This is a genomic window from Pseudomonas sp. SIMBA_041 (genome assembly GCF_046535095.1).
Lineage (GTDB): Bacteria > Pseudomonadota > Gammaproteobacteria > Pseudomonadales > Pseudomonadaceae > Aquipseudomonas > Aquipseudomonas mucoides.
Genome location: NZ_JAWRXJ010000005.1, coordinates 1 through 57,671 on the forward strand (window position 1 = coordinate 1; position 57,671 = coordinate 57,671).

General features: G+C 57.6%; 51 protein-coding genes, 1 tRNA gene and 7 pseudogenes (1 of these 59 running past the window's edge). 35 read left to right on the forward strand and 24 right to left on the reverse strand.

Going from position 1 to position 57,671, the window contains the following annotated elements; genetic code table 11:
* The 8 genes from SB725_RS12625 to SB725_RS12660 all read left to right on the forward strand — a co-directional run.
* The coding region (locus tag SB725_RS12625) for a phage major tail tube protein (protein WP_410921842.1) at positions 1–249 on the forward strand (249 nt) is incomplete at its 5' end.
* Positions 250–260: 11 nt separating this feature from the next.
* Positions 261–566, forward strand: coding sequence for a phage tail assembly protein (locus SB725_RS12630; RefSeq protein WP_410921844.1), 306 nt, complete (start codon positions 261–263; stop codon positions 564–566).
* Between the two features lie 142 nt (positions 567–708).
* A complete protein-coding gene (locus SB725_RS12635; RefSeq protein WP_410921846.1) occupies positions 709–3,063 on the forward strand; it encodes a phage tail tape measure protein in 2,355 nt (784 codons plus the stop codon).
* Between the two features lie 9 nt (positions 3,064–3,072).
* Entirely contained in the window at positions 3,073–3,930 is an 858-nt protein-coding gene (locus SB725_RS12640; RefSeq protein ID WP_410921848.1) for a phage tail protein, read from the forward strand.
* Positions 3,905–4,111, forward strand: a complete 207-nt coding sequence (locus SB725_RS12645; RefSeq protein ID WP_410921850.1) for a tail protein X — start codon at positions 3,905–3,907, stop codon at positions 4,109–4,111. The genes SB725_RS12640 and SB725_RS12645 overlap by 26 nt, the downstream gene beginning before the upstream one ends.
* A 52-nt stretch (positions 4,112–4,163) precedes the next feature.
* On the forward strand, positions 4,164–5,198 hold the full coding sequence (locus tag SB725_RS12650) for a phage late control D family protein (protein ID WP_410921852.1): 1,035 nt from the start codon (positions 4,164–4,166) through the stop codon (positions 5,196–5,198).
* A 201-nt stretch (positions 5,199–5,399) separates the two neighbouring features.
* Complete coding sequence (locus SB725_RS12655) at positions 5,400–6,194, forward strand: DNA adenine methylase (protein WP_410921854.1); 795 nt, start codon at positions 5,400–5,402, stop codon at positions 6,192–6,194.
* A gap of 208 nt (positions 6,195–6,402) precedes the next feature.
* Complete coding sequence (locus tag SB725_RS12660; protein ID WP_410921856.1) at positions 6,403–6,633, forward strand: hypothetical protein; 231 nt, start codon at positions 6,403–6,405, stop codon at positions 6,631–6,633.
* 267 nt (positions 6,634–6,900) lie between these two features.
* On the opposite strand, the pseudogene SB725_RS12665 reads toward SB725_RS12660, so the two are convergent.
* From SB725_RS12665 to SB725_RS12680, 4 genes and pseudogenes are all read right to left on the reverse strand, one after another.
* Positions 6,901–6,981: pseudogene (locus SB725_RS12665) on the reverse strand (KGG domain-containing protein); the annotation flags it as partial.
* Between the two features lie 60 nt (positions 6,982–7,041).
* Positions 7,042–7,203, reverse strand: a pseudogene (locus SB725_RS12670) (general stress protein); the annotation flags it as partial.
* 383 nt (positions 7,204–7,586) lie between these two features.
* Positions 7,587–7,835: a hypothetical protein gene (locus tag SB725_RS12675; RefSeq protein ID WP_410921858.1), complete on the reverse strand. Its 249-nt coding sequence runs from the start codon at positions 7,833–7,835 to the stop codon at positions 7,587–7,589.
* A 1,035-nt stretch (positions 7,836–8,870) separates the two neighbouring features.
* Positions 8,871–9,128 (reverse strand): hypothetical protein, encoded by a 258-nt coding sequence (locus SB725_RS12680; RefSeq protein WP_410921860.1) that lies wholly within the window; start codon positions 9,126–9,128, stop codon positions 8,871–8,873.
* A 577-nt stretch (positions 9,129–9,705) separates the two neighbouring features.
* Between SB725_RS12680 and SB725_RS12685 the strand changes: the two genes are divergently transcribed.
* A complete protein-coding gene (locus SB725_RS12685; protein ID WP_410921861.1) occupies positions 9,706–9,948 on the forward strand; it encodes a DUF6555 family protein in 243 nt (80 codons plus the stop codon).
* 435 nt (positions 9,949–10,383) lie between these two features.
* Here SB725_RS12685 and SB725_RS12690 read toward each other — a convergent pair whose 3' ends face one another.
* Positions 10,384–14,529 carry a CheR family methyltransferase gene (locus SB725_RS12690; RefSeq protein WP_410921863.1) on the reverse strand — a complete coding sequence of 1,382 codons (4,146 nt, stop codon included), beginning with the start codon at positions 14,527–14,529 and terminating at the stop codon, positions 10,384–10,386.
* Between the two features lie 189 nt (positions 14,530–14,718).
* A complete protein-coding gene (locus SB725_RS12695) occupies positions 14,719–15,036 on the reverse strand; it encodes a hypothetical protein (RefSeq protein WP_410921864.1) in 318 nt (105 codons plus the stop codon).
* A gap of 328 nt (positions 15,037–15,364) precedes the next feature.
* Here SB725_RS12695 and SB725_RS12700 point away from each other — a divergent pair, with 328 nt between their 5' ends.
* The 3 genes and pseudogenes from SB725_RS12700 to SB725_RS12710 all read left to right on the forward strand — a co-directional run.
* Complete coding sequence (locus tag SB725_RS12700) at positions 15,365–15,904, forward strand: hypothetical protein (protein WP_410921865.1); 540 nt, start codon at positions 15,365–15,367, stop codon at positions 15,902–15,904.
* A gap of 154 nt (positions 15,905–16,058) precedes the next feature.
* Positions 16,059–16,346 carry a hypothetical protein gene (locus SB725_RS12705; protein WP_410921866.1) on the forward strand — a complete coding sequence of 96 codons (288 nt, stop codon included), beginning with the start codon at positions 16,059–16,061 and terminating at the stop codon, positions 16,344–16,346.
* Positions 16,347–16,489: 143 nt separating this feature from the next.
* A pseudogene (locus SB725_RS12710) lies at positions 16,490–16,786 on the forward strand (transposase); the annotation flags it as partial.
* 314 nt (positions 16,787–17,100) lie between these two features.
* On the opposite strand, the pseudogene SB725_RS12715 reads toward SB725_RS12710, so the two are convergent.
* Positions 17,101–17,499: pseudogene (locus tag SB725_RS12715) on the reverse strand (integrase); the annotation flags it as partial.
* 384 nt (positions 17,500–17,883) lie between these two features.
* On the opposite strand from SB725_RS12715, the gene SB725_RS12720 reads away from it, so the two are divergent.
* Positions 17,884–19,230, forward strand: coding sequence for a hypothetical protein (locus SB725_RS12720; RefSeq protein WP_410921867.1), 1,347 nt, complete (start codon positions 17,884–17,886; stop codon positions 19,228–19,230).
* A gap of 161 nt (positions 19,231–19,391) precedes the next feature.
* Here the strand turns inward: SB725_RS12720 and SB725_RS12725 are convergent.
* A pseudogene (locus tag SB725_RS12725) lies at positions 19,392–19,896 on the reverse strand (DNA cytosine methyltransferase); the annotation flags it as partial.
* Positions 19,897–20,341: 445 nt separating this feature from the next.
* Here SB725_RS12725 and SB725_RS12730 point away from each other — a divergent pair.
* From SB725_RS12730 to SB725_RS12740, 3 genes are all read left to right on the forward strand, one after another.
* On the forward strand, positions 20,342–20,560 hold the full coding sequence (locus tag SB725_RS12730) for a hypothetical protein (RefSeq protein WP_027921477.1): 219 nt from the start codon (positions 20,342–20,344) through the stop codon (positions 20,558–20,560).
* A gap of 211 nt (positions 20,561–20,771) precedes the next feature.
* A complete protein-coding gene (locus SB725_RS12735; RefSeq protein ID WP_027921476.1) occupies positions 20,772–21,068 on the forward strand; it encodes a DUF2513 domain-containing protein in 297 nt (98 codons plus the stop codon).
* A gap of 49 nt (positions 21,069–21,117) precedes the next feature.
* Positions 21,118–21,193 (forward strand) — tRNA-Met (locus tag SB725_RS12740).
* A gap of 319 nt (positions 21,194–21,512) precedes the next feature.
* Here the strand turns inward: SB725_RS12740 and SB725_RS12745 are convergent.
* Complete coding sequence (locus tag SB725_RS12745) at positions 21,513–22,628, reverse strand: Gfo/Idh/MocA family protein (RefSeq protein ID WP_059181172.1); 1,116 nt, start codon at positions 22,626–22,628, stop codon at positions 21,513–21,515.
* 179 nt (positions 22,629–22,807) lie between these two features.
* Entirely contained in the window at positions 22,808–23,728 is a 921-nt protein-coding gene (locus SB725_RS12750) for a MurR/RpiR family transcriptional regulator (RefSeq protein ID WP_027921474.1), read from the reverse strand.
* Positions 23,729–24,038: 310 nt separating this feature from the next.
* Between SB725_RS12750 and SB725_RS12755 the strand changes: the two genes are divergently transcribed.
* The 11 genes from SB725_RS12755 to SB725_RS12805 all read left to right on the forward strand — a co-directional run bounded on the left by SB725_RS12755 (position 24,039) and on the right by SB725_RS12805 (position 38,354).
* The gene (locus tag SB725_RS12755) at positions 24,039–25,976 is read left to right on the forward strand and encodes a bifunctional 5-dehydro-2-deoxygluconokinase/5-dehydro-2-deoxyphosphogluconate aldolase (protein WP_027921473.1); all 1,938 of its coding nucleotides are present in this window, start codon (positions 24,039–24,041) and stop codon (positions 25,974–25,976) included.
* Positions 25,977–26,125: 149 nt separating this feature from the next.
* A complete protein-coding gene (gene iolE / locus SB725_RS12760; protein WP_059181170.1) occupies positions 26,126–27,019 on the forward strand; it encodes a myo-inosose-2 dehydratase in 894 nt (297 codons plus the stop codon).
* Positions 27,016–27,825 (forward strand): 5-deoxy-glucuronate isomerase, encoded by an 810-nt coding sequence (gene iolB, locus SB725_RS12765; RefSeq protein WP_410921868.1) that lies wholly within the window; start codon positions 27,016–27,018, stop codon positions 27,823–27,825. Before iolE ends, iolB begins: the two co-directional genes overlap by 4 nt.
* 44 nt (positions 27,826–27,869) lie before the next feature.
* A complete protein-coding gene (locus SB725_RS12770; RefSeq protein ID WP_027921470.1) occupies positions 27,870–29,372 on the forward strand; it encodes a CoA-acylating methylmalonate-semialdehyde dehydrogenase in 1,503 nt (500 codons plus the stop codon).
* Positions 29,373–29,397: 25 nt separating this feature from the next.
* Complete coding sequence (locus SB725_RS12775; RefSeq protein ID WP_027921469.1) at positions 29,398–30,219, forward strand: TIM barrel protein; 822 nt, start codon at positions 29,398–29,400, stop codon at positions 30,217–30,219.
* A gap of 136 nt (positions 30,220–30,355) precedes the next feature.
* Positions 30,356–32,287 carry a 3D-(3,5/4)-trihydroxycyclohexane-1,2-dione acylhydrolase (decyclizing) gene (gene iolD, locus SB725_RS12780; protein ID WP_410921869.1) on the forward strand — a complete coding sequence of 644 codons (1,932 nt, stop codon included), beginning with the start codon at positions 30,356–30,358 and terminating at the stop codon, positions 32,285–32,287.
* A gap of 40 nt (positions 32,288–32,327) precedes the next feature.
* Entirely contained in the window at positions 32,328–33,338 is a 1,011-nt protein-coding gene (locus SB725_RS12785; protein ID WP_027921467.1) for a Gfo/Idh/MocA family protein, read from the forward strand.
* A 63-nt stretch (positions 33,339–33,401) separates the two neighbouring features.
* Positions 33,402–34,454 carry a Gfo/Idh/MocA family protein gene (locus SB725_RS12790; protein WP_410921871.1) on the forward strand — a complete coding sequence of 351 codons (1,053 nt, stop codon included), beginning with the start codon at positions 33,402–33,404 and terminating at the stop codon, positions 34,452–34,454.
* 154 nt (positions 34,455–34,608) lie between these two features.
* Positions 34,609–35,535: a sugar ABC transporter substrate-binding protein gene (locus SB725_RS12795; protein WP_027921465.1), complete on the forward strand. Its 927-nt coding sequence runs from the start codon at positions 34,609–34,611 to the stop codon at positions 35,533–35,535.
* 70 nt (positions 35,536–35,605) lie between these two features.
* Positions 35,606–37,171, forward strand: a complete 1,566-nt coding sequence (locus tag SB725_RS12800) for a sugar ABC transporter ATP-binding protein (protein WP_410921874.1) — start codon at positions 35,606–35,608, stop codon at positions 37,169–37,171.
* A 160-nt stretch (positions 37,172–37,331) separates the two neighbouring features.
* Positions 37,332–38,354, forward strand: coding sequence for an ABC transporter permease (locus SB725_RS12805; RefSeq protein ID WP_027921463.1), 1,023 nt, complete (start codon positions 37,332–37,334; stop codon positions 38,352–38,354).
* A gap of 74 nt (positions 38,355–38,428) precedes the next feature.
* Here the strand turns inward: SB725_RS12805 and SB725_RS12810 are convergent, their stop codons facing one another.
* The 11 genes and pseudogenes from SB725_RS12810 to SB725_RS12860 all read right to left on the reverse strand — a co-directional run bounded on the left by SB725_RS12810 (position 38,429) and on the right by SB725_RS12860 (position 47,191).
* Complete coding sequence (locus SB725_RS12810) at positions 38,429–38,830, reverse strand: hypothetical protein (RefSeq protein ID WP_059181166.1); 402 nt, start codon at positions 38,828–38,830, stop codon at positions 38,429–38,431.
* On the reverse strand, positions 38,827–39,189 hold the full coding sequence (locus SB725_RS12815; RefSeq protein WP_027921461.1) for a P-II family nitrogen regulator: 363 nt from the start codon (positions 39,187–39,189) through the stop codon (positions 38,827–38,829). Before SB725_RS12815 ends, SB725_RS12810 begins: the two co-directional genes overlap by 4 nt.
* Positions 39,186–40,970, reverse strand: coding sequence for a DUF1538 domain-containing protein (locus SB725_RS12820; RefSeq protein ID WP_410921877.1), 1,785 nt, complete (start codon positions 40,968–40,970; stop codon positions 39,186–39,188). The genes SB725_RS12815 and SB725_RS12820 overlap by 4 nt, the downstream gene beginning before the upstream one ends.
* Before the next feature lie 141 nt (positions 40,971–41,111).
* Positions 41,112–41,546, reverse strand: a pseudogene (locus SB725_RS12825) (response regulator); the annotation flags it as partial.
* 75 nt (positions 41,547–41,621) lie between these two features.
* Positions 41,622–42,122 carry an outer membrane beta-barrel protein gene (locus SB725_RS12830; protein ID WP_027921460.1) on the reverse strand — a complete coding sequence of 167 codons (501 nt, stop codon included), beginning with the start codon at positions 42,120–42,122 and terminating at the stop codon, positions 41,622–41,624.
* Between the two features lie 295 nt (positions 42,123–42,417).
* Positions 42,418–43,380 carry a helix-turn-helix domain-containing protein gene (locus SB725_RS12835; RefSeq protein WP_027921459.1) on the reverse strand — a complete coding sequence of 321 codons (963 nt, stop codon included), beginning with the start codon at positions 43,378–43,380 and terminating at the stop codon, positions 42,418–42,420.
* Entirely contained in the window at positions 43,377–43,748 is a 372-nt protein-coding gene (locus tag SB725_RS12840; protein WP_050590121.1) for a hypothetical protein, read from the reverse strand. The genes SB725_RS12835 and SB725_RS12840 overlap by 4 nt, the downstream gene beginning before the upstream one ends.
* A 584-nt stretch (positions 43,749–44,332) precedes the next feature.
* On the reverse strand, positions 44,333–44,812 hold the full coding sequence (locus tag SB725_RS12845) for a hypothetical protein (protein ID WP_027921458.1): 480 nt from the start codon (positions 44,810–44,812) through the stop codon (positions 44,333–44,335).
* Entirely contained in the window at positions 44,809–45,642 is an 834-nt protein-coding gene (locus SB725_RS12850; protein WP_027921457.1) for a transcriptional regulator, read from the reverse strand. Before SB725_RS12850 ends, SB725_RS12845 begins: the two co-directional genes overlap by 4 nt.
* A 302-nt stretch (positions 45,643–45,944) precedes the next feature.
* Entirely contained in the window at positions 45,945–46,406 is a 462-nt protein-coding gene (locus SB725_RS12855) for a hypothetical protein (RefSeq protein WP_027921455.1), read from the reverse strand.
* Positions 46,407–46,510: 104 nt separating this feature from the next.
* A complete protein-coding gene (locus tag SB725_RS12860; protein WP_027921454.1) occupies positions 46,511–47,191 on the reverse strand; it encodes a DUF3313 domain-containing protein in 681 nt (226 codons plus the stop codon).
* Positions 47,192–47,476: 285 nt separating this feature from the next.
* Between SB725_RS12860 and SB725_RS12865 the strand changes: the two genes are divergently transcribed.
* From SB725_RS12865 to SB725_RS12895, 7 genes are all read left to right on the forward strand, one after another.
* The gene (locus SB725_RS12865) at positions 47,477–48,457 is read left to right on the forward strand and encodes a quinone oxidoreductase family protein (RefSeq protein WP_027921453.1); all 981 of its coding nucleotides are present in this window, start codon (positions 47,477–47,479) and stop codon (positions 48,455–48,457) included.
* Between the two features lie 13 nt (positions 48,458–48,470).
* Positions 48,471–49,319: a TauD/TfdA dioxygenase family protein gene (locus tag SB725_RS12870; protein ID WP_027921452.1), complete on the forward strand. Its 849-nt coding sequence runs from the start codon at positions 48,471–48,473 to the stop codon at positions 49,317–49,319.
* An 84-nt stretch (positions 49,320–49,403) separates the two neighbouring features.
* Positions 49,404–50,456: a 3-keto-5-aminohexanoate cleavage protein gene (locus SB725_RS12875; protein WP_027921451.1), complete on the forward strand. Its 1,053-nt coding sequence runs from the start codon at positions 49,404–49,406 to the stop codon at positions 50,454–50,456.
* A gap of 91 nt (positions 50,457–50,547) precedes the next feature.
* Positions 50,548–51,879 (forward strand): MFS transporter, encoded by a 1,332-nt coding sequence (locus SB725_RS12880; protein WP_059181163.1) that lies wholly within the window; start codon positions 50,548–50,550, stop codon positions 51,877–51,879.
* Positions 51,876–52,538, forward strand: coding sequence for a DsbA family oxidoreductase (locus SB725_RS12885; RefSeq protein ID WP_027921449.1), 663 nt, complete (start codon positions 51,876–51,878; stop codon positions 52,536–52,538). The genes SB725_RS12880 and SB725_RS12885 overlap by 4 nt, the downstream gene beginning before the upstream one ends.
* Positions 52,535–52,861: a Rieske (2Fe-2S) protein gene (locus SB725_RS12890; protein ID WP_027921448.1), complete on the forward strand. Its 327-nt coding sequence runs from the start codon at positions 52,535–52,537 to the stop codon at positions 52,859–52,861. Before SB725_RS12885 ends, SB725_RS12890 begins: the two co-directional genes overlap by 4 nt.
* Positions 52,858–53,868 (forward strand): YeiH family protein, encoded by a 1,011-nt coding sequence (locus tag SB725_RS12895; RefSeq protein ID WP_027921447.1) that lies wholly within the window; start codon positions 52,858–52,860, stop codon positions 53,866–53,868. Before SB725_RS12890 ends, SB725_RS12895 begins: the two co-directional genes overlap by 4 nt.
* A 320-nt stretch (positions 53,869–54,188) precedes the next feature.
* Here SB725_RS12895 and SB725_RS12900 read toward each other — a convergent pair whose 3' ends face one another.
* The 3 genes and pseudogenes from SB725_RS12900 to SB725_RS12910 form a co-directional block, all read right to left on the reverse strand.
* Complete coding sequence (locus SB725_RS12900; protein ID WP_027921446.1) at positions 54,189–54,419, reverse strand: hypothetical protein; 231 nt, start codon at positions 54,417–54,419, stop codon at positions 54,189–54,191.
* A pseudogene (locus SB725_RS12905) lies at positions 54,416–55,393 on the reverse strand (colicin E3/pyocin S6 family cytotoxin); the annotation flags it as partial. The gene SB725_RS12900 and the pseudogene SB725_RS12905, both read right to left, overlap by 4 nt.
* Before the next feature lie 383 nt (positions 55,394–55,776).
* Positions 55,777–56,811, reverse strand: a complete 1,035-nt coding sequence (locus SB725_RS12910; protein WP_027921443.1) for an AraC family transcriptional regulator — start codon at positions 56,809–56,811, stop codon at positions 55,777–55,779.
* A gap of 353 nt (positions 56,812–57,164) precedes the next feature.
* Between SB725_RS12910 and SB725_RS12915 the strand changes: the two genes are divergently transcribed.
* On the forward strand, positions 57,165–57,671 hold the 5' portion of the coding sequence (locus tag SB725_RS12915; RefSeq protein WP_059181160.1) for an RBBP9/YdeN family alpha/beta hydrolase. The gene runs 60 nt beyond the window's last position; the window shows 507 of its 567 coding nt (coding positions 1–507); its start codon is at positions 57,165–57,167; its stop codon lies off the right edge, out of view.

Below are 57,671 nucleotides of genomic sequence, written 5' to 3' on the forward strand. Positions count from 1 at the left end.
GGGGCCTTCAAGGGCGAGAAAGGTTCGGTCAAGGCGGTGGTTGCCACCCTGCGAGGGGGCCTCAAGGAAGTCGATCCGGGGGACTGGAAGCCGGGAGAAAAAGGTGAGTTCAAGTACGCCGTTGCGGTGACCTATTACAAGCTGGAAATCGACGGCAGCGTGATGTTTGAAATCGACCCCCTCAACTCGATCCGCGTCATTGACGGCGTCGACCAACTGGCCGCCGTGCGGTCTGCCCTGGGCATGTAAGGAGCCACACCATGAGCAATGCAAAAGACGTCCTGCCCAAGTGGCTGCAACTGGGTGATGGCATTGCCACCGTCGTCCTGTCTCGACCGAGTGAGGCCAACGGCATCAAGGTCGACAAACTGACCCTGCGTGAACCGACGGTGCGCGAGATGCGCGCCGCCACCTTGCAGGGCGGTACCAACGAAGAAGAACAGGAAATGGTTCTGTTCTGCAGCCTCGCGAGCATCGGCCGGGGCGATCTGGAGGGGCTGCTGATGCGTGATTACCGTCGTCTGCAGACCGCCTATTTTCGTCTGGGAGCAGACGACGGGGTTTAATCCCAGACTGCAAAAGGCCCTGGCCAAACGCTTGGCCGCCGAGCTGAATTTTTCAGCGGCCGACATCCAGAGCCTGTCGTTTTCCGAGATGGTCTGGTGGCTCACGGACTGAGCCTAATTCCCGCTCCCACAGGTAACCTGTATGGCGAACAAACTCTCGCTCGGGCTGGTGATTGGCGGCGCCGTCGATTCTTCACTCGGCGCCGCCTTCAAGAACGTCAGCGGCGAAATGAAAAAGCTCGAAGCGCAAACCATGCGCGCCAAGGGTCTGCAGAAAGTCATCGGCGAGACCATGCGCCTGCGCGATGAATGGAAAAAAGCCCATGACAGCGGCGCGGCCAATGCCGGTGCGCTGCTCAAGAAGCTGGAAGCCAATAACGCCAGCCTGAAAAAGCAGGGGGTTGAGGTCGGGCGCCTGAGTAAAGAATACCTGGCGCTGGGCAAGGTGGTGCGCAGTGCCGAGTTCAAGGCCAAAGGCATGGGCCAGGTGCAGGACGGGCAGGAGAACCTGCGCAGTGGATTCGGTACGGCGGTGGCCGGCACGACTCTGGCCGCTGTGCCGACCAAAATCAGTGCGGACTTTCAGGCGATCATTCGCGACATCGCGATCAAGTCCGGTACCGCCAACACGCAGCAGGAAGTGAACACCGCCCGCGACATCGTTCAGACCTCAAAGGACACCGGCATGGCCAACACCCAAGTGGCCGAGCTGGTGAACCAGTTGGTCGGTGGCGGCATGGATCTGACCGAAGCGCTGAAATATGCTCCGGTGGCCGCGAAGTTTGCGGTCGGGCAGGGCGCTTCGGGAGCCGATACGGCGAAGATGATTCTGGCGATGCAGAACAATGCCAAGATCACCGACCCGCAGAAAATGGAACAGGCCTTGGCGTCGGTTGCGCTGCTGGGCCAGCAAGGCAGCTTCGAGGCGGCCGACATGGCCAAGTGGTTTCCAGAGCTGTTGGCGCAGATGGCCGGCACCGGCATCACCGGCCAGGAAGCGGTCACGCAACTGGGGGCGATGCTGCAGGTGCAGATCAAGAGCGCCGGCAGTGCGGATGAAGCGGCGAACAACCTGAAAAACTGGGTCGCGAAAATTGGCTCGGAGGACACGGTCAATGGGTATGCCGATGCCGGGATTGATTATCAGGGCTCGATGAACGCCGCTATTGGCAAGGGCTTGTCGACCTTCGAGGCCAGCTTCGAACTGGCGCGTCGGTATGTGGAAAAGACCGACCCGAAAAAGTCAAAGCAGTTGGATCAGGGCCTGACCCAGATCAGCCAGGAGACGGATCCGGCCAAGGCGCAAGCGATGGCCGATGCCTTGGCCGCCACTTTGCGTACCGGCGATCTGTTTGCCGACATGCAGGTCAAGACGGCCCTGATGGCGTACACCCAGAACAAAAAATTCTACGCGGACCTGAAGCAAGGCGCCTCGGACCCCAGCGGTCCGCGCAAGGACATTCTCGACAAGAACCTGAGCGAACGTCGCGAGAGTTCGTCGCAACGCTGGGCCGAAACCGGTCAAGCGTTCAACGATTCGCTGCGGGCCATTGGTGACGCCCTGCGCCCGGCGACGGATGCGCTGGCCACCGGTATTGCCGGCGCGGCGCGGGGCTTGACCGCGTTGTCCGAGCAAGCGCCCCAAGTGGTGCTGGGCCTGGCGGCGGTGAGTGCCGGGGCATTGGTGCTGGGCAAAGCCTGGGCCACGCTGAAGATCGGCCGGGGCCTGGCCAACATCGCGCGAGGTTCGGCCGGCGACCGGTCCAACATCGTGCAGCGGGTGTTCGTAACCAACGCGAATGACGACGAAGACGACGGGCTGGATCACGGCAACGAAGGGAAGGGCGGAAAGGGCGGAAAGGGGCAAAACCCTGCCAGTCGAATGTCCCATGGCCTGAAAGTGGGCGGGGCGCTGGCGGTGGTCGGTGCCGGCGTTCAGGCATTGGACACGTACCAGAATGCGACCACCCGTGATGAAAAGGCCGAAGGCTACGGCGAGGCGGCGGGCGGGCTGGCCGGTGGTTTGGCGGGTGCAGCAGCCGGTGCGGCCATTGGTTCGGTCATTCCGCTGCTCGGCACCGCGATTGGCGGAGTGATCGGTGGCATCGTCGGCGCGTGGGGCGGCGGTGAGCTGGGCGCGACCATGGGCAAGGCGTTGTTTGGCGGCCCGGACACGCCGACCCAAGCACCGATCGGCATCTTGCCCATGGCTGCCGGCCAGGAAGTGGGCGCGGTCGTACGCTCGATGGAAAACACTCCCGCCGCGCCGGTAACGGCGGCGGCATTGATGTCGAGCACTGCGATAAAAACACCGGAATGGCCGAAGGTCGATCAACAATTCACTTTCGCCCCGGCCCCGGTCATTACCGTGCAGGGCGATGTGAAAGACCCGGCGCAGTTGGCTCAAGCGTTGATGCCGCACCTGCAGCGCCAGTTTGAGGAGTTCGCCCGGGAGGCGCGCGCCCGCCAGTTGTTTGATGCGCCCCATGTGGGTTGAGGAAATGTGATGACGGATGAAAAGACCTACCTGCAGCACCTGCAGGGCGGATTGAAGTACATGGTCGACGCCGGTGAAGCCGGGCGCACTGACCTCGAGTCGATGACAGGACCCATGAATGGCGCGCTCAATGAAATCAGCGGGGCGGCCGATGCGCTGGAAGGCTTGCCCTTTATCAGCGAAGACCTCAGTGACAAGACCCGGCGTCTGCAAAGTGCAGTCAACTCGGCCCAGGCCAAGATCGGTAAGGTCGCGAGTTTCTATAACCAGACTCAACGATCCCTGGCGCAGTTCGAGCAGCATTTTTCCGCACTGACTGAGCAGATTGGCCGCTTTGGCGCGGCGTTCAGCAAGGTCGCCGGCAAGGCCAATGCCGCGCTGGGCAACATCTTGCCCACGGAATGGTTTGCTGGCGACATGACGCCGATCCCGGACGCGGTGAAGCCGTTCCCGCACCTGCTGATCCTCTATCCGCTCAAGGCCAACGAGCGGCCGTATTACTTCAACCTGGACACGGCGGCCTTTGACGAGCTGCGCCGGCAGACGTCGTTTCGCTGGGCCGCGCAGGAACGCCTGACCCGGCGCCCGGCGCAGCAGGCCGTGGGTCAGGGCGAGGAGAAAATCACGATCAAGGGTGCGATCTACCCCAGCTACAAAGGCGGGCTGAAGCAACTGGATACGCTGCGCAGCATCGGCGCGAAGTTGCTGCCGCTGAACTTGACCACCGGTTACGGCGAGGTGCTGGGCAACTGGTGCCTGACCAACATCGACGAAGAACAGAGCGCTTTGCTGCCTGGGGCGATCCCGCGCAAGCAGGGTTTTTCACTGGAGTTTGTCCGTTATGGCGATGACTTGCAGAACAGCTGACGGGGATCTGCTCGACACCCTGTGCCACCGCTATTACGGCCACCTGAACCGCAGCGTCGAGGCGGTGTTGGCGGCCAATCAGGGCTTGGCCGATGAGCCACAACCATTCCGCGCCGGCCTGTTGATCACGCTGCCGGAGCTGGTGATCGAGCCCGACAGTGTGATTTCGCTGTGGGATTGATCCCGTGATTCAGCCCGCGAAATGCGGGCTTTTACTTTTTTTGAGGGCGAGTATGCAACCGTTGTTCCGTATTGTCGCCGACGGCGCCGACATCACCAGCTTGATCAATGATCGGCTGGTCTCATTGCAGCTGTCCGATCGGCCCGGCATGGCCTCGGATACGTTCGAATTGCGCATTGATGACCGTGACGGCGCGGTATCGCTGCCCGTGCGTGGCGCGAGTATCGAGGTCTACCTTGGGTATGCCGGCGCCGACCTGACCCGCATGGGCCGCTACACGGTGGACGAAGTGGCCGTCTCCGGCCCGCCGGACACCCTGGTGATCAGCGGCAAGGCCAGTGACATGCGCGGCAGCGGCAAGACCACCCGCAGCGGCAGTTGGGAGGACGTCAGTTTGGCGCAGATCGTCGGCGACGTGGCAGCGCGCAATGGCTGGCAGCCGTCGTGCCCGGTCGATACCCGTGTGCCGCGCATGGATCAACTGAATGAATCCGATTTCAACTTCCTCACCCGCCTGGCCAAGAAACACGACTGCACCGCCAAGGTGGCCGACGGCAAGCTGTTGGTTCTGCCGCGACAAGGTGGGCAGAGTGCGAGTGGCAAGGCCTTGGGTCTGATCACCTTGCAACGCAATGACGTGACCCGCTGGCAGTTTCGCTTGAGCGACCGCAGTGCGCATCAAGGGGTCAGCACCCAGTACCAGGACTCGGACAGCGGGGAATTACAGATTTCGTACCTGGACAATCCCAACGTGCCCGAGGGCCTGCCGCCGGTGCATACCGACCGCCACCTCTACCCGGACAAAACAGCGGCCGACGAGGCCGCAAAGGCGCGTCTGGCGGCGTTCAATCGTTCGACGGCCTCGGTGCGCCTCGATCTGCCGGGCCGGGCCGACCTGTTTGCCGAATGCATGATCAAGGCGCAAGGCTTCAAGCGCGGGCTCGATGGCGAGTACCTGGTGGAGTCGGTCGATCACACCTTCACCCCGTCCGGGTGGACGGTGTCGGTCGAGTGCAATGGTGGCAAAGAGGGAAAGTCCAAGGCGTCAGGCAAGCCTGAGAAAGTCGTGCTGGAAGTGCCAGCTTGATGGCCCGGGAGGGTGATCAGCCGTAAGTCGAAGAGGTTTTAACCCCGAAGTAAAAGGAGCGGCCAGTCTGGATGCGTCAACATCCAGCCTGGCCACCGTCCCCGCAGATTGTCCCTGCAAGTCCCGCCAAGGCTCCTGCTCTGTGCACAAAGCAGAGCGAGCCTAGCACCTGTTTATTTATACAGTAAAGGCCTTGCTATCATGTCTACCCCTATCATCCCTTGGATGGGCGGCAAACGCCGTCTGGCCGATCGCCTTATCCCGCTGTTTCCACCGCACGAATGCTACGTCGAAGTGTTTGCCGGCGGCGCCGCGCTGTACTTCATGCGGCCCCAGGCCGCGCCCGTGGAAGTGCTCAACGACATCAACGGCGACCTGGTCACGCTGTACCGCGTGGTGCAGAATCACCTCGAAGAGTTTGTGCGCCAATTCAAATGGGCGCTGAGCTCACGTCAGGTGTTTGAGTGGCAGAAAATGACCCGCGTCGAAACCCTGACTGACATCCAGCGCGCGGCCCGCTTTTTCTACCTGCAGCACCATGCCTTCGCCGGCAAGGTGTCCGGGCAGACCTTCGGCACCGCGACCACCACCCCGTCGATCAACCTGTTGCGCATTGAGGAAAACCTCTCGGCTGCCTGGCAGCGTCTGTCCGGCACCTACGTCGAAAACTTGCCCTGGTTGGAGTGCGCGGAACGCTACGACCGCGCGCACACCTTCCACTACATGGACCCGCCTTACTGGCAGACCGCCGGCTATGGGGTGGATTTTTCGTTTGAAAATTACGAGCGCATGGCCGACTTCATGCGCCGCTGCAAGGGCAGGGTAATGGTCAGCATCAACGACCACCCCGACATCCGCCAGGTGTTTGAAGGCTTTCATTTCGAGACGCTGGACATCCGCTACACCACGACCAATCAGCGCCAGGGCAAGGCCGAGGTCAGCGGCGAACTGGTGATCATGAATTGGGAGCCGGCAGCATTAGGGGGACTGTTTTAGACTGAGCCTATTTATAGCTGATCGATGTAACGCCGTGTTGGCCTCCGACTATCATTGTTAGAGATGGGGTTTAACCCATATTCAAACTTTTTGAAGCTGACCTCTCATGGACAAACAACTGATTGGACTCTCAATTCTGATGACGCTCGTGTGGACATCAGCGGTCCTATGGGTGATGTACTGGATGTGGAACTAGAGGTGCGCCGTCGTGCAAAACGTGGTGTTAAACGACAAGATGAAGCGGGAAACGGACCGCCTTCTGGCGCAGATAGCTGGCGCTGACACACTGATTATTGCAGTGAAGGCGGGAGCTCGGGCGGAAGGGTTCGTTCTTGGGATGGAAACAGTTGGTGCCTTGCGGATTGGAGATGCAGAAAATCTTTACGTTGTTTTGGAATCTGCGCTGGAAGAACGCCTCAAATGTGTGGCATCGATTTAGAACTAGTTCGGAGTAGTAGGTTGCTTAGCCCCATGAGCTCTATCAGCTCGGACTGTATTGGCGAACATTACCGATGGCACCGGCCACCTGAATCATTCGAACGCTTCGGTTGGCTTTCCTTGTAGCAGCACCATGTGTTTCACGCGCTCGTAGAATGTGGCCGGGTTCAGCCATTCGCGCGCCAGATCTGGCTAAAACGTCAACGGCGTCGGTCGTGGATATCGACCAAGCCCCGAACCATCCGGGGCTTGGTGAGATCAAACGGCATCACTGTTTACGATTTCCACCACCGCTCTGTTCACCTCCTTTACGCCCCGCTTCAGAGGCTTTCTCCCGATCATTGGCAAAGTTTCCGCCGCGACCGCTTCCCTGGCCACCGTCAGATTGACCAGATTCGCTTGATTGGCGTCCTCCCGACGCCTGACCACCTTTTTGGCCTGCCTCTGAGGCTCGCTGGGGATCATTGGCAAAATTGCCGCCAGACACTGATCCGCCTTTCTTACCCGCATCAGAAGCCTTTTCTGGGTCATTAGCGAAGTTGCCTGGATTGTCGTTTCCTGAATTAGCCATTTCTATTCACCTCATCTGATATCGACACGAGCATTTGCTCGTCTAATTCCGACGATGGAAAAAAACAGAAAGTTTGGAGCAATACAGCAGATTCGCGACGGGTGGAAATACACTATTGGTTCCATCGAAAAAGGAAAGATACGACTGGTGGTTTCGGGGTTCAAAATGTGGTTCTAGACATTATATTTTGCCGTTCATCAGTTGGTTGTAGGAACGCCAGACAGAAAACGAACCATTGAGATTTGAACGAGATCTATAAAAATGCCTGTATTGGCCATGCCAGGCTGCTCGTGTTACTCCCAATTGCCCGCACTGACGTGCGGGCTTTTTTTTCGCATTGCAGGCCCATAGCAGGGAAAGAGGACCATCCTTTTCATACGCCTTTAAGTAACCTCCTCGCCTGCCATGAGGCGTTTTAAACGTTGCCAATCATCGAATGCAGCGGCACGCGTTGCGTCGGCTTTTGCTTTTGCTGCGGTAAACCTGGCCCACGCTTGCGGACTCCGGTCGTCCTTTATCAGTTCGTAGGCTTCACCCTCGAGTCGATCGGCTTCGTGGAATAGTTTGGTATTGGAAGCGACTTTATCGTCCCAATACCGCTCATCGGTGAAGCTCAATTTACGCTCATTCATTTTCTACATCCTCCCAGGCCGCGCACCGCGCACTGGTGAGACCAAAACGCTCAGCCCGCTCAGCCCGCTCAGCCGCTCAGCCGCTCAGCCATTGGACTGAAACGCGTTTGATCGGCGCTCGTCCAGAACTCGGGGGGGCTAACACAAGGCCTGCATCGTCGCCCAAGGCCAGGCTTTTACAGTGTTCGTCCGCTTTCAAGCCAATGAAATATTACTTGGGCTGACATGAAGCCTGTAATCAATACGAACAGCCCTGTGATCATCAGTTTCTCCTGACGCTCATGAATTGATGATGTTGGGCTTTATTAAAAATTCCTTCGAAAAGACGACAGGAACGAGCGCCTATACTGATTAATCGATTGCACCTAGGACCAATCATGTCTGCCCATCAGGCTATCCAACACATAAAAACCCTCTACAATCAGGCTAATGCTGTACAACTTTTTGCAGGCTAGGCGTATGACTCCGCTCGATAGGCTTCTCGAATGGCATGGGTGCTGGACGCTGTCAGATAACGTCATAACTTGCAGAAAATGCGGAGCTGGGCAACCGGAATCGGACCGAGAAAATGCGTTCCTTCATGCTTGCGGATGCAAGGCACTGATTTTTGAATGCCACCCATGGCGGGCATTAGGCGAAATCCAGAACGAATTCGCAAAAAATTCTAAGCGCTAGATTGTTGGCATGAGACACCATCAATGGCGCGTGTTCACCAACGTATACCCCCATTGGCAGATTCCGCTGGTTGTTAAAGCCCCTTACAATAGGCGCTGATCAGTCGCTTTCTGTTTTTTTCGGCTGTTGATGATCTAGCGGAGCGCCGTAAAACTTTCTTAGCAATTTCCCCCATTCGTCCAGCGCACGTGCGAGACGGTGCTGCTTGAGCTCCCAAGACTGACCATATGCCCGACCTTCGCGAATGGCTTTTACAACGTCCTCGTGAGCTTCCCGATATTCCTGCAAAGCGACCGCCATCGCTTTTTGAAAACGGCGAACGGTTCATCAATTTAATCCCAAAAGAATGTGAGCAAGCTGTCAGCGCTGCGGATCATTCCGAGGTGGGGAAAAGCTGCCAGGCGGTCGACCATCAAGGCAGGGCATCGGATCGGTTTCAATGCCACGAAGTAGCGTTGCCCATGCGTCATAGGCGTGTTTCTGGCGCATCGCAGCTTCAGTCCAGCGCGTGCCCGAGATGTCATTGGCGACGACGAGCATCATCAGTTGGTTCGTTGCCGCATCCAGTTCCAGTAAAATCTTATGGGATTTGAAACGGAAATCATCGACGCTAATCATGATCAAAGGGTCCAACAGGACTGGTTCGGCACTACGAACCGTTATTCCTATGAATTCAGTGTGGAGTCTTTTGAGTTAGAAGCAAAAAAATAAAAAATTTCTTCGCACGATTGTCGATGACGAATTTAGGGGGGCGCAACATTACTATCTCACCTCGGTGAACTACCCGGCGCACCGGTTAGACGTAAAGGAACACGCCCTACACTCGGGCTATTGAACGCGCGTAGGCAGCCGTTGCCATCTCGATCATGACGTTTCTTTCATACGCATCAATGATTCCCTGGCTTCGATACTCATCGGCCAGTCTCAATAACTCGTCATATTTCTGATTCGTGCTCATCGAGTTTTCAGTACTGGTCAATAATTCGTGCCATCTGGCGTACGCCAAAATTTTCGCTCCGTTGTACATGCCGGCCACTCCGCAAACTTTTTCGGTAGAGCCCAGCGGCTACTGCGTGTTCACTGATGGCGACGTACGGTGGTACTGCGATTGAGTGAAGTGCTAACCGTCATTTCTTCTGAATTTTTTTCCACGCATTCAGCTCTCTAGCTCATAGCAAGACGGTTGAGAGGCGATATGAAGTTTTATCGCATTAGCTACCTGCTCCATGGTCAGCCCAAGACATTCATCATTCGAGCTGCGTTGATGAATAACGCGGAGGCGTGGCAATGGGCGAGTTGCGACGCAGGATTGGTTCCTATACCCAAGCCTGGCCGTCCGCCGCTAAAACGCTATTCAAAACCGATGGCTGAGCGATTCGGGGTCACCGAAGTTCAATGGCGGGAACCTACCTCCATGGATTGGGAGGAGAAACAATGAGTGTTCCTAGGTCCGTTTTAGCGCGGGTCACCCAGCGCCTATTAACCCGCATTCCATCTACTTTAGCAGGGCTATGCCTGCTTCCATGGGAGTGCATGGTGCAGGCTAACCCCCCAATGAGTGTATTTCAGGAGAGAAGGGTTCGGTCAAACGGCTAGCGTGTTGATCTATTGCATCTCACTGATAACGAAAGTTTTATGGATTTTTTGGACACTCCTACAAATCCCTGATTTGGAAACCCAGTTTTCGAATGAAGCCGCCACCAAACCACTCGTCAGGAGTGCCACTCGTCTAACTGAACATCCATTTCGTTCCTTCCCGGTCTGATGCTCTGGTCTAGCGAGGCAGTGAAATAGCTAGCCGAATGGCCTTTTTTGTATGACGCCTAACCGTCGCGTCCGGCTAAAGTCCACCCAGGCAATACGTATCGCGGCGTTAATACGGCCGAGTTCTACACGCTTCGTCGATAATGTCGATGAAATCATCATGGGCCACCGGCTTGCTCACGTGGTAATTGAACCCCGATTGCCTGGCTTTTTTCTGGTCGCTGCCGGTGCCGTAGCCAGTCAGCGCAATGGCCGGTGTGTATTTGTGATGGGGGATCTGGCGAATGGCCTGGATGAGTGCGTGGCCGTCCATCACTGGCATCCCGATGTCGGAAATGATCACGTCGTAGCTGCCCTCTTTCGCGGCTTTCAGCGCCAGTAGCGGGTCGCTGAAGGCTTCCACATGGGCTTCCTCCATTTCCAGCAACATCTGCAGCACTTCCATCACGTCTCGGGAGTCATCTACCAACAGCACTTTCTGACCAAGAAGGCGCCCTGATTCAGCCGAGGTCTGCGCTTGTTGCGCCTTTTGTTGAAGGGGATGGCACAGCGGCAGGCGAATGGTAAAGGTGCAGCCACGACCAATCCCTTCGGAGCGCACTTCCACCGAGCCTCCATGAGCTTCCACCAGTTGCCGCACCAGCGACAGGCCAATGCCCAGACCTTCGCGCTGGTGGGTCGCGTGCTGGTTTTCTGCCTGACTGAACAAATCGAAGACCTTGTGCAGATTGTCCTGTTCAAGGCCGATGCCGCTGTCGATGACATCCAATTGAGCCATATCCCCGACGCGTTTGACGATCAACTCAATATGGCCATCCTTGGGCGTGAATTTCAGAGCATTGTTCAACAGGTTCCAGATGATCTGTTCCAGGCGTGTGCTGTCGGCATCGACCACCAGCGCCGACTCTGGCGGCTGTGGTAGCTGCAGGGTGATTTCACAAGGGTGTTGATCGTTGATCACCACCGTGTAGATGTCTTGCAGAACTCGACCAAAATCCACCGCCTGTTTTTTCAGCTTGAGCTTGCCGGTGCGCACGCGTGCAACGTCGAGCAGGTCATCGATGATCCGCGCTTGGCTCGACACCGCGTCGCAAATGGTATTGACCGCCTTCATGGCTGGGCTGACGCTTTTGGTCATTGGCAAGCGGCGTAGCAGTTCGGCGTTGAGTTGAATGAGGTTAAGCGGGTGCTTGAGCTCATGAGACATCACCGCGAAAAATTCGTCCTTGAGGTGGCTGCTGGTCTGGGTTTCGGCTAACCGCTGGCTTTGCTCTTCGTGCAGACGCTTATGACCAGTGAGGTCACGGGCAATCTTCACGTACCCCTTGAGGCTTTCGCCTTCAAGTCGGATGACCTCACCACTGCAGTAAAAGCGGCTGCCGTCCTTGCGCAAGTGCCAGCGCTCGTCTTCGCCCCGACCCTGCTCCCGCGCCGCGCGCAGTTCGCCTTCCGCGGCGCCTGAGTTGCGTTCCTCAGGCGTGAAGATCAGATCGTAATAGGCGCCTAGAACGTCCTCCTTGCTGTACCCGAAAATCAACTTGGCCCCGGTGTTCCAGTCGATGATCACGCCCTCATCATCGAGGATGATGATGGCAAAATCATGGGTGTTTTCAGCGACCAGGCGCATGCGCTCTTCACTGATGCGCAATTCCTCCTCAGCGGCTCGGCGTTTGGAGATATCGATGAAGGTGAGCACCGTGCCGTCAATGTGATCCTCACTGGAGCGGTAAGGCAGCAGACGCGCGATGTACCAGTGCTGGTCGTTGCTGCAGACCTCGCGTTCGATCATGTTCAGCGACTCGAACACAGCCGCCGCATCTTCGGCCAGTTCCGGGTAGTCCAGGCGATGGGTGATGTCCATCAGCGAGCGCCCGGTGTCGACGGGCAGCATGCTGAAGATTTCGGTGGCGCGCGGGGTAAACCAGCGGATGCGCATGTTGCGATCGACGAACACGGTTGCGATGTCGGTGGAGGCAATCAGGTTGGTCAGGTAGTCGTTGACCTTGTCGGTTTCTTCGACCTTGGTTTTAAGTTCGGCGTTGACGGTCACCAGCTCTTCATTGATCGACTGCAATTCTTCCTTGCTGGTTTCCAGCTCTTCGGTGGCCGAACGCAGCTCTTCATTGATCGCCTGCATTTCCTCATTGGACGCCTTGAGCTCTTCGCTGGAGATTTCCGACTGTTCGATCGTCTCTTGCAAGTGCTGCTTGGTGCGCTGCAGTTCATGCTCAAGGTTGGCCAGTATCTGGTTTTCGGTTTGGCTGGCGCTGACATCAATCAGCTCCTCAGGATCGACTTCGCGCTCCTCGAAGATTATCAGGATGTACTCACTATCGGTCTCGTCATCCTTGTAAGAATGCACGTTCAGATCAACCAGGTAGATGCGTTTTTCGCGCTCGATGCGCACCTTGCGTGAGGTAACCGGTAGCCCGCTCTGTTGTACCTGAAACAGTGTGGTACGAATATCCAGGCGCAAATCCGGGTGGGCCAGGGTCAACAAGTTGCGTGATATCTCACCGGCCACGTATCGCAAAAAACGCCCGGCGCCTTCGCTCATGTGCAAGATATTGGCGTTGGCATCGACGATGATGCTCGGCGGCGCAGCCTTCTCCAGTGCACGCAGGTGAATGTCGGCAAAGGAAATCTTGCGTGCCGCCGCCGGCGCCGGGGGATGGGTGTCGACTGTGGTGCGGGCGTAACCACCGCGCGGCAGGGTGGGGGCGCGTCGGGGACTGGACACGCTCTTGGCGCGGAAAATGCGGTTACGTTTGTCCACGGGTGTAAACAGATCCAGGCAGCCGTCGATGGATTCCGAGGAACCGAGGAATAGGTAACCGCCAGGGCGCAACGCAAAGTGGAACATCTGCATGATGTCGCGCTGCACTTCGCGGTCGAGGTAGATCAGCAGGTTACGGCAGACAATCAGGTCGAGTTGCGAGAAGGGCGGGTCGAGCAGCAGGCTGTGCTTGGCGAACAAGACTTTCTCACGGATTTCCTTGCGCACGCGATAATGGTGGTTTTCCAGGGTGAAGTACTGGCGCATACGCGATGGCGGTACGTCGGTAATGATTGCTTCGGGATAGACACCGTTTCGTCCAAAGGAAATGGCACGATCATCGATGTCACTGGCAAACACCTGCAGCTTGGCCGGGTTGGCGTCCAAGGCGAGCTGTTCGGTTAGCAAGATGGCCAGGCTGTAGGCTTCCTCGCCGGTAGAGCAGCCTGCCGACCAGACGCGAATTTCATCCCGATGCGGCAAGGCGTCCTGCAGCGCTTTAACCAGATCGGGAATGACATTGCGCTCCAAGGCCTCGAAGGCCTCGCGATCGCGGAAAAAATTGGTCACGCCGATCAGCATGTCCCCCAGCAACGCCTTGGTTTCTTCGGGGTGGGATTGCAGGTAATCGTAATAGGCGCCCAGATCGGGCTGCGCGGTGACCTGTAAACGACGTTCGATCCGGCGCAGTACGGTGGCCCGCTTGTAATGCTTAAAGTCATGACCGGATCCCGCGCGCAGTTGGGACAAAATGTCCTGCAGCCGCTGTTCGGCCATGGCGGCATCGCGCTCGGAGGCAGGAGGGATGGTCTTGATTTCCGGGTCATTGGCGGTTGGCAGCGTGATGGCCCGAGCGTTGTGCCAAAGCTCGATCAATTTCTGCGGCATCTCCACCACGGGCAGTACCAGATCGACCATGTGCGTGTTGATGGCGGCACGGGGCATGCCATCGTATTCGGCATCTTCCGGAGTCTGTACCAAAGTGATGCCACCTTGTTCCTTGATCCTCGACAGTCCCACCGCGCCATCGGTGCCGGTGCCCGATAACACCAGGCAAAAGGCACGCTCCTTGTGCACATCCGCCAAATCCCGAAAGAACAAATCGATGGCGACGTGCATGCCGGGCGGTCTATCCGCCGGTGTCACCGACAGATAGCCATCGTTCATCATCAGATTGTGCGCCGGTGAGATGACATACACGGTATTCATTTCGATGGCGATGGTTTCAGTCACCTGCCGCACCGGCATTTTGGTGACTTCCTGAAGGATGCGATCGACTTGGCTTGGATAATCGGGCGACAAGTGAAAAATAATGACGAAGGCCATGCCGTTGTCGCTGGGCATCTGCTCGAAAAATGACTTCACGGCTTGGAGACCACCAGCGGAAGCGCCGATGCCCACGACAGGAAAAGGCAGGGTGCTGGGGATTAGCTCCTTGCGCTGTGGGACGTTCGGGGAGCGCTTCACGGAAGACTTCATGATCAATAACCTGAATAGAATAGCTGCAGTCAAATTCTTGTGCCGTGCAGCCATAATACTCTATGTTTTTCTGAATCGACGGTGACAACCTGGCTTGGCAGGCGCTACTTGGCTGGAATCGAAATTATAATGGAGTCGACTTCCGCGTTGCAGTTGCTCGTTTTATCAGCCGTGTCCACTATCGATTAGCTAAGTCTCATTAATTAATTCTTTTACCCTGTCCTTCGAATGTGTCGTCTTCTGTACAGTCTGGAGCTCTTGCGAGGGGAAATGCGCATTGAGCAAAGTGATATGTTCTAGCGCTTCGGCGAATAGATTATTGGCCTTCTTTCGTAGCTGTAAATAAACGAGAAACGTTTCATTGTCGAAATCACAGCTGTCTAGAAGGTCGAGGGCTGTACGATTGATTGCGTTCGCCTGCTCAAAAAGCTTTTTGTTTTGCTCCATTGCTACACGGCGGCAGGCATTAATCTGGTCGGCTGAATAATTCGACATGATGATTTCCACCCTTCAAATCATCCTTGGAATAGCTGAACGCCCCAATCCTGAATGGCGTCGATTTCGGTTGGCTGAAGTTCAGACCAAGGAATCTTCGAGGAATATCAAAAAGGTTCTATTTAAAAATTCGATCCTTTGACGACTTGGAAACGCCGAAAAAAACCGCTTTTTCAGTGGTCAAAGACGGCGCACGCGGGAGATCTGATGCTCAGCAAGAGTGCCCTACCATTGATCCAATGTTCGCCCGGATATAGCACTGTATGCCTTGGCGACTAATGGCCTGGAAAACTCACAACGCCTGTGCCTTACTCGAAAGTCAAGTCGAGGAGGGGAATGAATGCGTCGTAGAGGCCCGCAATTTTGGCTTTGGGTCAACAATCAGTTTCCAACAAGAATCCATGAAGAACGGCTTAAGGATGGGCGGCAAGTGGAAGTACAAGCACGCATTACGCACAGCAAAGCAGTGCAAATATTTATCGGGATCTATCACGCAAATGGCGCCCCGATGCATGAGGAGGTCTATGACCGACAACGCTTGGAACAGCTGGGTAGTGGTCTGAATTGGGGGCTTCAGCGTGCGCGGACGATTCTGTTGGAGAGCGAGCCCTTTTGCGCGCCCCATCGTCCACAGTTGACTTTGGGACCGGTGATTACGGATGACGCAACGCTTGTACTCAGACGTATGGAGATGACGGAGCAAGAGCAGCGCAAGCTTAAGATGCTTGATGCCAGGGCGGAATACGCTGCTGCCCAGTCGGCAATGTTGATCCTTATGCGTTCCGGCTCCTTCGACTTCAGCGTTTGGAACGCGCATCGCGTTCGTTTACAGCAGGCTATTGACCGCAGAATTAACCTGCTGAATACGTACCTGCATTAGGTATCGCAGTTGAAATAGCGGTGGATGGCCGTATTAACCGGGAAAACCAACTGCGTTAAAAAAGATAGTAATACTGACGCCTCGCCTCGCCTCGCCTCGCCTCGCGCTACGCTCTAACTACGTATCCGGTTCTACTCCAACAGGAGGCGCCCATATGCTGCGCGTAAACGAATCATCTCTCATAGACTCGCTCGACCCACTCTCAGTTTGTCTGCCGACGGAGTTGCTGCAATGCGATTGGGAAAGGGCGATGAAAAACATCATTCAGGCTCGCACGGAGCTGTCCATTTTAGAGCACGTTTCAATCGCCCGGGGTTTTGCATGGGGTGTCTACGCAGGAGCGCTGGTTGACCATCCGGGATTCACTTCGATGGGCGCGGAAATCATCTTGGCCCACCAAGAGGCCTTGATAAACGCAAGACCTGCCGGTAACACTAATTGACGATTTTGGCCGATTGATGCCCGTGGCAAGAGGCAGAAAACGACCCAGTCTGTGTGAAAACGCCTGCAATTGTCTAATCTTCTAATCTTCTAATCTTCTAATCTTCTAATCTTCTGATCGTCGAGATCGCAGTGGGGATGTTCCTGAATCGATTCATTGAAGGTGAGGTTCGGACGCAAGTCGCGTTGCTGCCGGAGTGCCTGGACGATTACGTTACCGAAGAAAATCCAGTGCGAGTGGTAGACGTTTTCGTTGATGAACTCGACCTGGGTACATTTGGATCTGAAGGTGTGGCTTCTGCTGAAACCGGGCGTGCGGCCTACCATCCGGCGATCTTGCTGAGATTTATATCTACGGTTATCTCAATCGGATTCAGTCTAGCCGCCGGCTGGAGCGTGAGGCCGCGCGCAACGTCGAATTGATGTGGCTGATAAGACGTGTACTGCGAAAGAAGAATTGTACTCATTCGGCAATACGCCGTGAGGGTAGTGCGCAAAACCTCCTCTACAGGCCGCGAGTTTCAGTTTGCATAAACACAAAAAAGCGGGTGATTTGCCACCGCTGGAATTGTGGATATCCCAATAAATACAATAGGTTAGTACGCTCTAGTCCCCAGCATGGGGTGCTAGGGGTCGAGTGTTCGAATCACTCCGTCCCGACCATTATTCCTGAGTAAAATCAGACACTTGAGCCGATCAGATAGATCGGCTTTTTTGTGTCTGCGCAAAACCCGCGCAAAACTGGCGCAAAGCCACCCGGTGATTTCGCTGATATTCAGGTCCGGAATTGCTTCGGACCAGACGATTTCCTCGTGGTCCCGCGGGTAGTTTCTGGTCATGCCCTCGCTCGCATGGCCAGCAATTTTCTGACCATCCTTTCCGGCCTTCTTGTACAGGTGCAGCGACAGCGCTCGCACTTCGTGGAAGCCCGGCATCTCTTCTTCCTTCCATCCCGCGTAGCAGTTCGCCGCCTCCCTGGCCTCCTTGAATGCTCGCGTCAAATACCTCTCCTCAATCTTTGTCCAGTGATCCTTGGTCTGCGCCTGTTTCTGTTTCCGGCGCTCGGGCTTTCGGTGCACCAGGTAGGGCGATACGACATCGTCACGGCATCGGCTGATGACCGCCTGCAACTCCGGCGTTATCAGAAATCGTAGCAAGGAGATCAAGCGTGATCGCTTGATGGTCAGCATTCTGGATAAAAAAGGACGATGTTTTGAGTGATCTCGTGATGAGAATTATGTGCTCCCTTCCTTCGCCTGCTGGAAGCTTAAGAATCGAATAATCGACTGTGAATTCTGTTTTATCGGTCGACATAGCGTCCTTGCGAAATTGGGTTAAGGAATGCACGGAAAGGTAACAGATTTGGGGGATCTGCTTTCTCAAAGTCAGCGTACCGCCTGCACTTGATGACTCAATGTTCTCCCAAGTGCGTTGTGCCAGCACCGGGCCTACTTGAGATTTGGTGACGTACTACACTCATCCGCAGACGCCGGCGGGGGCGGCGATTAGATCAATGATGACTCATTGAGTGTGCGCACATGAAAACGTTGAAATCTATCGCTTCAGGTTCGGCGCTTGCCGCCCTTAGTCTTTCCGCTGGCGCTTACGAATCCGATTTCCATTTTGGCCTTACCTGGTGGCTGGCCCGCCAGACTGGTTTTGATTTACAGCAAAGTCAGGAAATTGCTCGGAATAACGAGCTCACTGATACCGGCATGCTCGATGCGAAGCACGCAATGATTTGGGAGCTATGCATATGGCGAAACACATGCGCCAGTAAGATGACCAGGGCAATGCATTTTCGTTCAAAGACGCCACCCCCCGCGGAACCTTCGGCACGGGAGGTGACTGAAGGCGCCGTATATGCAGAGGCGCAGTCAATCAGCATCATAAAAACACCCAAACATGAAGAGCCGAAGGTCCAAGGTTGGTTCGGCCAAGCGCTCCACGGCAGGCAGGATGCTTACTCACACGCGGGGCAAAGCGATACGGTCTGGCCATTCTGCCCAACTGAATGGTTATGGACGCATCCCATCACCCAGGGTGGTTTTTTGGCTCACGACGCCGACCAGACTTTCCGGAATACGGACAAGTGCGCTAAAGCAGCATTAAAGACTTACAACCTAATGCTGCAATATCGAGCAACGATGAAACTCAGCACTAAACCTAAAGAGCCAGGAGAGCTGACCGGCCGGATCGGGAAGTTTTGTGAGGCCCAGACAAAGGCCGAAAAAGCTCTGTGGTTTAAGGCTGAACATGTCCCGCAGGGGGACGCTATTGCAAAGAACACCAGCCTTAAGGATGGCGGCGGAAATTTTGCCGGGGCCCCACGGATAGATTTACGACCTGGCCCGCCGTTGGCCAAGGATGTTCAAGGCTCGGTCCCCGAATACGAGCAGCAGGAGCCAGGCTGGCTACCCTCGATTGCGATCAATGAGGATCTCAAAAGCTTCCTCATGAATGCGACCCCTAGTTCCTCGCCTCAAGGTAAGGAATTCGCTCGTGGATTTCTGAAAGCGGCGCTCACAACGCCTCCGCACAAGATGCCGGCTGGTGTTGAAGTGTTTTGGGGAAAAAAAGACTTTGTCCAGGCCGACTTAGACATTACCAAGTTGCTTCGACTGAGGCTGAAGGACCAAGGCAACGCTGACACGTTGTCCGTCAAAGCCGGCTCCGTAAATCCCGACGATTACCTAACGTTCACCGAAGAGAACTGGCAGGCCGCGCTGATACCTGTTCGGGGTTCGAAGGAGCCGGCCCTTGTTGGCGAAAGGGATGGCAACATTGTGGTCCTCGCCATACTTCGAAATGCGCCCAACGATGTACTGATGGTTGAGGTCAAGCCTGACCAGACAGTGAATATCCAAATACTGGTCGCTCACTGAGGTTGTCTCAAGGGCAAGGAAGCCCACGTTTCAATATGCGCTTCAGGTAAAAGGTTCGGGCTAAACCTTTAGAGTCGGTACCATTTGTATAGAGCGATCAGGCTTGGCCGAGCTGCGCATTCGATTGTGGATGGTGGTTACTACATCCTTCGATACCGTAATTCCGGAGTCAGGGTGTCCGGTACCTGCACAACCTCGACCAGTGCGACACGTTCCCTCGTGGGCAGGGGTGTGCATCGGCTCAGTGAGCGAAATGCCGTCCTTCTCGTTGCCGTAGTACTTCACCAGGTAGGCGTTGACCAGTCGTTGGTTGGCGCCGGATTGGCAGATGGTCGAGATCGGGTCATAAGCCGATCGGCCGTCACCTTTGTAATACCCGCCATTGGCCTGCTCGAAGAATGCAGCGACGACGCCGTGTCTTGCGGCTCTGGCCAGCACGGTTTGTGTCGGCTGGTCCGGCGAGCTTCCGGCGGCGTTCTGTCCGAAGGCTGTCATGTGTGCCGCAACCATCGCGAAGTGGCCACCTTTGACCTGGGCAACCTGTGTGCGCAGTGGTTCCACCGCACTGAAGTTCCGTTGAGACGAGCCGTTGGCGCACTCGGTGAGAAATGGCGTAGCTATCGGCTGCACCAGTGCGTGATGCGTGCCGCCGGCACTGATGGTAGATATCCGCTTACTCTCCACAAATATATGCATAGCCAGGCAACACAAGTTCCAACGTCGACATCATCGGTGTACTGACTAAGCTTGAGCTCAAACTTCAGACTACCGGTGGTCCAGCTGTATTGGTGACCGTTAAACAGATCGCGATAGTCCGACTCGCTCGACAAGTACCAGCACTTATCGGTTTCGGCGTAAGCCACCCATTTTTGGAGCGTGACTGTCAGGCCTTCCGGTCCGATCGTATCGTCGTATCGGAGATGGTCAGGGCCTGGATTTTTGTTTTCCATGGGCAATACCTGTCCTTTGCCTCCATAGCGGCTGGCTTTTGAAGGAGAGGGATAAAGCTGACCAGTGGTCAGACTGTATGAATTATCTGAGGTGACCGTACTCGACCGTTCGAGGAGCGGCTGTTTCTCAATGGCGGTGAGTTCCGCCCAGGAGAAAGGCAATGGCTTCTATTGACGACTTCAGATTTGAGTCGCACCAGCTTCTATTAGAACTTGACGCTGCCACCATGGGAATGATGACGCTGGTTTCATCTAGGTGTGTTTCAGGTCCCGAGTGGGATGCTGCAAACAAGAGGCAGCACGAAGCCTATAAATGCTGGGATGCCTTTATGAATGCCCCGCTCATCGCCGGCACCAACAATCTCCCGCCTGCTATCTGAGCGACTCATTCAGCGAATGGCGCTGACGTTTAAGGGGGAGGGATTTAAGGTTTCGTGTGGACGTCGAGAAGGTGCTCGACTTGATTCGACTGCATAAGTAGCGCGAAACGCACACGACACCCTGAACCCGGCCACTGCGTCGGGTTTTTTTATGGGTGCTCCATTCCCTGACTATTCTCATTTGACCTGAAACGGCAGAGGGAATTTACATATGAAGCGGAATTGGAATTACATCAAGGCACTTCTTGAGCAAGTCGAGCAGGCAAATAGAAAAGGAATTCTTCAAGAGCATGCTCTGAACGTAGTGTATGGTCACGACACTCATGACCAGGTCAAAAAGGAGCAGGCGACCCATGCACTCCAGCTCATCGTCAAGGAAGCATTCGTGGAGAGCACCGTGGACGCCTCAGGCGTGGAGACTTTGATCTCGCTCACATGGCGAGGCCATGACCTGCTTGATGACATGAGAGCGAACGTCGCCAAGTACGAATTCAAGCACTTTCATTAAGTCTCCTCCTACTAAGCCTCGCCATCGTGCGGGGCTTTTTCGTTTCAGATGCGTGGTAGAGCAGCGGTCAGCTTGTCGGGCTCATATCCCGAAGGTCGATGGTTCGAATCCATCCCTCGCAACCAATCCACTGCAGCCAGGGCAGCCTCACGGAAGGCTTGGACACTGATAAGCCGGCAATCGCAGTGCTACGACAAAACACCGACAGCCCGCGCATCCAGATCTGACAGTGCTTTCTGAGTGGCGCGAGACTGAATCAGCGAGATTGATGCAATAGGGTGTCGACGTTAGGAAGTCGTTAGCTCGCCATCATAGGTTCGAATCACTCCGTCCCGACCCTATATTTAAAAAGGGTCGCGAGATTTTATCTCGCGGCCCTTTTTTATTTTCAGTGTCCCGTACTGATAGAAAAGCTGCCGCCATTTAGCGCAGCTTTTTCAGCGATCACAGCTCGCTGATACTGACCCAGCGCTGGTCCCGTGCCGCCAGTCGAATCGCCGTCGCCAGTCGCTCCACTTCAAAGGCTTGCTCGAAATCAGTGCCGGCTTGTCCGTGTCCGGCCAAGGCCATGATCAGCTCATGCACTTCCAGCGTCTTCAACTCGTTGTAGCCCAGCTGATGCCCCGGCGCCGGACTGAACGCTGCGTAACCGGGCAGGTTCGGCCCGGCCAATAAACGCTGGAATCCGTCTTGCCCGGCGCGGTACAGGCGTAACTCATTCAAACGTTCCTGATCGAACGCAAGGGTGCCTTGTGTACCACTGATCTCGAAGCTCAGATGATTCTTGTAACCGTGCTTGAGCCAACTGCTGCTGAAGGTACCGCGCGCACCGCTGGAAAAGCGCAGCAAGGCATGAGTCTGATCATCGACAGCAATGTTACGCGGTTCCAGGCTACCGGCCGTGGCCGGGCGCTGACGATGCACGGTCTGGGAATCGGCGCACACTGCTTCGACAGTGCCGAGCAGATGGCGCGCCATGGCGAGCAAGTGGCTACCCAGATCGGCCAGGGCCCCGCCGGCATGTTCGGCCTCACAGCGCCACGACCAAGGGGATGCTGGATCGGCCATGAAGTCTTCGCTGAATTCGCCTTGAAAGCTGATGATCTCGCCGAGACTGCCGTTCAGTATCAGTTCCCTTGCCAGGCCGATGATCGGGTTGTGCTGGTAGTTGTAGCCGACACGCGTGACGACGCCTGCATTCTTGGCTGCCAGGTGCATGGCATTGGCTTGTTCAAGGTTCACCGCCAGCGGCTTTTCGCAGTACACCGCCTTGCCGGCGCGAATAGCGGACATCGCCATCGGGTAGTGCAGGTGGTTGGGTGTGGTGATGGCGATCAGGTTGACCTTGGGATCATCGACCAATTGCTGCCAGTCGTCATAGGCGTGCTCAAAGCCCCAGGCGGTGGCGCATGCTTGCGCACGAACGGGGTCGGCGTCGGCCAGGGCGGCGAGGTGAAGCGTGAAGGGCAGTTCGAATGCCGCACTGACGTTACGAAACGCCAAGGCATGGGCACGACCCATGAATCCCGTGCCGATAAGTCCGATTCCGAGTTCGCGCATGACAGATCCTTTGGATTCTTGTTTTCAGAGATCCAATTAATAGAATATTTATTCCTTTTTATCAATTTATGAAAATAATATTTACATCAGGCTGCTGGATCGCAGCCAGTGATTGGGCGCAGTGGGTTCGGTTCTGCCTCGACAGCCGCTGCGCGCGGAGCCAAACGTCAACGTCTCGGTCAGTCGTCGAACCCGACCTGCTCGTGAATATCGTCGACCTTCAACTCCAGTCGATAGGCCACGGCGATAAACAGCGCCTGGCACAGGCACAGGGTTGCACTCAAAGAACGGAACGCAAACGAACTGCCTTCGTTGACGAGCAGAAGAGTGTTGGCGCGCTTGGCCAGGGGAGAGAGATTGCTGTCGGTGATGATCAGGGTTTTCGCCTGTTGATGCTGGGCGATGCGCAGGCAGTGCTGCGTCTCCTTGCCGTACGGCGTGAAGCTGATGGCGATCACCAGGTCATTGGCGCGCACGCTGCGCATTTGCTCGCGGTAGCTGCCGCCGAGTCCCGAGACCAGGTGGATGCGCTTGTTGGTGTGTTGCAGGTTGTAGACCAGGTAATCGGCTACCGCGAACGAACGGCGCACGCCGACCACGTAGATGTTGTCGGCATTCACCACCATGTCCACGGCCTTGTCGAAGGCCTGGTCATCGAGTTCCAGCCCCAGTCGTTCGATGCCCGACAGGGTCGCATCGATGCACTCGCGCGCCAGGTCGCCGCCGCTGGCTTTCTGCGATTTGTTGGCGATCATGCTGCGAATGCGCTGCTGGTAGTTCTGCACCGGCGTGGTTTTGTGGGTATACGCCTCACGGAACAACGCCTGCATTTCACTGAAGCCGCTGAAGCCGAAACGCTGGGAAAACCGCACGATGGCCGACGGGTGCACTTCGCATTCGCGGGCGATGTCGCTGATGCGGTCGACCATGATCCGGTCGCTTTGCTGGCTCATGTAACTGGCGATGCGTTTGAGCTGGCGCGGCAGGCTGTCGTATTCATTGGTGATCAGCTGCAGCAGACGCTCGGCATTGATCGGGGGGCTGGCGAAATCGCCCTCGGGCGTGCTCTCGGTCGATGCCGGCTGATCGGTGCGGGACATAGGGAATCCTTCAGGCTTGTTCTTATAGGGACGATGGTTCACCTCGTCCCCTGACAATAGGTTGGCTGTGCGCAGTCTACAGGGTAGGCCCGAACAAAATCATGAGCTTGCGGCCATGTGAAGCTTGCTGAATCGATGCACTGCCTCTGGAACGCTCGTATCAAAGTTTATTGGAAAAAATATTCCATGTAAAAAATATATAGAATAATTATTGATATTTCGGTCCCGTACGTTCTAGTCTGCATCCACCAAGAGTGTTCGGCGCGGCCATCGCCTCGAACACAGGCTGATAAAAATAACAGGAGCCAGCATGGGCCAGACTCGTTTTGCCAGTGGACGTCGGTTGGATCTGATTTGTCTGGGGCGCCTTGGCGTCGACCTTTATTCGCAGCAAATCGGGGCGCGGTTGGAGGATGTGAGCAGCTTCGCCAAGTACCTCGGTGGATCGTCCGCCAACATCGCTTTTGGCACGGCGCGCCTGGGTATGAAATCGGCGATGCTGAGCCGGGTGGGTGACGATCACATGGGCCGCTTTTTGGTGGAATCGCTGGCTCGCGAAGGTTGCGACGTCAGCGGCATCAAGGTCGACCCGGAGCGCCTGACTGCCATGGTCCTTCTGGGGCTCAAGGATCGCGAAACGTTTCCCTTGGTCTTCTACCGCGAAAACTGCGCCGACATGGCACTGCGGGCCGAAGACATCAGCGAAGCCTTCATCGCATCCAGCAAAGCGCTGCTGATCACCGGCACCCATTTCTCCACAGACGGCGTGTACAAGGCGAGCATCCAGGCGCTGGATTACGCCGAAAAGCATAACGTCAAACGGGTGCTGGACATCGACTATCGCCCGGTGCTTTGGGGCTTGGCGGGCAAAGCTGACGGCGAAACCCGTTTCGTCGCCGACCAGAACGTTAGTCAGCACGTACAGAAAATTCTCCCGCGTTTTGACCTGATCGTCGGCACTGAAGAAGAGTTTCTGATTGCTGGCGGCTCCGAGGATTTGCTCACGGCATTACGTAATGTCCGGCGGCTGAGCGCTGCGACCCTGGTGGTCAAGCTCGGCCCGCAAGGTTGCACGGTGATTCACGGGGTGATCCCGGAACGTCTCGAAGACGGCGCCATTTATCCGGGTGTGCGAGTGGAGGTGCTCAATGTGTTGGGCGCTGGCGATGCCTTCATGTCGGGCTTCCTTGCCGGTTGGCTGGAAGATGCCAGCGATGAGCGCTGCTGCCAGTTGGCCAATGCCTGTGGTGGTCTGGTGGTCTCCCGCCACGCTTGCGCCCCGGCCATGCCGACCCGCGCCGAACTCGACTATCTGTTTAACAGTCCGGTGCCGATAACCCGGCCTGATCAGGATGAAGTGTTGCAACGTCTGCATCATGTCAGCGTGCCGCGCAGACAGTGGAAGCAGTTGTTCATTTTCGCCTTCGATCATCGTAGGCAACTGGTGGAACTGGCGCACAAGGGCGGGCGCGAGCTGAGCGCCATCGGTGAACTCAAGCAACTGTTTATCAAGGCCGTGGAGCGCGTCGAAACCGATTTGCGCAAGCAAGGCATCGAAGCCGATGTCGGGCTGTTGGCTGATCAACGCTTTGGCCAGGACTCGCTCAACGCCGCCACCGGTCGCGGCTGGTGGGTCGCTCGCCCGGTTGAAGTACAAGGCTCGCGGCCATTGGCTTTCGAGCATGGTCGTTCCATCGGCAGCAACCTGATCGCCTGGCCGCAGGAACAAATCATCAAGTGCCTGGTGCAATTCCACCCTGACGACGAGCCGTTGCTGCGACTGGAGCAGGAAGCACAGATCAAGGGTTTGTATCAGGCCTCCCAGGTCAGCGGTCATGAACTGCTGCTGGAAATCATCCCGCCCAATGATCATCCGTCGACCCATCCGCATGTGTTGTATCGCGCCCTCAAACGCCTTTACAACCTGGGCATTTACCCGGCCTGGTGGAAGATCGAAGCGCAGAGCGCCGAACAGTGGCAGCAACTCGACGAGCTGATTCAGGCGCGTGATCCGTATTGCCGAGGCGTGGTGTTACTGGGCTTGAATGCGCCGGCCGCAGCATTGGCCGAAGGGTTTCAACAGGCCAGCAAGAGCCAGACTTGCCGTGGTTTCGCCGTCGGCCGAACGATTTTCCAGGAGCCGAGCCGCGCGTGGATGGCCGGTGAAATCGACGATGAAACGCTGATCCGTCAAGTGCAGGACACGTTTGTAGAGCTGATCGATGCCTGGCGCACAGCCCGAAGCTGAACATTTTCAATGTGCGAACACTGAACCTGTGGGAGCGAGCTTGCTCGCGATGGGGCCTTCAAAGGCACCAAGATCAACGCGAGCAAGCGCGCTCCCACAGGGTTTTGTGTCGCTCTTACTGGTTAGAAAAAACAATAAAAGGTGCAGCCATGCCCGCTATTCGAATTGGCATCAACCCGATCTCCTGGAGCAACGACGACCTGCCGTCCCTCGGTGGCGAGACGCCGCTGAGCACCGCGTTGAGCGAAGGCAAGGAAATCGGCTACGAAGGTTTCGAACTCAACGGCAAGTTCCCCAAGGATGCCAAAGGCGTCGGTGACGTGCTGCGGCCGTATGACCTGGCGCTGGTGTCCGGCTGGTATTCCAGTCGTCTGGCCCGTCGCTCGGTGGCCGAAGAAATCGACGCCATCGGCAGCCATGTCGAGTTGTTGGCGAAGAACGGCGCCAAGGTGCTGGTATACGGCGAAGTCGCTGACTCCATTCAAGGCCAGCATATCCCGTTGGTCGAACGCCCGCAGTTCCACACCGAGCGCGCCTGGCAGGAATACGCCGACAAGCTCACCGAACTGGCACGTTTCACCCTGTCCCAAGGCGTGCGCCTGGCCTATCACCACCACATGGGTGCCTACGTCGAATCCCCGACCGACATCGACAAACTGATGGCGCTGACCGGCAGTGAAGTCGGTCTGCTGTTCGATTCGGGGCATTGCTACATGGGCGGTGGCGAACCCTTGCAGGTGCTGCGAAAACACATCAAACGCATCTGCCACGTGCATTTCAAGGACGTGCGCAAGCCAGTGGTGCAGTTGGCGCGCAACAACCTGTGGAGCTTCCCGGACTGCATCATCAACGGCACGTTCACTGTGCCCGGCGATGGCGATATCGATTTTGGCGCTTTGCTCGACGTACTGCTGGCCGCCGATTACCACGGCTGGCTGGTGGTCGAAGCCGAGCAGGATCCAGCGGTGGCGCCGAGTTATGCCTACGCCAAAAAAGGCTACGACACCCTGCACGCACTGCTCGACGAGAGGATTGCACTATGAGCCTGCTGGTCAAAAGCAATGCCCGTGGCCGGACCATGGTCGAGCTGGGCAAAGGTGAGCTGCAATACGTCGGCTTCGCCGCTTACCGCTTGAGCCTGGGCGAAACCCTGCCGGTGTCGGCCGGTGATAAAGAGCTGTGCCTGGTGCTGCTCAGCGGCCGGCTCAGCATCAAGGGTGAAGCGCCGGGGCAGGGCGCATTCGACTGGGACAACATCGGTGATCGTCAGTCGGTGTTCGAAGACAAATCCCCCTTCGCCGCGTACTTGCCACCGGGCAGTCAGGCGCAAGTGGTCGCGCTCAGCGACGTGCAAATCGCCGTGTGCGCCGCGCCCGGTTCAGTGAGCAACGGCCTCGGCCCACGGCTGATCAAACCTGACACCATGAAGCGCAGCGTGCGCGGCAAAGACGCCAACACCCGTTACGTCTGCGACATTCTGCCGGACACCGAACCGGCTCATTCGCTGCTGGTGGTGGAAGTGCGTACGCCGTCGGGTCACTCCTCAAGCTACCCGCCGCACAAGCACGACACCGACGATTTGCCGCACCAGAGTTTTCTCGAAGAAACCTATTACCACCAGATCAACCCGCCCCAGGGCTTCGTATTTCAGCGGGTGTACACCGATGATCGCAGCATCGATCAGGCCATGGCCGTGGAAAACAGCGACCTGGTGGTCGTGCCGAAGGGGTACCACCCGGTCAGCGTTCCGTACGGCTATGAGTCGTATTACCTGAACGTGATGGCCGGACCGAAACGTGTCTGGCAGTTCCATAACGATCCGCAGCACAGCTGGCTGCTGGATCTCTGAACCAGACAGCCTGAATTCCAACTTCTGCACGGAGAACACGATCAATGAGCAATGCCCCGATCATCGGCCATTACATCCACGGTCAAGTGCTGGACAGCAGCAGCGAACGGTTCAGCAACGTCTTTAACCCGGCCACCGGCAGCGTCCAGGCGCGCGTCGGGCTGGCCAGCCAGAAGACCGTAGACGAAGCCGTCGCCTCGGCCCTGAAAGCCTTTCCGGGCTGGTCCGAACAGTCGTCCTTGCGCCGTTCTCGGGTGATGTTCAAATTCAAGGAATTGCTCGACCAACATCACGATGAGCTGGCAGAAATCATCAGCCGCGAACACGGCAAGGTGTTTTCGGACGCCAAGGGCGAAGTCACCCGGGGCATCGAAATCGTCGAGTACGCCTGTGGTGCGCCGAACCTGCTGAAAACCGAGTTCAGCGACAACATCGGCGGCGGCATCGACAACTGGAACCTGCGTCAGCCGCTGGGTGTGTGCGCCGGCGTCACGCCATTCAACTTCCCGGTGATGGTGCCGCTGTGGATGATCCCGCTGGCGCTGATCACCGGTAACTGCTTCATCCTCAAGCCGTCCGAGCGCGATCCGTCCGCCAGTGTGCTGATGGCCCGCCTGTTGAGCGAAGCCGGTTTGCCCGATGGAGTGTTCAACGTGGTCCAGGGCGATAAAACCGCGGTCGACGCCCTGCTGCAGCACCCGGACATCGAGGCCATTTCCTTTGTCGGTTCGACACCGATTGCCGAATACATCCACCAGCAAGCCACCTCGCGTGGCAAGCGTGTGCAGGCACTGGGCGGGGCGAAGAATCACATGATCGTCATGCCCGATGCCGATCTGGATCAAGCAGCGGATGCCCTGATCGGCGCGGCTTACGGCTCGGCCGGCGAGCGCTGCATGGCGATTTCGATTGCCGTGGCAGTGGGCGATGTCGGCGACTCACTGATTGCCAAACTGCTGCCGCGCATTGATCAGCTCAAAGTCGGCAACGGTCTGAAGGGTGACAGTGACATGGGGCCGTTGGTGACGGCCGAGCACAAGGCCAAAGTCGAAGGTTTCATCGACGAAGGCGTAGCCCAGGGCGCACAGCTGATCGTCGACGGTCGCCACTTCAAGGTGCCAGGCGCCGAGAACGGCTTCTTTGTCGGCGCGACGCTGTTCGACAACGTCACGACCGAGATGAGCATCTACCAGCAGGAAATTTTCGGACCGGTGCTGGGCATCGTACGGGTGCCGGATTTCGCCAGCGCCGTCGCGTTGATCAACGCCCACGAGTTCGGCAACGGCGTGTCCTGTTTCACCCGCGATGGCGGCATCGCCCGTGCCTTCGCCCGCACCATCAAGGTCGGCATGGTTGGCATCAATGTACCGATTCCGGTGCCAATGGCCTGGCACTCGTTCGGCGGCTGGAAACGCTCGCTGTTCGGCGATCACCACGCTTACGGCGAAGAGGGCATCCGCTTCTACAGCCGCTACAAAAGTGTGATGCAGCGCTGGCCTGACAGCATCGCCAAGGGCCCTGAATTCAGCATGCCGACGGCCAATTGATACACCTGTGCGGAGAATAACAACAATGAGCAAACCCCTGCGTTTCGCCCTGAACCGTATGGTCGCCCCACGCTTGTCCCTGCCGGCATTCATCGAGTTGGCGGTGGCCCTCAAGGCCGACGCCATCGAAATTCGCAACGACCTTAAAGGGGTCGAGATCGAGGACGGCACGGCACCCGAGCGCGTCCGTGAATTGTGCGCGGCCAAAGGCGTTACCGTGCTGTCGATCAACGCGTTGTATCCATTTGATGTGTGGAATGACGAGCGCCGTGCGCAGGCCCTGAAACTGGCGGCTTATGCCCGTGATTGCGGCGCGCAAGGGTTGGTCATGTGTCCGCTAAACGACCGTGCCGATCCGCGTACCGAGGCCGCACGCGCTTCAGGGCTGCGCACGGCGTTGACTGAACTGGCGCCGATCCTGCGTGAACACGGCATTGTCGGTTTCATCGAGCCGCTGGGGTTCGAAGAGTGCTCGCTGCGCCGCAAGCGCACAGCGGTGGACGCGATCAAGGCCATCGGCGGGCTGGATGTGTTCCGTCTGGTGCATGACACCTTTCATCACCACTTGGCTGGCGAACATGAATGCTTCCCCGAGCTGACCGGGCTGGTGCACATCTCCGGCGTCGAGGATGCCGAGGCCCCGTTGGCGACCATTCGAGACGGTCATCGGGTGCTGGTGGGCGAGGGCGACATTCTTGGCAACGCGGCGCAAATCGACGCTTTGCTCAGCAGCGGTTATAGCGGCTACCTGTCGTTCGAACCGTTTGCCGACAGCGTCCATGGCCTGGCGGATATCCAGCAGGCGATTGGGGCGAGCATGGATCACCTGCAAAAAACCCTGGCCTGAGGCCAACGCGGATCAAATGTGGGAGCGAGCCTGCTCGCGAAAGCGCTGTGTCAGGCGACATCGATATTGACTGTGCCGCGGCCTTCGCGAGCAGGCTCGCTCCCACAGGGTTTCTTCGTTTATTGAAGGATCGGTTATGACTACGACACGACTGACCATGGCCCAGGCCCTGGTGAAATTCCTCGATAACCAGTACATCGAGGTCGATGGGGTTCAAAGCAAATTCGTCGCCGGGATCTTTACCATTTTCGGTCACGGCAACGTGCTGGGCCTGGGACAGGCCCTGGAGCAGGACAGTGGCGACTTGATCGTCCATCAGGGCCGCAACGAGCAGGGCATGGCCCACGCGGCGATCGGCTTTGCCAAGCAGCACCTGCGGCGCAAGATCTACGCCTGCTCGTCATCGGTAGGCCCGGGGGCGGCGAACATGCTGACGGCCGCTGCGACGGCGACCGCCAACCGCATTCCCTTGCTGCTGTTGCCCGGCGACGTTTACGCCTGCCGCCAACCGGACCCGGTGCTGCAACAGATCGAGCAGTTCCACGACCTGAGCATCAGCACCAACGACGCGTTCAAGGCCGTGAGCAAATACTGGGACCGCATCAACCGTCCCGAACAACTCATGACGGCGGCGATCCACGCCATGCGCGTGCTCACCGATCCCGCTGAAACCGGCGCGGTGACCCTGGCCTTGCCACAAGATGTGCAGGCCGAGGCCTACGACTATCCTGATTACTTCCTGCAAAAGCGCGTGCACCGCATCGAGCGTCGTCCGGCGACTGAAGCGATGCTCGGTGATGCGCTGGCACTGTTCAAAGGCAAGCGCAAGCCGCTGATCATTTGCGGCGGTGGGGTTCGTTACTCCGGCGCCAATGCGGCCTTGCAGGCGTTTGCCGAGCGCTTCGATATTCCTTTCGCCGAAACCCAGGCCGGCAAAAGTGCGGTGGTGTCCAGCCACCCGCTGAACGTCGGCGGGATCGGTGAAACCGGCTGCCTGGCGGCGAATCTGTTGGCCAGGGACGCGGATCTGATTATCGGTATCGGCACCCGCTACAGCGATTTCACCACCGCGTCGAAATCCCTGTTCCAACACCCGGACGTGCAATTTCTCAACCTGAATATCAGCCCCTGCGATGCCCTGAAGCTCGACGGCGCGCAACTGCTGGCGGACGCCAAAGTCGGTTTGCAAGCCCTGGCTGAAGCCTTGGGCGATTACCGCTCCGCGTGGGGCGACCAACCGCATCTGGCCAAGGTGCAACTGGACGAAGAAGTCGACCGGATCTATCAGGTCGAATACCAGGCGAAAGATTTCGTCCCGGAAATCAACGACCACATGGACCCGGCCGTATTGCGTGAATTCATCGAGCTGACCGGTTCCTGCCTGACCCAGAGCCGCGTGCTCGGCGTGCTTAACAAAACCCTGGCCGACGACGCGGTGATCGTCGCCGCGGCCGGCAGCTTGCCCGGGGACTTGCAGCGCAGCTGGCGCAGCAAGGGGGTGAACACCTATCACGTCGAGTACGGTTATTCCTGCATGGGTTACGAGGTCAACGCCGCCTTGGGTGTGAAGCTCGCCGAGCCTGAACGAGAGGTCTACGCGCTGGTTGGCGATGGCTCTTACATGATGCTGCATTCTGAACTGGCGACCTCGATCCAGGAGCGCCGCAAGATCAACGTGGTGCTGCTCGACAACATGACCTTCGGTTGCATCAACAACCTGCAGATGGGCAACGGCATGGACAGCTTCGGCACCGAGTTCCGGTTTCGCAACCCGGAAACCGGCAAGCTCGACGGCGGTTTCGTGCCGGTGGATTTCGCCATGAGCGCGGCGGCTTATGGCTGCAAGACCTACAAGGTGAACACGGTCGAAGCGCTGCAAGCCGCATTGGCCGATGCGCGCTTGCAGACCGTGTCGACGCTGATCGACATCAAGGTCCTGCCCAAAACCATGATTCACGGCTACCTGTCGTGGTGGCGGGTCGGCGTGGCGCAAGTCTCCACCAGCGCCCGCACCAATGCCGCGGCCAAGACCCTGAACGAACGACTGGCCAAGGCCCGTCAGTACTGATTGCCCTGAAACGCACAACAACACATCTAGGAGTCTTTTCATGTCTTTGAAGCTTGGAGTCATCGGCACCGGGGCCATCGGCCAAGACCATATCCGTCGTTGCAGTCAAACCTTGCTTAACAGCCAGGTCGTTGCCGTCACCGACATCAACTTGCAACAGGCCGCCAATGTGGTGTCCGACCTGAAGCTGACTGCCGAGGTCTATCCCGACGGCCACGCGCTGATCAAGGCGCCGGAGGTCGAAGCGATCCTCGTCACCTCCTGGGGACCGAGCCACGAAGAGTTTGTGCTGGCGGCGATCGCGGCGGGTAAACCGGTGTTTTGCGAGAAGCCGCTGGCGGTCACCGCTGCAGGCTGCCGCAAAATCGTCGAGGCTGAAGTGGCTCACGGCAAGCGCCTGGTTCAGGTCGGTTTCATGCGTCCCTATGACGAAGGCTATCGGGCACTCAAAGCCGTGATCGACAGCGGTCAGATTGGTGAGCCATTGATGTTGCACTGCGCGCACCGCAACCCGACCGTGGGTGAAAACTACAAGACCGACATGGCAATCACCGACACGCTGATCCATGAGCTGGATGTGTTGCGCTGGTTGCTCGATGACGACTACGTCTCGGTGCAGGTCGTATTCCCGCGCAAGACCAGCAAAGCCCTCGCGCACCTGAAAGACCCGCAGATCGTATTGCTGGAAACCGCCAAGGGCACGCGCATCGACGTGGAAGTGTTCGTTAACTGCCAATACGGCTACGACATCCAGTGCGAAGTGGTGGGGGAGACCGGCATCGCCAAATTGCCGGAGCCTTCGCAGGTTCAATTGCGCAGCGGGGCGAAGCTGTCCAACGCGATTCTGATGGACTGGAAGGATCGGTTTATCGCCGCGTATGACGTGGAGTTGCAGGCGTTCATCGATGGCGTACGCGCCGGGCAGGTGGGGGGGCCGTCAGCGTGGGACGGGTTTGCAGCCGCAGTCGCTGCAGATGCGTGCATCGAGGCGCAGAACAGCGGGGCGATCGTCAACGTGGCTCTCCCTGATCGCCCGCACTTCTACGGCTAACCGGCCTCCCTGTAGGAGCAAGCTCGCTCCCACAGGGTCCGCGTTCTATAAGGAGAATATTCCATGCGTATCGGACTTGTCGGTTACGGCCATGGCGGCCGGTTTTTCCATGCTCCGCTGATCAGCAGTTTGCCGACGGCGACGTTTGTGGGGGTGGTCACCCGTTCGCCAGAGCGCCGACAGTTGCTGGCGGCCGAGCACCCTGGGGTGCCAGCGTTCGACAGCATCGGCCAACTGGTGGAGGCCGGGATCGATGTGCTGGTGGTGTCCACTCCGCTCAAGGGGCGTCCGGCGCTGGTACTCGACGGCATCGAACACGGTGTGGCGGTGGTCAGCGACAAACCGTTTGCCGCTGACGCGCAGCAAGCGCAAACCCTGATCACCATGGCCGAGCGCCAGGGCGTGCAACTCAGCGTCTACCAGAACCGTCGCTGGGACTCGGACTTCCTGACCGTGCGCAAACTCATCGAATCCGGTGCGTTGGGCCAGGTCACCCGTTTTGAATCGCGGATCGAACGTTACTCACCACAGGCGGTGAACAACGGCAGTGGCGGCGGCTTCCTGCGCGATCTGGGTAGCCACCTGGTGGATCAGGCGTTGCTGTTGTTCGGCCCGGTAACAAAGGTCTACGCCGAACTGGAGTACCTGGAAAAAGGCCAGGTTTTCGATAACGGCTTCTTTGTGTCCCTGACCCATGCCAGTGGCGTGACCTCACACTTGGGCGGCAGTTGCCTGCAAAGCACTCCCGGCCCGCGCTTTCGGGTGACCGGCACCCAAGGCTGTTACAGCGTTGATGGCCTGGACGGGCAAGAAGCATTGGCACTCGCCGGGCTCTCGCCAAAGTCCGAAGGTGAACGTTGGGGGGTTGAAGAGCATCGCCGCTGGGGCTGGTTTGAACAGGGCGAACGGCGCGAACGGGTTCCGTCCGAGCGCGGTTGCTGGAATCAGTTCTATTTACAGCTGCAAGTCGCGTTGCACAGCGGTGGCCCGCTGCCTGTGGACGCCTATGACGCACTGGCGACCACCCGCGTGCTAGACGCTGCGCGACTGAGTTTCGAGCGGCATCAAGTGGTGGAGTTGAGCCCGTTCAAGCGTCATGGAACAAAATCAGAATAAAATTCTAAAATGAGTTGATATGGAAATTATTTTCCAATAAAGTCATTTTCAGCGACCTGCCTCGCGACCCGTTTCAACCCTTTGCGCTTGCCTGCTTACTGAAATCGTCACGCCTCATCCATAAAACCAACAAGAATGTGGAGAAAGACTTTTCATGAAGACCAAGATCCGCTTTGCCTCTCTTGCCTTGTCCCTGATGTTCGCCAGCGGCGCGGCGCTCGCCGATATGAAAATCGGCGTCAGCATGTCCCAGTTCGATGACACCTGGCTGACCTACCTGCGCGAATCCATGGACAAAAAAGCCAAGTCCTATCCCGAGGGCGTGCAGTTGCAATTCGAAGACGCTCGCAGCGACGTGGTGAAGCAACTGAGTCAGGTAGAAAGTTTCATCAGCCAGAAGGTTGATGCCATCGTGGTCAACCCGGTGGATACCGCCGCCACCCGGAAAATCACCGAAGCCGCCGTCAAGGCCGGCATCCCGCTGGTCTACGTCAACCGCCGCCCCGATGACCTGAAGCTGCCCAAAGGCGTCGTGACTGTCGCCTCCAACGACCTGGAAGCCGGGGAAATGCAGATGCAGTACCTGGCTGACAAGATGGGCGGCAAGGGTGACATCGTGATTCTGCTGGGCGACCTCGCGAACAACTCCACCACTAACCGCACCAAGGGCGTCAAAGACGTACTGGCCAAATACCCGAACATCAAGATCGAGCAAGAGCAGACCGGTACCTGGTTGCGAGACAAGGGCATGACCCTGGTGAACGACTGGCTGACCCAGGGCCGCAAGTTTGACGCGGTCATCGCCAACAACGACGAAATGGCGATCGGTGCCGCGATGGCACTTCAACAGGCTGGCGTCGACAAAGGCAGCGTCCTGATCGCAGGTGTCGACGGTACGCCGGACGGCTTGAACGCGATCAAGAAAGGCAACATGACGGTGTCGGTGTTCCAGGACGCCAAGGGTCAGGCCGACGGCTCCATCGACACCGCCGTGAAAATGGCCAAAAACGAGCCGGTTGAACAGGCCGTTTGGGTGCCGTACCGCTTGATCACCCCGCAAAACGTCGACACGTTCAAATAGCCCGTCCGTTCAATAACAACAATAAATACGCAAGGTTGCGACCGCGACCTTGCTGATGGAGTACCTGATCATGTTCGCTTCAGCGACTGCTTCGAGCCCCCCGTTGGTGGGTATCCAGCCAACTGCAACACCTGTCGATGAGCCGTACCTGCTGGAGATCATCAACGTCAGCAAGGGGTTTCCCGGTGTGGTGGCCTTGTCCGATGTGCAGCTTCGGGTACGCCCCGGTTCTGTCTTGGCCCTGATGGGCGAAAACGGCGCCGGCAAATCCACCCTGATGAAAATCATTGCCGGCATCTACCAGCCCGACGCCGGTGAACTGCGCCTGAAGGGCAAGCCGGTGGTTTTTGAAACGCCACTGGCTGCGCTCCAGGCCGGGATCGCGATGATCCATCAGGAACTCAACCTGATGCCGCACATGAGCATCGCCGAGAACATCTGGATCGGCCGTGAACAACTCAACGGTTTCCACATGGTCGACCACCGGGAAATGCACCGCTGTACGGCGAAACTGTTGGAACGCCTGCGGATCAACCTCGATCCGGAAGAGCAGGTGGGCAACCTGAGCATCGCCGAGCGGCAGATGGTCGAGATTGCCAAAGCGGTGTCCTACGACTCCGACGTCCTGATCATGGACGAACCGACTTCGGCCATCACCGACAAGGAAGTCGCCCACCTCTTTTCGATCATTGCCGACCTCAAAAGCCAAGGCAAAGGCATCATCTACATCACCCACAAAATGAACGAAGTATTCGCTATCGCCGATGAAGTGGCGGTGTTCCGCGACGGCGCCTACATAGGCCTGCAGCGGGCCGACAGCATGGACAGCGATAGCCTGATTTCGATGATGGTCGGTCGTGAGTTGAGCCAGTTGTTTCCAGTGCGTGAAAAGCCGATTGGCGATTTGCTGCTGTCGGTGCGCGACCTCACGCTGGATGGCATCTTCAAAGGTGTCTCTTTCGACCTGCATGCCGGGGAAATCCTTGGCATTGCCGGGTTGATGGGCTCCGGCCGGACCAACGTTGCCGAAGCGCTTTTCGGGATTACCCCAAGCGACAGTGGCGAGATGCGTCTCGATGGCGAGGTGGTGCGCATCAGCGATCCGCACATGGCGATCGAGAAGGGCTTCGCCTTGTTGACCGAGGATCGCAAGCTCAGCGGCCTTTTCCCATGCCTCTCGGTATTGGAGAACATGGAAATGGCGGTGCTGCCGCACTACGTCGGCCACGGCTTCATCCAGCAAAAAGCCTTGCGGGTCTTGTGCGAAGACATGTGCAAGAAGCTGCGGGTAAAAACCCCCTCACTGGAGCAGTGCATCGATACCTTGTCGGGCGGTAATCAACAGAAAGCCTTGTTGGCGCGCTGGCTGATGACCAACCCACGCATCCTGATTCTCGACGAGCCGACCCGCGGTATCGATGTCGGCGCCAAGGCCGAGATTTACCGCCTTATCTCCTACCTCGCCAGCGAAGGCATGGCCGTCATCATGATTTCCTCGGAGCTGCCGGAAGTGCTCGGCATGAGCGACCTGGTAATGGTCATGCACGAGGGCGACCTGATGGGCACCCTCGACCGCAGCGAAGCGACTCAGGAACGAGTGCTGCAACTGGCCTCGGGAATGTCCCCGTGTCATTAAATCAAGGGTGAGCACGGTTTCTGTGACGAGGGGGGGTGCTCCCGCCGGGGTGCCAAGCGGCCCCAATGTCTCGGATTGACCGTAGAACTGGCGAGCGCTGCGCACTCGAACGGGAGCAAGTTCCCTCGCCACACTGATTTCATTTGAAGGGTGAGTGGTTATGAACGCGATACTGGAAAACAAACCGGCAACCGCACAGGTCAAGAGTCGCCGGCGCTTTCCGACCGAGCTGAGCATCTTCCTGGTGCTGATTGGCATCGGCCTGGTGTTCGAGATTTTCGGCTGGATCGTGCGCGACCAGAGCTTTCTGATGAACTCCCAGCGGCTGGTATTGATGATCCTGCAAGTGTCGATCATCGGTCTGCTGGCGATTGGCGTGACTCAGGTCATCATCACCACCGGTATCGACCTGTCGTCTGGTTCGGTGCTGGCCTTGTCGGCGATGATCGCGGCCAGCCTGGCGCAGACCTCTGATTTTACTCGGGCGGTATTCCCGTCGCTGACTGACTTGCCGGTGTGGATCCCCGTAATTGTCGGGCTCGGTGTCGGACTGCTGGCGGGGGCCATCAACGGCAGCATCATTGCGATCACCGGGATTCCACCGTTCATTGCCACCTTGGGCATGATGGTCTCTGCCCGTGGCCTGGCGCGTTACTACACCGAAGGCCAGCCGGTGAGCATGCTATCGGATTCCTACACTGCCATTGGTCATGGCGCGATGCCGGTGATCATTTTTCTGGTAGTGGCGGTGATCTTCCACATCGCACTGCGCTACACCAAGTACGGTAAATACACCTATGCCATCGGTGGCAACATGCAGGCGGCGCGGACGTCCGGTATTAACGTCAAGCGCCATCTGGTCATCGTCTACAGCATTGCTGGGTTGCTGGCAGGACTGGCGGGCGTGGTGGCTTCGGCCCGTGCTGCCACTGGGCAGGCCGGGATGGGCATGTCCTATGAGCTGGACGCGATTGCCGCAGCGGTCATCGGCGGGACCAGCCTGGCGGGCGGGGTTGGACGCATCACCGGCACGGTCATCGGCGCACTGATTCTTGGCGTGATGGCCAGCGGGTTCACGTTCGTCGGCGTCGATGCTTACATCCAGGACATCATCAAGGGCTTGATCATCGTGGTCGCAGTGGTCATCGACCAATACCGCAACAAGCGCAAACTCAAGCGCTGAAATGGACTGCGAACAGCGGGAGCCTGTTCTGGCTCTCGCTTCCCAATACCCCGATCGTTGATCGATTGGGGGGGTTATTGGCGCTCCGAGCGAATGGGTATCGCTCCTTGCTCTTCCGCTACTCCCTCAGGCATCGCCACTGCCGTAGCGAAATTTAACGCCGTCATGTACATCAACCCTCTGCCAGGCTCGGTCAGCCTGGCGTTTACGCATATGAAGTCGAACACCTCTTCAGCCTGGGCTACTTCCACCACCACATTGACTACCCGGGTGAGCACCGCCTCTGGCACTTCGTCGCGGGGTGCTTTGGCGGCCTGCAGTATGGCCACGCCTCGGCAATTGACGCTGTCCGCGCGGGTAATGCCATGTGTCTCTCGCAATAGCTGCAGCAGCGTGCGCTCAGTGCCATCGTCGGGCAACACGCAGGTAATGAGTTTTGCAGCCCCACCCGGTACGCCTGCGACCACCAGACTCACGAGGCATTCTCCTGTTTCAGCATCTCGCGGGGGATGTAGGTCGCGACTTTTTCCACGGGGGTCGCATAGATCATTCCAGCTCCGGGAACATTCAAATTGGCCGCATGATAGATCGCCTCCAGTACCGCATCCTGGTAGTCGGCGGCGACCAGCAGGCTCACTACTTCCTTCTCCGCATCGATGGCGATGCTGAGCAGGCCGAGTCGCTCACGGGGGCCGATCCCGTTGGCGTGGTAGACGATGGCACCTGGCGCGCCCATGCCTTGGGCCGCACGGATCACCAGATCTGCGCGCCCGACGGGGACAATGCAGGTGATCAGTGCAACGTCAGTGAGGTAGGTAATTCCTTCAGCTTTCATCCTGCTTCTCCCGTGCCCATTAATTGCTTCGCAGGTTGTTCCGCGGCGGCCTTTGTCTGTCTCCACAATTGGAAACGCGCCCACTGTCCGAGGAGCATGACGCTGATGACCGGGCCGACGGAGGCCATGCAAAGAATGCCGAAACCCTCGACGGCGTTGGTCGCATTGCCCAGTCCCAGGCCCATGGCCAGAACGAGCGGAACGGTGATCGGCCCCGTGGTGACACCCGCGCTATCCCAGGCCACGTTGACAAATTCTTCGGTCGAAAAAATCGTCAGTACCACCGCGAACAGGTAGGGCGGCACCACCAGCCAGACCAGTGGCAGGCCGAACACCAACTTGGCCACACCCACGGCAATGCCGCAGGCGACACCTATCGATACAGCACGGATAAGGCCGCGCTTGCGGATAAAACCGTTGGTCAGTGTCTCGGCGGTGACGCCGAGCGCATTCAGCGCGGGTTCGGCGACGGTCGCCCCATACCCGAGCACCCAGGCGAAAACCAGGGCCAGTACCAACCCCACCTCATACCGGTAGAGCGGGGAGTCGTCCGAACCCGGCGTCTGCATGAAGGCCGCTGGAATCAGCGAGCCCGCACTGCCTCCCAGCTTGGACAGGCCATAGGTCAGACCGAGATTAAACAGGCACATGCCCACCACAGTCAGGGCGATGCCGAGGAAGATCTCGCCGCGCCGTGGCAGGCTTTGGCGCAGCAGCAGTTTCAGGACGATCAGCAGGAATATCACCAGCGGCACGATGGCCCGCAGCCCGGAAACGATCTCCAGTCCGGGGCTGACGGTGTGCCAGTCAGCCGCCAGTTGTCCGGCGCTGGCCGCCGCCTGCGCCGCGGCGATGATGTCTGCCGGCGAAGAGATGGCCGCGACGTACAGGCCCAGCAGCATGACGCCGATCACGGGAAACAATGAGGCGAGGGTGACAATACCGAATCCGGACAGCCCGGAACCGCCCTTGCCGGCAGCCGCTGCGATGCCGATGCCCAACGCCAGCACCAGCGGGACAGTGACCGGCCCGGTGGTGACCGCGCCGGCATCCCAGGCCAGGCCGATAATCTTTGCCAGCTCAGGATCACTGCTCATGTACACCGTCAGCAGCAGAACGGGCGCCAGTGATAAATAGATCAGCGGCTTCAGGCTCCAGCCGTAGAGGAAGCGCAGCGTGCCGATGACAGCTGCCAGACCGACACTGGCCCCCACCACCAGAACCAGTGCGCTGGTCCATTGATTGAGGATCGCCCAGAGGTAGGGCGCGCGCTCTGCCGAAACGTTCTGCCCGGCGGCGCGCAGCGCACCGATAGCGGGCTCGGCGAACGTCACCCCGATGCCCAGCAGCAGGGTCACCAGCAACACCACTGGCAGCGATAACTTGCGCGGAAGGTTGCTGCCGATGATTTCGCCGAAAGGCATCAGGCCAAGTTTCAGGCCTTCCATGAACAGCATCAGTCCGACGATGACGGCGAACAGGCCTGCCGTGACAAGCACCGAGTCCTCAACCAACTGGCGCAGGATGATGATCTGAAACAGCACCAGGTACAGGGCCAGCGGCACCACGGCGCTAAGCTGCTCCATAAAACGGACATTGAGATAAGGCTTGAGGATGGCGGCGATCTCGCCGCCACGTAATTTCACTGCTTTGTGAGGGGCGGCCTGCCAGTGGCCATCGGCATCGCGAACCGGTGCGCAGACCAGTTCACGCATGGGGATTTCGCGGCGACCTGCTCCGATCTTATGCAAGTATTCGGCGTAACGAATGGTGTCTTTCATAGAGTCATCTGTTGAGGTTGATCTACGGGTGTTCGACCATCAGGCGGTCTCGTCTTTGTCGCGGTGTTCCCAGACCTCCGTTGAGTCATCAGCGTAGCAGGGGAGATGAGGAGTGACTCGATGTGAGCCCGTTCCCTTGAAACCCAGTTCGAACTGAACCAGGTTAATCAACTCGTACGCATCAATCGGCTTCAACAGAAAGTCGACCACATTCAAATGCATGGCCTCAATGGCATCTCGAACCTCTGCATCTCCGGAAACGATCACAACGGGCAGATCCGCCCACTCGGACTTGCGGATCTCGCGAATCAACGCCAAGCCACCCAGCGGATACATATGCAAGTCAGTAATCACCAGCCCGATCGAACTGTCGATTTCCAACAAACACAAAGCCTCGGCGACACTGTCAGCCGTCACACACGCGACGCCATTGACTTGAAGAATTTCGGCCAGCAACTCGCGTGTGGCGTCGTCATCGTCGACGATCAAGGCTGTTTGAAGTGGCAATCCCGGGGCCTGAATGGCGGCGTTGATTGCCGCTCGCTCGGCGTCACTTAAAAGGTCGTAGTCGATCATCGGCTTCTTGGTCGGGAAGAGGGTTTCGAGGGTTTGAATCGAGCGACCCACAGGGCCGCTCAATTCAACTGCGCATTACCAGAGAATGTAAGCAGAGGCCGTTGTTTGATTCAGATCGATTTCACCAACTTCCAGTACTTCATATTCGGCACGGATACCAATGTTGCGAAATACATCAAATTCAACGCCGGCCCCGTAGGTCAGGTCCACGCCAGTGTCGTCATCGCTGGCATTACCGTCAGCATCCCAAGCGTGAGCACCGACACTACCGAATACTCGCACGCGATCGCCTATCGGAAAGCCGATATGGGCCGCGGCCTGAACTGACTTGCCATCGAAATCAAGATCCTTGTCTTCGAATTGGCCGAGATCAACAAATGCGCCTTCGAACGCGAGATAACTGTTGAGGCGATAGCCTGCAAAAACCTTATAGCTGGTGTCGTCATCGCTCAGCTGGGATTTGTCGGTTTCAATGCTGCTGACGCCGGCGCCAAGATACAAACCCTTGTCATCCGCCAATGCCTGAAAAGACAGTAACGAAAGCAGCGAAACGAAGCCAAGGTTTCGAAATAACATGTGAGGTGAAGTCCTTCTACAGGTTGTCGGTGGTGAGGTGAACGCCAAGAATTTGAGTGATCGCGAAGGTTGATAGAAATCAATGATTGATATTTTGTGTGCGTTATAAGCTGTCAATCAGCCAGGCTAACGCGACGCCACATAGGTACGCGGCCAGGCAAAAGAAGATCTTTTGTTTGAGCGGTAATGAATTCAATCGATAGCGCATGCTGGTCCCTTCGGCTGAGAAATAAGCAATGTTGGCCATTCGGGGGAGCGGAGAAAAATTAATGATTGTTATTTTTTGATCTGGCGCTTATCGAAGTTGCAGTTTGGATGAGTGGCGCCGGGCGGTTTCCGAAGGCACTTCCCCATAAGCATCGTGATACGCCTTGGAAAACCTGCTCAGGTGGTGGAAGTTCCAATACATGGCCGTTTCGGTGACCGTTGGCCAGGTGTTGCGGATCAAGTCTCGGCGAACATTGGCGAGCCTTACATTTCTAATGTAGGCAATCGGCGTCACGCCGAACGTTTCAACGAAACCATGATGCAAGGTACGAGTCGTCGTTCTGAGTTGTTTGACCAGCGCTTTCATACACAGCGCTTTTTTTGCATTGGCGTGGATGTATTCGATGGCTTCTATCGCCACCCTTCTTCGGGTCGGGGTTTTAAGCGCGGAGCGCCCAACCGGCGTGAGTGCCCGCAGCAGCGAAGTCAGCAATGCACTTTCAATGCCTGAAGCTTTCGAGCTGTCACGCTGTTTTAAAGAAGGGGTTTTGACGTCGATTGCGTAAGCGCTGATGGCTTGAATGGCAGACTGTATTAATTTGAAGTTGGCCACCTGAAAGCGCTGTTCCTTTCGATTGGCCAGGACGTCGATCGCGGGATGATTTTCCAGGCACTGGGCATAGTGTTCCAGCGTCGTGGTCAGGGTGAACAGCGTTTCATTCGGCTCACAGGTGTAACGCACGGGTTCATCGCTGTGCAGCGCGATGATTTCGTTGGGGCGCAGTTCATGATCATTGACGATGGGGCGGCCAACGGAAGTCTGTGAAATGGCAAAGCTTACACAGCCATGAGGCACAGAGCTGATCATCGTGACCGCCGAATCAAACTCCAGCCGACTGCATTGCACTCGGGGGCTATGCATGAGTTTGTGCTGTCGAATGTTCGCCTCATGTTCTGAGGTGATGAGGTTAATCTCCCATCGGCCAATGGTTCTATTGGCGTTGTCCGCAGGAGTAGCGGTTACATGAAAGACTTCATCAGGGATGCTCATGGAATTGAAGGCTCTTCAGCTAAATGGACGGTGCCAGGCGATGCCGGCATAAGCTCCAGCGCCGCGGCAAAAACGTACGCGTCGCTCAGGGGGGTATCCACCAGGCTCTGAAGTTTGCACGGCGCTAGCTTCGACCCGAAAATGGCCGATGTTTCACTGGCTGGGCCGATCGCGGCGGCATCAAAGGCAAAAAAATCGTCGACTCGATAGTCTGTGCAAATCTTGTAACGAGAGTGCTCATCGTCCTGCGACTTCTTGTTGCTTTCAACACGCGTCATGTCGGAATTATAAACTTCCTTGTCATAGGCCATGGCCTTGAGAGAAAGCAATACACCAAACGAAACGGTTGCGAAGTTTTTTAGCTGCATTGACGTGCTTTCCTTGTTAGTGATTTTTCAGTCAGAGCCTGGTGTCAGCCGCATGATGCTCACGGCTTGGTCTGTGGATGATCACGCGCCGGCGATGCTAATTAAAGTCAAAAACTCATATTGCCCAGGGTCAGGCAGTCAAGCGCAGAACAATTATCAAAGCAGGATCAGAGCAGGGTCGTCATTGATGACGTGTTGTGGCGGAGAAGGTCGGGGGGTGTTGTTTGTTCCTTCCTCGTCATGAGATTCATTCTCTGAGTAAATCTGAAGGTGCGACAATTTCAGCTTTTCATTCGGACTCAATTCTATTGAGTAGAAGTCAATCTCGGTGCTGCCGTTGGAGTATTCATCGTGTGCCACTGAATGAAAGGGCAATGCCGCTAGAGACAGGACTGCCAGCATCTTGGTCATCATCGGTATGACGGCTCGCAAAAATGTATGTGTCGGAATAAGCCTGGAGCCGTTGTTGTGCTGAGCGACAGCAGATCGGCTCCGAGAACGGTAGAGGAGGGACTTTGAAGGGGGAGATCGGTTGATACAAATTAGTAATTATTATTTTTATTATTGACCCGGTTTCAGCAAGCTCAGTGATTCATGCAGCGTAGGCGGCCAAGATCATGCACATAAAAACACACGGTGTTTTTATCATTCGTAGGGATCAACTCGTAATTTAGAACGGCGCCTTCTTGCAGAACATATTGACGTCTGAAAAAAAGATCAGGTGTTTTTTCAATCGCAAACAGTTCTGTGTCCTGGCTAAGTTTGACGTTGTTTATTTTTATCTGAACGTGATGGTTACTTTCGCGAATGATGTCCGCCGTCAGAGTGGCGTTACGAATTTTTCCGTTCAGGCTTTCCAGAGTGGTTTGCGTCAGTCGACCGTGGCCAATGGTCAGATACTCTTCGGTATTGAGCTGATTGAGATCTTCCAGCCATTGACGGGTGATGGTTTGATAACTGATATTTTCCATGTAATAGGATGGCGAATAAACCAGGGAGAAAATGCAAACGGCGTTGATGATTGCCAGCACTGTCCAGTGCGCAATGGGCGGTATTGTCTTCATAGGGTCGTCTCCAGGCATTGGCGGATCATCAATGCGAGGTCTTTTTGATCACTATTTAATTGCAAGTTTACGGTGCTTTCATCCGGGCGAACGCATGAAACGGAATAGTTTGATTTAAACAAGTTCAGCCAGACCTGACCTTTCAAGTTCAGCGAAGCCTGTTGCACCTGTTTAGCTGAAAGATCCCTCAGTGATTCAGCTTCAGCGACGCTATTGCCGACTGCATGGATAGTCAGGTCGTTCTGTTTGAGGCTTGAAACCTCTACATTCCGCGTATCGAAACCAGAGTGGAAACCAGAGTGGAAACCAGCAAATGCGCAGACGCCCAAGGTCAGGACATAACCGACTGACAGCGCCTTCGTCATGTAAGTCGATTGTGTGGTTTTGCCAGGCCGTAGCGGGGCAGGCTGAATGTCGGCTGGCGCAAGCTCCTCAGTAACGGGCGCAGAAGGTTGCACGGCCTCCTCTGCAGGCACCGGCAAATCCGTCTGTGCATCGACGACATACTGACGATTGAAACAATAACCTCGTCGAGGAACCGTCATCAGAATCTCATGATCCCGACTGTCATTAAGCAGGTTTCTAAGGGAAAAAACGGCCTGATTCAAACTGCCGGAGGCGACGACGCGGTCATTCCAGGTGTAGTCGATGATCTCATCGCGGCTTTTGGTCTGGCCGGGTTCCATCAGCAGCAGGTCCAGCAGACGGGATTCAGCCCGGCCTATCGTGGAACTTTGAACATCGCCATAGGGCGTGGTGATGGAAAGCAAGGCGGTATCGGGGTCGAAAAGGGCCATGGCACCATTTTTCAACTTGAAGGCGTAGCGCATGGGAGTCCTCCGTTCGGCGGTTCTGGCTGAGTATACAGACGGTTTGGATGGGCTGGATTTGACGCGATCCATACGGGTCAGGGAGCTGAACGGCTACAAGCGGACAAGCGCGGAAGGTGCGGAGGGAGCCCTTAGAGACGGCTGGGATAGCGCAAAAAAAGCATCACTGGAATCAAGCAAGGGTAGCCCACGGAGTTTCTATCGAGGGCAGTGATGATGCTCGATACGGGTCATCGGCGCTAGCCGAAAACTGCGAGGCAGATTGTTCAGGCGGGCCAGCGCTCCATCAAGGAGCGCCTGGATCAAGGCAAAACGTTATAGCCACGCTGTTGCAGGCAGCTGCTGTACACGGAGTTGTTGGCGGTGACGCTTTGGTCGGTGGCGGCAGCGTCCTGACGGCGCTCCTGGCGTTGTCTGGATCCCCCGATCACCACACCGGCCGCGGCGGCACTGCGCGCATTGTTCTGGCGATAGTCTTGCTTGATATCGTCGTCGACCTGGTCGTAGAGGTTGTCGTGTTGGCGGCCTCGAACCTCCGCGGCAGTGGCTCCGACGACCGCCGCTTTGGTCGCGCCTTTTACCCGACCACCCGATGGCGTTGTGTTTTGGATCGGGAATTGGGCATTGGCCTGAGATTGGCAGGCGCTGGTGTCTTGCTGGATCGTCTGGGAAGTTTGGCTCTTCAGCGGCACCACGGTCACCGCCAATGCCTGCGAACTGGCGAGCAATGCCAGGGCCGATAAGGTAAACGTCAGTATTTTCATCAAGCCGGACTCTCGTAAAACGTCGTTTCGTGGCCTTACAGTTTGTTCAGGCCAGAGGCTGAAACCCCATGCGCGTCTACTCGCAATGGGGTACTCCGCGGGGGTTACTGCTTGGAAAGCAGTGCGTGAATGTCGTTCGTCACGTCTTTAAGTGCGACCTTGAAGTCATTGGCAGCGATAGGCTGGCTGGCGTTTTTCAACGTCGCGCCGAACACCTTGCGTACCACCTTGGCGACTGCCAAACCGGTGTTGGCGTCGACCAGGTCGGCTTCAATAAACATCTCCGCCGTCTGATCGCGATGGCCGGTAGCGGCTTGAGTGGCCCCGATAATCCCGCCGATTGGAACGGCCTCATACCAATGCATGCCCTCGTTGTTGGCGCTGACATGGGTAATCGCCGCCTGCAAGATCAAGGTCCGCGAAGCGGCCGGTGCCTGTTTTGCAGTCGAGACAATGGTGTAGGAGGGGGCCAGGGCAGTCTTGATACTGTTGCTGGCCATCGTCTGCACGTCTTGCAGGGTTTTCAGGTTGACGCGTTCGGTCGGTTTCGGCGCCGGATACAGCTCTACTTCCTTGAACACGACAGTGGAATAGGCGTGAGGATCAAACCCGGGCGACACCCAGCGCAGCACTTTCTGTTCGCTCGGCGTCGTTTGTTCTTCCAGCCCCTGATAATTGGCCAGGAAGCCCGAATACTGCTCTTGCTGCGCCACTTTCGAGACGCAGCCGACCTGAAACACGCAGCTCAAGGCGATACCCGCAATCCATTTATTCGACATGCTCATGTGTTCTGTTCTCAAGTGATGAAAGTTGTCATTCAGGTTCCGGCAAAGCGGGGCGCATGCTGCCCGCACTGACTGGATAATCCGAATCAATAACCCTCAAAAACTATTAAACATGGCCGCCGGCGCATCTCCGGCCCTCAACCCGAATCTTTCCTCAAGGCGTGTGTCATGAAATGAAAAGCCATTGTCGTCTGATGAGAAGCGGTTCCCAGGGCGGCATCCTACAGTCCAATCAGCGCATTTCGACGCAGCAAGCCAACATTGCAGATTGGAGAATAAGAAATCATGGCCAAAGCCGTACGCTTCTACGAAACCGGTGGTCCCGAAGTCCTTCGCTATGAAGACGTGGAAGTCGGCGATCCCGGTCCAGGCCAGGTTCGTCTTCGTCATGTGGCGGTCGGCTTGAACTATGCCGACACTTACTTCCGCAATGGCACCTACCCGATCCCTATGCCCAACGGAATGGGGGTTGAGGCTTCCGGTGTGGTTCAGGCCGTCGGGGAAGGCGTGACCAATGTGCAAGTGGGGGATCGCGTCACCTACACCGGTTTTCTCAATACCCTGGGTGCCTACAGCACCGAGCGTCTGATCGCGGCCGCACCGCTGATCAAGTTGCCGGAAACCATCAGCTTCGAAACCGCCGCCGCCATGACCATGCGCGGCCTGACCTCGTCGTACCTGATGCGCCGCATCTACGACTTCAAGGCGGGTGACACTATTTTGCTGCACGCCGCTGCCGGTGGTGTCGGCCTGATCGTTTCGCAGTGGGCCAAGTTGCTCGGCGTGAACGTCATCGGCACCGTATCCACCGAGGCCAAGGGCGAAATTGCCCTGGCTCACGGTTGCAGCCATGTCATCAACTACAGCCATGAAGACGTCGCCCAACGCGTTCGTGAAATGACCGACGGCGTGGGTGTCAACGTGGTGTTCGACAGCGTTGGCAAAAACACCTTCGAGGGTTCGCTGGATTCGCTCAAGCGTCGCGGCCTGATGGTGTGTGTCGGGACTGCATCCGGTCCGATTCCGCCGTTCAATCCAGCGCTGCTGGCGATGAAGGGCTCGCTGTACATGACGCGCCCGGCCCTGGCTGACTACATCGCCGATCCGGCGGAAAAAGCCGAGCTGGCCGGCGAGCTGTTCGACCACGTCGGCAGCGGTCGCATCAAGATCGAAATCAACCAGCACTATGCCTTGCAAGACGCCGTCCAGGCCCATCGCGACCTGGAGTCACGCAAGACCACTGGTTCGTCGATTTTCGTCATTTAAGGAGCTGCCAGCCATGAAAGTCGAACAATTGACCTGCAGCATTGGCGCCGAGCTGATCGGCGTCAACCTGGCCGACGCGGTACATGACGACGGTCTGTTTGCCGAGATTCGTGCCCAGCTGCTCAAGCATCGGGTGGTGTTCCTGCGCGATCAGGACATCAGCCGTGCCGACCACGTGGCCTTCGCCCGTCGTTTCGGCGAGCTGGAGGATCACCCGGTGGCCGGCAGCGACCCGGATCACCCGGGGCTGGTGCGCATCTACAAAAATCCGGACCAGCCAATGGACCGCTACGAGAACGCCTGGCACACCGACGCCACCTGGCGCGAAGCCCCGCCGATGGGCTGTGTACTGCGTTGCGTAGAGTGCCCGCCTGTGGGCGGTGACACCATGTGGGCCAACATGGTCCTGGCCTATGCGAACTTGCCGGAAGACGTAAAGGTCAAGATCGCCGACCTGCGCGCCCGCCACAGCATCGAAGCGAGCTTCGGTGCCGCCATGCCGATTGAAAAACGCCTGGCGCTCAAGGCGATGTACCCGGACGCCGAACACCCGGTGGTGCGCACCCACCCGGAAACTGGCGAGAAAGTGCTGTTCGTCAACGCTTTCACGACGCACTTCAGCAACTACCACACCCCTGAGCGGGTGCGCTTCGGTCAGGACGCCAACCCTGGCGCCGGCGAGTTGCTGCGTTACCTGATCAGCCAGGCGTACATCCCTGAGTATCAGGTTCGCTGGCGCTGGAAGCCGAACAGCATCGCCATCTGGGACAACCGCAGCACCCAGCATTACGCGGTCATGGATTACCCGCCGTGCCATCGCAAGATGGAACGCGCCGGGATTATTGGCGACAAGACGTTCTGATCGATCCCCTCTGAATTTTGTACTCGTAGACGCGCCTGCCAGGCATGACCGGCAGGCGGACAATCATAAAAACTGGAGTTACTCATGCAATTCTTCGACGATTCCCTGCACCCGGAAAACATGGAAAAAGTGGTCATCACCGTGGCCCCGTACGGCCCTGAGTGGATGCCCGAAGATTTCCCGGAAGACATCCCGCTGACCATGGACGAGCAAGTCCAGAAAGCGGTCGAGTGCTATGAAGCCGGCGCGACCGTGCTGCATCTGCACGTACGTGAACTGGACGGCAAGGGTTCCAAGCGCCTGTCCAAGTTCAACGAATTGATTGCCGGCGTCCGTGAAGCGGTGCCGGACATGATTATCCAGGTCGGCGGTTCGATTTCCTTTGCACCGGAAAGCGATGGCGAAGCCGCGCTGTGGTTGTCCGACGATACCCGCCACATGCTGGCCGAGCTGACGCCAAAACCGGATCAGGTCACGGTGGCGATCAACACCACCCAGATGAACATCATGGAATTGCTGTATCCGGAATACCTGGAAGGCACTTCCCTGGCCAACCCTGCCTACCAGGCGGCCTACAGCGAAATGACCGTACCGGCCGGCCCGGCCTGGGTTATCGAGCACCTCAAGCGTCTGATGGACAATGATATCCAGCCGCACTTCCAGCTGACCGGCATGCACGCTTTGGAAACGCTGCAGCGCATGGTGCGCAAGGGTCTCTACAAAGGTCCATTGAACCTGACCTGGATCGGCATCGGCGGCGGTTTCGACGGCCCGAATCCATTCAACTTCTTCAACTTCATCCACCGCGTACCGGACGGCTGCACCCTGACCTCCGAGTCGCTGCTCAAGAACGTGCTGCCGTTCAACACCATGTCGATGGCCATGGGAATGCACCCGCGCGTGGGCAACGAAGACACTATCATTGATCACAAGGGCGAGCGTTTTGGTTCGGTTGCCCAGATCAAGCAGACCGTGCGCATTGCTCATGAACTGGGTCGTGAAATCGCTACCGGTAAAGAAGCTCGCGAGATTTATCGCATCGGTGTGAAGTACGACACCATCGAAGAAACACTGTTGGCCAACGGCATGGCCCCCAACCGCAAGGCTGGGCAAAAAGGTGTGCCGCAACGCGGCTGACCGACAGCGGGAGCGAGGGGGGTAGACCCCTCGCTCGCTGCAGTGAAACACGCTCGATAACAACAATAAAATAATGTTTCGAGGAGGCTGCATGGCCTTTCACCCTATCGCCGCCGACGATGACGACACCAGTGGTGTCGGTGTTGCGCGCAAATATGCCTGGATCGTCTTCGCACTGACGTTCGGCCTGTTGATTTCCGATTACATGTCCCGCCAAGTGCTGAACGCGGTATTCCCGATGCTCAAGGGCGAGTGGGCCCTGACGGACGGCCAGCTGGGTTTGCTCAGCGGCGTGGTGGCCTTGATGGTCGGCCTGCTGACGTTTCCGCTGTCGTTGATGGCTGACCGCTTCGGCCGGGTTAAAAGCCTGGCGCTGATGGCGTTGCTGTGGAGTCTGGCCACGCTGGGTTGTGCGCTGGCGCAGGACTACCAGCAAATGTTTATCGCCCGCTTCATGGTGGGTGTCGGTGAGGCTGCGTATGGCAGCGTCGGTATTGCCGTGGTGATTTCGGTGTTTCCGAAACACATGCGGGCCACCCTGGCCAGTGCCTTTATGGCGGGCGGGATGTTCGGTTCGGTGTTAGGCATGGCGTTAGGCGGCGCTATCGCGGCCAAGCTCGGCTGGCGCTGGTCGTTTGCCGGCATGGCCCTGTTTGGTCTGCTGCTGGCGGTGCTTTACCCGATCATCGTCAAGGAAGCGCGCATTGCCCCGCAACGTGCCGCCCAGGCGGGCAAAAAAGCCGCCGCGGTGGTCAAGCGTCCATTGCGCACGCTGTGCTCCAGCCCTTCGGTGATTGCGGCTTACATCGGCAGTGGCTTGCAACTGTTCGTGGGCGGCACCGTGATTGTGTGGATGCCCAGCTACCTCAATCGCTATTACGACATGGCGCCGGACAAGGCGGGCGGTGTCGCGGCGATCATCGTCCTGTGCAGCGGTGCCGGGATGATCCTGTGCGGCATGCTCAGTGATCGCATGTGTCGTCAGTCGGCCGAACGCAAGGTCGCTTTGGCCATCGCGTATTGCCTGGGCAGTTGCCTGCTGCTGTCGGCGGCGTTTGCCTTGCCGCCGGGACCTGCGCAATTGCTGTTGATTTGCCTGGGCATGTTGATTGCCGCCGGCACAACCGGCCCGGCCGGGGCGATGGTTGCCAACCTGACCCACTATTCGGTGCACGGTACGGCGTTTGCCACGCTGACACTGGCCAACAATTTGCTCGGCCTGGCGCCGGGGCCGTTCATCACCGGCAAGGTGTCCGACCTGATCGGTTTGCACGCGGCCTTCCAACTGGTACCGCTGGTGAGTATCGCGGCAGCGGCGGTGTTCTTTTTTGCCAAGTGTCATTACCACAAGGATATCGCCCGGTTGGCGGGTGAACGTGTCAACGATTCTGTAAGTGAAGCTGTGGTAGAGGTGAAGGTGTGAGTGTTCGTTTACGTATAGATGTATTTTTCGATTTCATCTGCCCTTGGTGCTTGATCGGTAAGCGCCAACTGGAGCGCGCGCAAGCGTTGCTGCACGCGCAGCAACCGGATGTGCTGGTCACCACGGTATGGCACGGGGTGCAGTTGTTGCCTCACCTGCCGGTACAGGGTGAACCGTTCGCCGAGTTCTACCTCAACCGTCTGGGCAGCGCCGAAGCGGTCACCATGCGTCAGGCTCAGGTGCAGCAGGCGGCGAAAGCGGTAGGGGTAGACGTCGACTTGAGTCGCATCACCACCATGCCCAACACCGCGGACGCCCATCGTCTGTTGGCGCATGCCAACTCGCGGGGTAGCACGGCTCAACGCGACCAATTGCTTGAGCGTCTGTTCGCCGCGTACTTCCAGAACGGCGAGGACATCGGTCGCCGCGAGACGTTGATCACCATCGCCCAATCGTGCGGTTACGACGCCGACGCGGTGAGGGACTACCTGAGAGACGAATCCGGTCCCTTTGTCGGTAACGAGGTCGGGGCCTCCAGCGGTGTGCCGAGCTTTCTGTTCGACCGCCAGTTAACGTTGGTCGGCGCGCAGCCTGCCGAGGTGATGCTGAGCGTCATGTACGAAGCGCTGGAACGCCAGCGCATGCAGACCCCGTCATGACGCGTCGTGTCCCGGTGCCTGCCGCAAAGCTCCCGCAGGCGGGTGGTCGTGCGCTGTTCGAATTCGAGAACAAAAGCCTCGCGCTGTTCAACGTCGAAGGCGACGTGTTTGCCATCGATGACAGTTGCCCGCACCAGGGCGCTTCGCTGTGCGGCGGGCGCCTGGATGGCCGGGTGATTCAATGCTGCGCCCATGGCCTGCGCTTCGATCTGCGCAGTGGTTACCTGCTCAATTCCACCCAGCTCAAGGTCAACAATTACCCGGTCGAGCTCGTCGACGGCCAGGCTTTTATCGTTATCGCTTCTGAGGAGTCCGCGCCATGAGCGCCATTGCTCTCACCCGTATCCATAGCCGAACACGCGAACTGGCCCCGGGTTTTATCGTCAGTCTGATCGTGGCCGCCGCCGCTTCGTTTTTGTCCGAGCACTACGGTGCACCGGTGATGCTGTTCGCCTTGCTGCTGGGCATGGCGCTGAACTTCCTGGCCGGGGAGGGCGTGTGCAAGGCCGGTATCGAATTTACCGCGCGCACCGTGTTGCGCCTTGGCGTGGCCCTGCTGGGCATGCGCATTACCCTTGAGCAGATTGCCGGTCTGGGCTGGAAGCCAGTGGCGCTGGTAGTGACGCTGGTGGTGGTGACCATTGGCGTTTCGGTGATTGCGGCCAAGATGCTGGGTTTCCAGCGTTTATTCGGCATGCTCACCGGTGGCGCGACGGCGATCTGTGGCGCTTCGGCAGCGCTGGCACTGGCGGCAGCCTTGCCCAATCATCCGCAGAAAGAACGCGCCACACTGTTTACCGTCATTGGCGTGTCGGCCCTTTCGACGATGGCGATGATTGTTTATCCAATGATTGCCAACTGGTTGTCATTGTCACCGCAAATGGCGGGTATTTTCCTCGGCGCCACCATCCACGATGTGGCCCAAGTGGTCGGTGCCGGTTACAGCATGTCGACCGAAACGGGCGACACGGCCACGGTGGTCAAGCTGATGCGAGTCGCCATGCTCCTGCCAGTGATCGTCTGTGCGGCCATGGTCACGCGCATGCAAGGCGCCGAAACGGGCGGCAAGCGACCGCCGCTGCTGCCGTGGTTCGCCGTCGGCTTTCTGCTGCTGGCGTGCATCAACAGTACGGGATGGATAGCGCCCGTCGTTCAAGGCACGGTCAATGACCTGTCGCGTTGGTGCCTGGTGGTGTCCATCAGTGCCCTGGGCATGAAGACTCAGCTCAAGGAGCTGGCCTCCGTCGGCATCAAGCCCATTCTCCTGATGGTGGGGGAGACGGTGTTCCTTGTCGTCCTGGTGCTGCTGTTGCTGCGCTGGGGGTTCTGAGCCCGGTCAACATCCGTTTTATGGCAGCGCCGCACCGGGTTTGACTCCTCAGCACTGTGCGGCTCTCGGTCGGTGTCACAAACGCCGGCTTTTCGCGGCGACTGTATAAGCAGTCGCCGCTTTTTTCGTTGGTTCGAAAACAGTTTGTGATGAGGTAGCTATTGTGGCGAGGGAGCAAGCTCCCTCGCCACAGGGCTGCGGTTACACAGTTGGCTCAATGCTTTTAGCAGCAGCGCTATCTAAAAGGGACGGGTTAAAGAAAATCCCGATCAGGTAATTAGGCCGGGGGGATTTGGCTTGAGAACTGAGCGCGGCTGTATCTAGGCGTTGCAGGTCAGCTGGAATAGATAGGCTGGATCATAAATTTTTTTGCCGAGTATTCCTTCCAACGCACCAAGCTGCTCGGCAGTGAGGTTATATCCCTCCCAGCCTTGTTGGTCCGCCGTCCATCCCATAATCGCTTTCAGCTCGTTATCGTAGCCACTCGGCAATTTTTCTTCGAATGCGATGAGCTCGGTTTTTTTATCAAATGCTTCTATGACGTAAATCATGGTTCCACACTCCTGGTCTTATCTGCGGGTTTGGTCTGCTCGCCCGTAGTTGGATCATATTCACCGAGATGACGACCACGTTTGTCGTACATCTCGACAGCTCCGTGCTGCGAGTCCCATTCGAAAATTATCCCTTTTGGGTTTTTCCATCGCTTCCTAAGTCCGCCACCGCCTTTTATGGGTGTTTTACGATTTGACTTCGTCGCGTCAGGAAAAGCAGTAAGGCCTGTCGGTGCCGGATGGTAATTGTGATCAGAAACACTCACCACAATGTAAACCGGCTTCACCCCCGACCCCACCGGGAACACCAGAATGAAATCCTTGTACTCCGGCGGATACACCGGATTCACTATGATGCTGGCCGCCGCCGGCGTCGGCGGGTACACCCAGATATGCGGCGCCGGTGGTGCCGTTTCCAGCGCAGGAATGCCGAGGATGTCCGAGCCATCCACGGCCGGTGTCCAGATCAGCTCGACGCCATCCCCAAGATCCGCCACCTGCTGACTGCCGCGCAGTGTGAACTGCACAACATCGACCATTTCCCAATCACGGTTTTTGCCGGTGTAAAACCCGTAGCCCTTGAGGCTGCCGTCAGCCTGTTGCTCGACCTGAAGCCTAACGCGGGTTCTGGCCTGTTTGAGGGTACGCAGTTGGTCTTCGGTATAGAGCGCGCTATCACCCAGGCTCGGCGTCCAGAACAAGGCGACGACACCGGCCAATGTCGCGGCCCCGGCAGCGCCAAGGCCCAGAACCGGGGCAGCAAGAGTTGGGGCGCTAAGGGCGAGCCGCCCAATGCCGAGGGAGACGGTACTGCCACTGATGGTTTCGAGATTCAGCAGCCCGGCGTCGTCTACGTCACGAGCGCCGAGCCACGCAATTTTGCCGTAATCCTTGAGGCTATCGGTCGGGACCACACCCGAAGGACTCGAGTAATTAATGATGGCGTCTGACTCCTTGATCATGGGAGCCAGCATCCATCGCTGCTAAACGAAGTGGGTGGCGGCTGTACGCGGGTTAGCAGACCAGGGATCAAGGAACCCGGCGCACCGAAGTGCCCCACGCATAGCCGCCATAACGCAGAGCAACTGACGAAACAGTGTCGGTTGATCAGAGGCGGCACTGACGTGCCTTGATATTTGTCCGAGCTGCTAAACCCGATCGCTGAATTGTCAGCGACCCGGAAACGATAGAGACCCGGACCAAGGCGCACAAGCCGGCGGATTCTGGCGTAGCCGTAGGCAACGGCGCAAGGTCTTGTGGCTTTCCGGAAGTAACCTGGAAGGGTTTTAAACAGGCGCTTTCGGGCGATGTTTAATACCCCGAATTCCCGGGGGGGGGACTCAGGGGTTTGGCGGCCTCAGGATTCGTTATGACCCGGGACAGATTTGGCGCTGCCTTGCTTTTGTGCGCGCCACGCTGCCGGTGGCATGCCGAACTGGGTGATGAACCAGCGCGTGAAAGAGCTCGCCATCGAGTACCCGAGCATGTCGGCGATGCGCCCCAGCGAATAATTCGGATTCTCCAGGTAACGCAGGACCAGATCGCGGCGCACGTCGTTGATCAGGTCGTTGAAGGCGCAGCCATCGTCTTTGAGGCGTCGTTGCAGCGTCCGTACGTTCATTCCCTGGGTCTGGGCGATTTGCTCGATGGTGGCGCGGCCCATGGGCAGCAGCAGGTAAATGGCCTTGCGCACCTCGAACAGCAACGACTCGCCTTCATGGCTCAGCAACGAGTCGAGGTAGCCCTGAGCGTAACGTGCCATGGCCGGGTCGGCGTGGGGGTTGGTCACGTCCAGGCTGGCATTGGGGCAGACAATGCCATTGAACTCGCTGCCGAACTCCACGGTGCAGCCAAACAGGCGACGATGCAGTTGCAGGTTGTCCGGAGGCTGGTGCGTGAAGTTGACGCTGTAGGGGTGCCAGTGCGCGCCGAGCAGGGCGGCGCACAAACGGAACATCACGCCGATGGCCAGTTCGTTGGCTTGCCGTGAAGGCATCGGCGTATCGGTCACGACCTCTTCGCGAATGATCACCATCTTGCCGGCCTCTTCAATGAAGATGGCCAGCGAATCATTCATCAAGTGACGGTAATGCACCACCACCTGCAAGGCTTCGCGCAGTGTGCGCTGGTGCGTGAGCAGCAGGCTGACCACGCCGAAATCCGAGAGCTGGCGTGACTCGGCCATGCTCAGGCCGAAGCTCTGGCAACCACTGGCGACGGCGGAATCTTCCAGCACGCGCACGGCGGAATCGATAGGGATCCGGTGTTCCGGCGCCAGCAACTGAGCCCTGCTCAAGCCGTTGGCAGCCAATACATCACGCGGGTTGAAACCCAGGTAATTAGTGACCTCCAGGTAGTTGGTCAAGACGGCGGCGCGAACAAGCTTGGTCATGCGTGGGTCTTCCCTGGGCCGGTGAGGGTGGAAATGAGCGTGGCGACTATATCCAGCACGTCATGAAATGGAAAGTTGTTGGTTGAGTGTAGTCAGGCGCCCGGTTCTCCCTTTAAACGTAGCCATCTGATCGCGATAAATCCGTCCACGTATTGATTACAGTGGCCTTGGGCAAACCTGCCGTGGTTTTCGACCAGCGGGCACCTCACGTCGACGCCCCCGAATTTGTCATGAAAAGAAAAGCGACTGACGTCTAATGTAAAGCGTCCGGGGTGGGCGCTCTTTAATGTCAGCACTACAAAAACGTCTGACCAATGAGTCAGTCGAGTCATCGAGAAAGCGTAGGTGCTGACGTGGACAAACTGCAAACTGCTGCAACCGTTTTAATCGTACCGGGCTTGCGTGAGCACGTGGCCGAGCATTGGCAGACTTTGCTTGAAGCCAGGCTTGCCAAGGTACGCAGCGTCCCACCGCTTGAAACCGACAAACTCGACTGCGCTGCACGGGTCCGTGCGATCCAGCATGAACTGGAGCAAATCGACGGGCCGGTGATTCTGGTCGCCCACAGTGCCGGCGTATTGATGGTCGCGCACTGGGCCGCGTTGCACAGCCGTCCGATCAAGGGCGCTCTGCTGGCCGCGCCGCCGGACCTCGATGCCACTTGGCCGCAAGGCTACCCTTCTTCCGAATCGCTGCGGTCCCATGGCTGGAATCCGCTACCCGAAGGTCCGCTGCCGTTCCCAAGCCTGGTGATTGGCAGCACCAATGATCACCTGGCCAGTCTCGAAGCCGTCAATCGCATGGCTCGAGGCTGGGGTGCCGAACTGCGCAATCTCGGTGCAGTAGGTCATCTGAACCCG

Coding starts and splice junctions, on each gene's coding strand:
- SB725_RS12630 (WP_410921844.1), top strand. CDS start 261: ATGAGCAATGCAAAAGACGTCCTGCCCAAGTGGCTGCAACTGGGTGAT.
- SB725_RS12635 (WP_410921846.1), top strand. CDS start 709: ATGGCGAACAAACTCTCGCTCGGGCTGGTGATTGGCGGCGCCGTCGAT.
- SB725_RS12640 (WP_410921848.1), top strand. CDS start 3,073: ATGACGGATGAAAAGACCTACCTGCAGCACCTGCAGGGCGGATTGAAG.
- SB725_RS12645 (WP_410921850.1), top strand. CDS start 3,905: ATGGCGATGACTTGCAGAACAGCTGACGGGGATCTGCTCGACACCCTG.
- SB725_RS12650 (WP_410921852.1), top strand. CDS start 4,164: ATGCAACCGTTGTTCCGTATTGTCGCCGACGGCGCCGACATCACCAGC.
- SB725_RS12655 (WP_410921854.1), top strand. CDS start 5,400: ATGTCTACCCCTATCATCCCTTGGATGGGCGGCAAACGCCGTCTGGCC.
- SB725_RS12675 (WP_410921858.1), bottom strand. CDS start 7,835: ATGAATGAGCGTAAATTGAGCTTCACCGATGAGCGGTATTGGGACGAT.
- SB725_RS12680 (WP_410921860.1), bottom strand. CDS start 9,128: ATGATTAGCGTCGATGATTTCCGTTTCAAATCCCATAAGATTTTACTG.
- SB725_RS12685 (WP_410921861.1), top strand. CDS start 9,706: ATGAAGTTTTATCGCATTAGCTACCTGCTCCATGGTCAGCCCAAGACA.
- SB725_RS12690 (WP_410921863.1), bottom strand. CDS start 14,529: ATGAAGTCTTCCGTGAAGCGCTCCCCGAACGTCCCACAGCGCAAGGAG.
- SB725_RS12700 (WP_410921865.1), top strand. CDS start 15,365: ATGCGTCGTAGAGGCCCGCAATTTTGGCTTTGGGTCAACAATCAGTTT.
- SB725_RS12705 (WP_410921866.1), top strand. CDS start 16,059: ATGCTGCGCGTAAACGAATCATCTCTCATAGACTCGCTCGACCCACTC.
- SB725_RS12720 (WP_410921867.1), top strand. CDS start 17,884: ATGAAAACGTTGAAATCTATCGCTTCAGGTTCGGCGCTTGCCGCCCTT.
- SB725_RS12730 (WP_027921477.1), top strand. CDS start 20,342: ATGGCTTCTATTGACGACTTCAGATTTGAGTCGCACCAGCTTCTATTA.
- SB725_RS12735 (WP_027921476.1), top strand. CDS start 20,772: ATGAAGCGGAATTGGAATTACATCAAGGCACTTCTTGAGCAAGTCGAG.
- SB725_RS12745 (WP_059181172.1), bottom strand. CDS start 22,628: ATGCGCGAACTCGGAATCGGACTTATCGGCACGGGATTCATGGGTCGT.
- SB725_RS12750 (WP_027921474.1), bottom strand. CDS start 23,728: ATGTCCCGCACCGATCAGCCGGCATCGACCGAGAGCACGCCCGAGGGC.
- SB725_RS12755 (WP_027921473.1), top strand. CDS start 24,039: ATGGGCCAGACTCGTTTTGCCAGTGGACGTCGGTTGGATCTGATTTGT.
- iolE (WP_059181170.1), top strand. CDS start 26,126: ATGCCCGCTATTCGAATTGGCATCAACCCGATCTCCTGGAGCAACGAC.
- iolB (WP_410921868.1), top strand. CDS start 27,016: ATGAGCCTGCTGGTCAAAAGCAATGCCCGTGGCCGGACCATGGTCGAG.
- SB725_RS12770 (WP_027921470.1), top strand. CDS start 27,870: ATGAGCAATGCCCCGATCATCGGCCATTACATCCACGGTCAAGTGCTG.
- SB725_RS12775 (WP_027921469.1), top strand. CDS start 29,398: ATGAGCAAACCCCTGCGTTTCGCCCTGAACCGTATGGTCGCCCCACGC.
- iolD (WP_410921869.1), top strand. CDS start 30,356: ATGACTACGACACGACTGACCATGGCCCAGGCCCTGGTGAAATTCCTC.
- SB725_RS12785 (WP_027921467.1), top strand. CDS start 32,328: ATGTCTTTGAAGCTTGGAGTCATCGGCACCGGGGCCATCGGCCAAGAC.
- SB725_RS12790 (WP_410921871.1), top strand. CDS start 33,402: ATGCGTATCGGACTTGTCGGTTACGGCCATGGCGGCCGGTTTTTCCAT.
- SB725_RS12795 (WP_027921465.1), top strand. CDS start 34,609: ATGAAGACCAAGATCCGCTTTGCCTCTCTTGCCTTGTCCCTGATGTTC.
- SB725_RS12800 (WP_410921874.1), top strand. CDS start 35,606: ATGTTCGCTTCAGCGACTGCTTCGAGCCCCCCGTTGGTGGGTATCCAG.
- SB725_RS12805 (WP_027921463.1), top strand. CDS start 37,332: ATGAACGCGATACTGGAAAACAAACCGGCAACCGCACAGGTCAAGAGT.
- SB725_RS12815 (WP_027921461.1), bottom strand. CDS start 39,189: ATGAAAGCTGAAGGAATTACCTACCTCACTGACGTTGCACTGATCACC.
- SB725_RS12820 (WP_410921877.1), bottom strand. CDS start 40,970: ATGAAAGACACCATTCGTTACGCCGAATACTTGCATAAGATCGGAGCA.
- SB725_RS12830 (WP_027921460.1), bottom strand. CDS start 42,122: ATGTTATTTCGAAACCTTGGCTTCGTTTCGCTGCTTTCGTTACTGTCT.
- SB725_RS12835 (WP_027921459.1), bottom strand. CDS start 43,380: ATGAGCATCCCTGATGAAGTCTTTCATGTAACCGCTACTCCTGCGGAC.
- SB725_RS12840 (WP_050590121.1), bottom strand. CDS start 43,748: ATGCAGCTAAAAAACTTCGCAACCGTTTCGTTTGGTGTATTGCTTTCT.
- SB725_RS12845 (WP_027921458.1), bottom strand. CDS start 44,812: ATGAAGACAATACCGCCCATTGCGCACTGGACAGTGCTGGCAATCATC.
- SB725_RS12850 (WP_027921457.1), bottom strand. CDS start 45,642: ATGCGCTACGCCTTCAAGTTGAAAAATGGTGCCATGGCCCTTTTCGAC.
- SB725_RS12855 (WP_027921455.1), bottom strand. CDS start 46,406: ATGAAAATACTGACGTTTACCTTATCGGCCCTGGCATTGCTCGCCAGT.
- SB725_RS12860 (WP_027921454.1), bottom strand. CDS start 47,191: ATGAGCATGTCGAATAAATGGATTGCGGGTATCGCCTTGAGCTGCGTG.
- SB725_RS12865 (WP_027921453.1), top strand. CDS start 47,477: ATGGCCAAAGCCGTACGCTTCTACGAAACCGGTGGTCCCGAAGTCCTT.
- SB725_RS12870 (WP_027921452.1), top strand. CDS start 48,471: ATGAAAGTCGAACAATTGACCTGCAGCATTGGCGCCGAGCTGATCGGC.
- SB725_RS12875 (WP_027921451.1), top strand. CDS start 49,404: ATGCAATTCTTCGACGATTCCCTGCACCCGGAAAACATGGAAAAAGTG.
- SB725_RS12880 (WP_059181163.1), top strand. CDS start 50,548: ATGGCCTTTCACCCTATCGCCGCCGACGATGACGACACCAGTGGTGTC.
- SB725_RS12890 (WP_027921448.1), top strand. CDS start 52,535: ATGACGCGTCGTGTCCCGGTGCCTGCCGCAAAGCTCCCGCAGGCGGGT.
- SB725_RS12895 (WP_027921447.1), top strand. CDS start 52,858: ATGAGCGCCATTGCTCTCACCCGTATCCATAGCCGAACACGCGAACTG.
- SB725_RS12900 (WP_027921446.1), bottom strand. CDS start 54,419: ATGATTTACGTCATAGAAGCATTTGATAAAAAAACCGAGCTCATCGCA.
- SB725_RS12910 (WP_027921443.1), bottom strand. CDS start 56,811: ATGACCAAGCTTGTTCGCGCCGCCGTCTTGACCAACTACCTGGAGGTC.